44 protein-coding genes and 1 tRNA gene (2 of these 45 cut by a window edge) are annotated in these 57,671 nt (G+C 39.4%); 22 read left to right on the forward strand and 23 right to left on the reverse strand.

Annotation, left to right across the window (positions count from 1 at the left end; translation table 11 throughout):
* From JMX97_RS03670 to JMX97_RS03690, 5 genes are all read left to right on the forward strand, one after another.
* On the forward strand, positions 1-49 hold the 3' end of the coding sequence (locus JMX97_RS03670) for an NAD(P)/FAD-dependent oxidoreductase (RefSeq protein ID WP_227671522.1). It extends 1,397 nt beyond the left edge of the window; only the last 49 of its 1,446 coding nucleotides appear in the window; the start codon falls outside the window, past its left edge; its stop codon occupies positions 47-49.
* A gap of 90 nt (positions 50-139) precedes the next feature.
* Entirely contained in the window at positions 140-487 is a 348-nt protein-coding gene (locus JMX97_RS03675) for a hypothetical protein (protein WP_201555496.1), read from the forward strand.
* A gap of 235 nt (positions 488-722) precedes the next feature.
* Positions 723-1,961, forward strand: coding sequence for an efflux RND transporter periplasmic adaptor subunit (locus tag JMX97_RS03680; protein WP_413786389.1), 1,239 nt, complete (start codon positions 723-725; stop codon positions 1,959-1,961).
* Positions 1,958-3,181 (forward strand): ABC transporter permease, encoded by a 1,224-nt coding sequence (locus tag JMX97_RS03685; RefSeq protein WP_201555498.1) that lies wholly within the window; start codon positions 1,958-1,960, stop codon positions 3,179-3,181. The genes JMX97_RS03680 and JMX97_RS03685 overlap by 4 nt, the downstream gene beginning before the upstream one ends.
* Positions 3,174-3,881: an ABC transporter ATP-binding protein gene (locus JMX97_RS03690; RefSeq protein ID WP_201555499.1), complete on the forward strand. Its 708-nt coding sequence runs from the start codon at positions 3,174-3,176 to the stop codon at positions 3,879-3,881. Before JMX97_RS03685 ends, JMX97_RS03690 begins: the two co-directional genes overlap by 8 nt.
* A 311-nt stretch (positions 3,882-4,192) precedes the next feature.
* On the opposite strand, the gene JMX97_RS03695 is transcribed toward JMX97_RS03690, so the two are convergent.
* From JMX97_RS03695 to JMX97_RS03740, 10 genes are all read right to left on the reverse strand, one after another.
* Positions 4,193-5,353 carry a glycerate kinase gene (locus JMX97_RS03695; protein ID WP_201555500.1) on the reverse strand — a complete coding sequence of 387 codons (1,161 nt, stop codon included), beginning with the start codon at positions 5,351-5,353 and terminating at the stop codon, positions 4,193-4,195.
* A gap of 201 nt (positions 5,354-5,554) precedes the next feature.
* Positions 5,555-6,373, reverse strand: coding sequence for an enoyl-CoA hydratase (locus JMX97_RS03700; RefSeq protein WP_201555503.1), 819 nt, complete (start codon positions 6,371-6,373; stop codon positions 5,555-5,557).
* A gap of 579 nt (positions 6,374-6,952) precedes the next feature.
* Entirely contained in the window at positions 6,953-7,627 is a 675-nt protein-coding gene (locus tag JMX97_RS03705) for a glycosyltransferase (protein ID WP_201555581.1), read from the reverse strand.
* Between the two features lie 33 nt (positions 7,628-7,660).
* Positions 7,661-8,533, reverse strand: coding sequence for a class I SAM-dependent DNA methyltransferase (locus JMX97_RS03710; protein WP_201555504.1), 873 nt, complete (start codon positions 8,531-8,533; stop codon positions 7,661-7,663).
* On the reverse strand, positions 8,517-9,476 hold the full coding sequence (locus JMX97_RS03715) for a PIG-L deacetylase family protein (RefSeq protein WP_227671523.1): 960 nt from the start codon (positions 9,474-9,476) through the stop codon (positions 8,517-8,519). Before JMX97_RS03715 ends, JMX97_RS03710 begins: the two co-directional genes overlap by 17 nt.
* Positions 9,464-10,546, reverse strand: coding sequence for an acyl-CoA dehydrogenase family protein (locus JMX97_RS03720; RefSeq protein ID WP_227671524.1), 1,083 nt, complete (start codon positions 10,544-10,546; stop codon positions 9,464-9,466). The genes JMX97_RS03715 and JMX97_RS03720 overlap by 13 nt, the downstream gene beginning before the upstream one ends.
* Before the next feature lie 111 nt (positions 10,547-10,657).
* Positions 10,658-12,277 carry an alpha,alpha-trehalose-phosphate synthase (UDP-forming) gene (locus JMX97_RS03725; protein ID WP_201555507.1) on the reverse strand — a complete coding sequence of 540 codons (1,620 nt, stop codon included), beginning with the start codon at positions 12,275-12,277 and terminating at the stop codon, positions 10,658-10,660.
* Complete coding sequence (otsB, locus tag JMX97_RS03730; RefSeq protein ID WP_201555509.1) at positions 12,274-13,236, reverse strand: trehalose-phosphatase; 963 nt, start codon at positions 13,234-13,236, stop codon at positions 12,274-12,276. The genes JMX97_RS03725 and otsB overlap by 4 nt, the downstream gene beginning before the upstream one ends.
* A gap of 105 nt (positions 13,237-13,341) precedes the next feature.
* Positions 13,342-13,572 carry a transposase gene (locus JMX97_RS13995; RefSeq protein ID WP_201555510.1) on the reverse strand — a complete coding sequence of 77 codons (231 nt, stop codon included), beginning with the start codon at positions 13,570-13,572 and terminating at the stop codon, positions 13,342-13,344.
* A 516-nt stretch (positions 13,573-14,088) separates the two neighbouring features.
* Positions 14,089-14,889: an alpha/beta fold hydrolase gene (locus JMX97_RS03740; protein WP_201555511.1), complete on the reverse strand. Its 801-nt coding sequence runs from the start codon at positions 14,887-14,889 to the stop codon at positions 14,089-14,091.
* A gap of 915 nt (positions 14,890-15,804) precedes the next feature.
* On the opposite strand from JMX97_RS03740, the gene JMX97_RS03745 reads away from it, so the two are divergent.
* From JMX97_RS03745 to JMX97_RS03755, 3 genes are read left to right on the forward strand one after another with little or no spacing between them, the layout of a single operon-like run.
* A complete protein-coding gene (locus JMX97_RS03745) occupies positions 15,805-16,413 on the forward strand; it encodes a hypothetical protein (RefSeq protein ID WP_201555512.1) in 609 nt (202 codons plus the stop codon).
* Positions 16,376-18,616: a hypothetical protein gene (locus JMX97_RS03750; protein WP_201555513.1), complete on the forward strand. Its 2,241-nt coding sequence runs from the start codon at positions 16,376-16,378 to the stop codon at positions 18,614-18,616. Before JMX97_RS03745 ends, JMX97_RS03750 begins: the two co-directional genes overlap by 38 nt.
* The gene (locus JMX97_RS03755) at positions 18,613-21,753 is read left to right on the forward strand and encodes a site-specific integrase (protein ID WP_201555514.1); all 3,141 of its coding nucleotides are present in this window, start codon (positions 18,613-18,615) and stop codon (positions 21,751-21,753) included. The genes JMX97_RS03750 and JMX97_RS03755 overlap by 4 nt, the downstream gene beginning before the upstream one ends.
* A 127-nt stretch (positions 21,754-21,880) precedes the next feature.
* Here the strand turns inward: JMX97_RS03755 and JMX97_RS03760 are convergent, their stop codons facing one another.
* From JMX97_RS03760 to JMX97_RS03780, 5 genes are all read right to left on the reverse strand, one after another.
* Complete coding sequence (locus JMX97_RS03760) at positions 21,881-23,014, reverse strand: patatin-like phospholipase family protein (RefSeq protein ID WP_201555515.1); 1,134 nt, start codon at positions 23,012-23,014, stop codon at positions 21,881-21,883.
* Positions 23,011-23,940 carry a diguanylate cyclase regulator RdcB family protein gene (locus JMX97_RS03765; RefSeq protein ID WP_201555517.1) on the reverse strand — a complete coding sequence of 310 codons (930 nt, stop codon included), beginning with the start codon at positions 23,938-23,940 and terminating at the stop codon, positions 23,011-23,013. The genes JMX97_RS03760 and JMX97_RS03765 overlap by 4 nt, the downstream gene beginning before the upstream one ends.
* A 68-nt stretch (positions 23,941-24,008) precedes the next feature.
* Positions 24,009-26,510 carry a dynamin family protein gene (locus JMX97_RS03770; protein WP_201555519.1) on the reverse strand — a complete coding sequence of 834 codons (2,502 nt, stop codon included), beginning with the start codon at positions 26,508-26,510 and terminating at the stop codon, positions 24,009-24,011.
* A gap of 42 nt (positions 26,511-26,552) precedes the next feature.
* Positions 26,553-27,479 carry a helix-turn-helix transcriptional regulator gene (locus JMX97_RS03775; protein ID WP_201555521.1) on the reverse strand — a complete coding sequence of 309 codons (927 nt, stop codon included), beginning with the start codon at positions 27,477-27,479 and terminating at the stop codon, positions 26,553-26,555.
* A 204-nt stretch (positions 27,480-27,683) separates the two neighbouring features.
* Entirely contained in the window at positions 27,684-27,992 is a 309-nt protein-coding gene (locus tag JMX97_RS03780) for a hypothetical protein (RefSeq protein WP_201555523.1), read from the reverse strand.
* Between the two features lie 148 nt (positions 27,993-28,140).
* Between JMX97_RS03780 and JMX97_RS03785 the strand changes: the two genes are divergently transcribed.
* From JMX97_RS03785 to JMX97_RS03795, 3 genes are read left to right on the forward strand one after another with little or no spacing between them, the layout of a single operon-like run.
* Positions 28,141-31,665 carry a TM0106 family RecB-like putative nuclease gene (locus JMX97_RS03785; RefSeq protein ID WP_201555525.1) on the forward strand — a complete coding sequence of 1,175 codons (3,525 nt, stop codon included), beginning with the start codon at positions 28,141-28,143 and terminating at the stop codon, positions 31,663-31,665.
* Between the two features lie 54 nt (positions 31,666-31,719).
* Complete coding sequence (locus JMX97_RS03790; protein ID WP_227671525.1) at positions 31,720-33,483, forward strand: McrB family protein; 1,764 nt, start codon at positions 31,720-31,722, stop codon at positions 33,481-33,483.
* Positions 33,480-34,901 (forward strand): McrC family protein, encoded by a 1,422-nt coding sequence (locus JMX97_RS03795; protein WP_227671526.1) that lies wholly within the window; start codon positions 33,480-33,482, stop codon positions 34,899-34,901. The genes JMX97_RS03790 and JMX97_RS03795 overlap by 4 nt, the downstream gene beginning before the upstream one ends.
* 16 nt (positions 34,902-34,917) lie before the next feature.
* On the opposite strand, the gene JMX97_RS03800 is transcribed toward JMX97_RS03795, so the two are convergent.
* The 3 genes from JMX97_RS03800 to JMX97_RS03810 form a co-directional block, all read right to left on the reverse strand.
* The gene (locus JMX97_RS03800; protein WP_201555531.1) at positions 34,918-35,559 is read right to left on the reverse strand and encodes a hypothetical protein; all 642 of its coding nucleotides are present in this window, start codon (positions 35,557-35,559) and stop codon (positions 34,918-34,920) included.
* Between the two features lie 413 nt (positions 35,560-35,972).
* Positions 35,973-36,557, reverse strand: coding sequence for an alpha/beta hydrolase (locus JMX97_RS03805; protein WP_201555532.1), 585 nt, complete (start codon positions 36,555-36,557; stop codon positions 35,973-35,975).
* Positions 36,558-36,623: 66 nt separating this feature from the next.
* Positions 36,624-37,574 carry a hypothetical protein gene (locus JMX97_RS03810; protein ID WP_201555533.1) on the reverse strand — a complete coding sequence of 317 codons (951 nt, stop codon included), beginning with the start codon at positions 37,572-37,574 and terminating at the stop codon, positions 36,624-36,626.
* A gap of 748 nt (positions 37,575-38,322) precedes the next feature.
* On the opposite strand from JMX97_RS03810, the gene JMX97_RS03815 reads away from it, so the two are divergent.
* From JMX97_RS03815 to JMX97_RS03845, 7 genes are all read left to right on the forward strand, one after another.
* Positions 38,323-39,180: a PP2C family protein-serine/threonine phosphatase gene (locus JMX97_RS03815; protein ID WP_201555534.1), complete on the forward strand. Its 858-nt coding sequence runs from the start codon at positions 38,323-38,325 to the stop codon at positions 39,178-39,180.
* A gap of 92 nt (positions 39,181-39,272) precedes the next feature.
* Positions 39,273-40,361: a helix-turn-helix transcriptional regulator gene (locus tag JMX97_RS03820; protein WP_201555535.1), complete on the forward strand. Its 1,089-nt coding sequence runs from the start codon at positions 39,273-39,275 to the stop codon at positions 40,359-40,361.
* 74 nt (positions 40,362-40,435) lie between these two features.
* Positions 40,436-42,862 (forward strand): leucine-rich repeat domain-containing protein, encoded by a 2,427-nt coding sequence (locus JMX97_RS03825; protein ID WP_201555536.1) that lies wholly within the window; start codon positions 40,436-40,438, stop codon positions 42,860-42,862.
* Between the two features lie 19 nt (positions 42,863-42,881).
* The gene (locus JMX97_RS03830; protein ID WP_201555537.1) at positions 42,882-43,100 is read left to right on the forward strand and encodes a hypothetical protein; all 219 of its coding nucleotides are present in this window, start codon (positions 42,882-42,884) and stop codon (positions 43,098-43,100) included.
* A gap of 3 nt (positions 43,101-43,103) precedes the next feature.
* Positions 43,104-43,466, forward strand: coding sequence for a hypothetical protein (locus tag JMX97_RS03835; protein WP_201555539.1), 363 nt, complete (start codon positions 43,104-43,106; stop codon positions 43,464-43,466).
* A 118-nt stretch (positions 43,467-43,584) separates the two neighbouring features.
* Complete coding sequence (locus JMX97_RS03840; protein ID WP_201555540.1) at positions 43,585-45,126, forward strand: DUF262 domain-containing protein; 1,542 nt, start codon at positions 43,585-43,587, stop codon at positions 45,124-45,126.
* Entirely contained in the window at positions 45,116-47,134 is a 2,019-nt protein-coding gene (locus JMX97_RS03845; protein WP_201555542.1) for a DUF262 domain-containing protein, read from the forward strand. The genes JMX97_RS03840 and JMX97_RS03845 overlap by 11 nt, the downstream gene beginning before the upstream one ends.
* 399 nt (positions 47,135-47,533) lie before the next feature.
* On the opposite strand, the gene JMX97_RS03850 is transcribed toward JMX97_RS03845, so the two are convergent.
* The 4 genes from JMX97_RS03850 to JMX97_RS03865 form a co-directional block, all read right to left on the reverse strand.
* The gene (locus JMX97_RS03850; RefSeq protein WP_201555585.1) at positions 47,534-48,268 is read right to left on the reverse strand and encodes an aminotransferase class V-fold PLP-dependent enzyme; all 735 of its coding nucleotides are present in this window, start codon (positions 48,266-48,268) and stop codon (positions 47,534-47,536) included.
* Positions 48,269-48,543: 275 nt separating this feature from the next.
* Positions 48,544-49,188: a class I SAM-dependent methyltransferase gene (locus JMX97_RS03855; protein ID WP_201555544.1), complete on the reverse strand. Its 645-nt coding sequence runs from the start codon at positions 49,186-49,188 to the stop codon at positions 48,544-48,546.
* 13 nt (positions 49,189-49,201) lie between these two features.
* The gene (locus tag JMX97_RS03860; protein WP_201555546.1) at positions 49,202-50,284 is read right to left on the reverse strand and encodes an HNH endonuclease domain-containing protein; all 1,083 of its coding nucleotides are present in this window, start codon (positions 50,282-50,284) and stop codon (positions 49,202-49,204) included.
* A gap of 268 nt (positions 50,285-50,552) precedes the next feature.
* Positions 50,553-50,627: transfer RNA gene (locus JMX97_RS03865), tRNA-Gly, on the reverse strand.
* Positions 50,628-50,891: 264 nt separating this feature from the next.
* On the opposite strand from JMX97_RS03865, the gene JMX97_RS03870 reads away from it, so the two are divergent.
* Positions 50,892-52,553: an alpha-keto acid decarboxylase family protein gene (locus JMX97_RS03870; RefSeq protein WP_201555548.1), complete on the forward strand. Its 1,662-nt coding sequence runs from the start codon at positions 50,892-50,894 to the stop codon at positions 52,551-52,553.
* A gap of 136 nt (positions 52,554-52,689) precedes the next feature.
* Here JMX97_RS03870 and JMX97_RS03875 read toward each other — a convergent pair whose 3' ends face one another.
* Complete coding sequence (locus JMX97_RS03875) at positions 52,690-53,481, reverse strand: DUF5020 family protein (RefSeq protein WP_227671527.1); 792 nt, start codon at positions 53,479-53,481, stop codon at positions 52,690-52,692.
* A 962-nt stretch (positions 53,482-54,443) separates the two neighbouring features.
* Between JMX97_RS03875 and JMX97_RS03880 the strand changes: the two genes are divergently transcribed.
* The 3 genes from JMX97_RS03880 to JMX97_RS03890 all read left to right on the forward strand — a co-directional run.
* A complete protein-coding gene (locus JMX97_RS03880; protein ID WP_201555550.1) occupies positions 54,444-55,481 on the forward strand; it encodes a histone deacetylase family protein in 1,038 nt (345 codons plus the stop codon).
* Positions 55,482-55,577: 96 nt separating this feature from the next.
* Positions 55,578-56,669, forward strand: a complete 1,092-nt coding sequence (locus JMX97_RS03885) for a beta-carotene 15,15'-monooxygenase (RefSeq protein WP_201555552.1) — start codon at positions 55,578-55,580, stop codon at positions 56,667-56,669.
* A gap of 32 nt (positions 56,670-56,701) precedes the next feature.
* Positions 56,702-57,671, forward strand: partial view of an NAD(P)/FAD-dependent oxidoreductase gene (locus JMX97_RS03890; RefSeq protein ID WP_201555554.1) — the 5' portion only. 272 nt of this gene lie beyond the right edge of the window; only the first 970 of its 1,242 coding nucleotides appear in the window; it begins with the start codon at positions 56,702-56,704; its stop codon lies beyond the right edge, outside the window.

The raw sequence follows: 57,671 nt of genomic DNA on the forward strand, positions 1-57,671 counted from the left end.
GATGATGCTAAAGCCTGCCTATATGGCGGTTGCCAAAGGTCGAGTTTAGATCAGCATTAAACGTTAGTATTGTTTAGACCTGTGCTTTATATTTTCTTAAACTAAGACTGCTTAGAAGAAGGTTTACAAAGGAGCGGCCATGTTATTTTTAAATCAAGCGTTTATGATGTTATGGGAAGCAATACTAGAGAATGCCACGTTGGTCAGTGCATTATTACTAATATTATTAGCCGCATGGATTTACTGGGCCGTTGCAGGTAGGCATAAAAAACTGGCATATGGTCTTGCTGGCATACTGGCAAGTGCTATTGCAGTGGTCGGATTTTTTACCTTACCACTATTTTTTAATGCCAGCTTAGGAGACCTCACCTATTGGGTAGATTGGGCGTTCCATTTGGTTATGGTAGTGGCATTGTTGGTTTATGCCTATGTAGTAATGTTGCCACTAGTCACAGGTCTGACTGGTTCGATCAAACGTAGGGTTTAATTTATCATCATCAGCTATCTTATGATGGTAATGTATCAGCAAGGACTTCAGTGTTAATTAACCATATTGTTAACGATTGCTAAATCATAGCTGTCTACAATTTTTAATCTTGACGTTCAGCTGAAAACTTAAAACCCCAACTCTTGATCCTTGTCAGCTGGACGCAACTTCTCTTGATAACGCTTATAATAAAAACTACGATAAGAATCTGAAGCATCTGAACGGGAGAAATTCATTGCGCGCTGTCCCCTATAAATATGTAGTTTATGTGGTTATTGGCATACTGCTGATGCTTGCAGCTGGTTTTGCTGTATTTCGCTGGTGGCAGGGACCGCTATTGCCGAGCTATACCGTGATTTCAAGGCCATTGGTACAAACGGTAGTGGCGACTGGGCGAGTGGTGACGGTATCACGCACTGAAGTGGGTAGTGAAATTACCGGTGTGGTACTTAAGCGCTTGGTAGAGGAAGGTGATCAAGTTGCAAAAGGCGATCTGTTGCTGGTACTGAGGTCGGATGAGGTTGCTGCCCAAGTGCGGCAAGCGGAGGCTACGCTGAGCGAGCTTGCGACCAGCACGCGTCCACAAGCGGCAGCGGATTTGGCTAATGCCAAAGTACAGTTAGCACAAGCCCGCGGTAACGTTGAGCGTAGACGTGAGTTGGCTGCGATTTCGGCAATTTCGGCTGAAGAGATGGCGCAAGCAGAGCAGGCTCAAAGTCAGGCACTGAATAATCTTGAGTCAGCACGTTTAAAAGTAGCCGCCTTGGCTGCTGGCGGGGTCGAGGAGGCTCTGCTGCGCGAGCGTTTGACTGCGCTACAAGCTCAGTTCGCTAAAACCGAAGTACGAAGCGAGGTGACAGGAACAGTGTTAACCCGTAATGTGGAGACCGGCGATCTGGTACAGCCGGGTCGGATACTGTTCACCATTGCGCTAGAGGGTAGTACGGAAATCCGAGTGCCGCTTGATGAGCGTAACTTATCACGGCTGGCGTTACAGCAAAGAGCGGTAGCTATTGCTGATGCCTACCCAGAGAGTCCTTTTCCTGCTCGTATCAGTTTTATTGCACCAAGTATTGATCCACAGCGTGGTACGGTAGAAGTTAGGCTGACTGTTGATCCTGTGCCTGAGTTTTTGCGTCAAGATATGACAGTGTCAGTGAATATTGAAACGGATCGACGCACGCAGGCACTAGTGATCCCGAATGATGCTTTAGGCAGTGTACAAGGAGATAAGGCGGTAGTGCTGTTGCTACGTGATGGAAAAATACAACGCCAGAGAGTAACGCTTGGTTTACGGGGCTTGGCAATGTCTGAAGTAATTACGGGTTTAAGCCTAGATGATCAGGTACTGGCCGATGCCGCATCGTCGTTAGCTAATGGTGCGCGGGTACGTATTAAGTCACAACAGCTCCCATTTATGGATAGTGTTGACGCTATAGGTCTTAGCAATGAATTACCGGAGAAAACCAATTGACTGGCTTTTTCGGGCGACTATGGATCGAGTCAACCATTGCGATGAGCTTTTTGCGCGAGGGGCGCATGCAATCGATCATGATCACCGTGGGTGTAGCAGTAGGCGTGGCAGTTATTATTTTTATTACCGCTTTAGTTCAAGGGCTACAGTCTAACCTTATCGAAAACACCCTAGGTACTCAGGCCCATATTCGTTTATTACCACCGGATGAAATTAATATGGTACTTCCGCCTGTAGCGGGTACCGTGCAGTTGCTACAGGAAGATAAACGGCCACAGCGGCTACGATCAATTAACAACTGGCAGCAAATTACCGCTACTTTGGATCAATTACCATTATTAACGGCCGTATCGCCAACGGTGTCAGGACCCGCGTTTGTAAGGCGTGGTGAGGCATTGGCGTCGGTGGCGTTAGTGGGTACGGACCTTGAACGTTATCAGAAGATCATACCGCTTGAAGAGTATTTGGTCAGTGGCCAACTGCGAATGGGCGCTGACAATGTACTGATTGGCAGCCAGTTAGCTAAAGATCTAGGGGTGCAAGTAGGTAATAAGCTGCGCCTAGAAACCGGGCAGCAGAACAGTGCAGTGGTGAATATTGCCGGTATATTTGAGCTGGGTGTGCGCGAGCTAGATGCACGCTATGTATATTTGGACTTAAAGCAGGCACAATCGCTACTCGGTCTCCCAGGGGGTGTCACGGTGATCGATCTGACCGTAGCAGATATCTTTGAAGCAGAAAATATTGCAGCACAGGTAGGACGCTTGACATCATTGCAAGCAGAAAGCTGGATTATGACTAACGTGCAGTTGATGAATGCGCTTTCAGCACAAAGTTTGTCTACTAATATGATAATTGTCTTTGTGGCTATTTCCGTGGCCTTTGGTATTGCTAGTGTGTTATCAGTCAGTGTCGTACAACGAACCCGAGAAATTGGTATTTTGCGGGCGACTGGCGCGACAAGGCAGCAAATCTTACGTATATTTTTGATTCAAGGTGCCGTATTTGGTCTGTTAGGTTCGGTTGTGGGTAGTGCTGCCAGTTACGTGCTGGTGTGGGTATTTAATACTTTTGGCCCAGGGTTATTTTATATTCCAATCTCTGTAAAGCTGGTTATAGTGGCAATGTTACTGGCGACACTCACAGGCGTACTGGCTGCTGCTATACCATCGCGCCGAGCAGCAGCACTGGATCCGGTGGAGGCCATTCGTTATGTCTGATAAGTCTCATGAAGTCCTACGCTTAGAGTCGCTGCGCAAATCTTATAATGTTGGCCAGCCCAACGAGATTGAAGTGCTACATGGTATTGATTTGTATATTGGCAGCAATGATTTTGCGGCACTGATTGGTCCCTCTGGCTCTGGCAAAAGTACCTTATTAAATATACTCGGTTTGCTTGATAAGCCCAGTGATGGTGAGCTTTATTTGTTAGGTCAGGCCACCAGCGCTATGGAGGACGCTGGACGTACTGCGCTGCGTGGTAATAGTATCGGTTTTGTTTTTCAGTTTCACCATCTGATCCAAGCATTTACGGCATTAGATAATGTGTTGATGCCGTTGATGCTGACACAGGGTAAACCAGATAAACTTGTGCTACAGCAAGCGCGTGAGTTGCTTGCTGCTGTTGGGCTGGAGAAGTTTGCTAATAGTAAGCCTAATGAACTCTCGGGAGGTCAACAACAGCGAGTAGCTATTGCCAGAGCCCTTATAACCCAGCCTGCGTTACTATTAGCCGATGAACCTACCGGCAATCTTGATACGGTTACGGCTGCTGAGGTATTTGAATTATTCCGTAAAGTTAATCGCGAGCGTGATTGTGCGGTACTGCTTGTAACTCACGATCCACGGTTGTCAGCATCCTGTGATCGCACTATTAATCTAGTTGATGGTCGTATTGAAAGTGACTCGCTAAATATATAGCCCCACCACTTATAAAGTAGCAGGGCTATTCTTATTTGTTCACTTTACTGGCTTATTTTATCTCGACATCAATTATATTTACAAATAGGAGATAAACCTTAAATTAATCACTTAATGCTTCATCTATTAGTTTGGTATTATTGAGACGATGCAAGTTTAGTGTTAGCAAACTTATCTCAGAAAAGCTATCGTTTATAATCAAGCTTTGGTAGTCTTTTGCCTGAAAAGCTACTCTGCTTAATAGATCTTCAGGACATCTTTCTTTAAATTTTACTATTTTATGATTTTTGAGCAATCAGCCACTAAAACAATCATTTCATTTTCTGCCCTAGCCAAATAGCAGCGGCAATATTTACCGCAGTGGTTTCGATATTGTCATAAGCATTTTTCAATACATTATCAATAGAATCTACTTTTTGGATACTGGGCATAACCACATCAAATTGTGTAGTGTGATCATACTTAAGACCATCCACACTACCGCAAAGGGCAATAACAGGCGTCTGACTGAGCTTAGCAAGTTGACTGATACCGGCAGCAACTTTACCCATTGAGGTTTGCGCGTCGAGCTTTCCTTCCCCTGTTATTACTAGGTCAGCATTCGCAATGTGTTGCGATAAATCGACGGCCCCAGCCACGGTATCAAACCCTGATTGCAACTGTGCTCTGCAAAAGGTCATTAAAGCAAACCCAAGACCACCTGCGGCGCCTGCACCTGATACGTTTTGATAATTCTCATCACTATAATAATTACCATTTTGTTTACTATGCTGACGACAAGCCGTCGCAAAGTGATTTAAAGACTTATCTAAAAGCTCAGCTTGCTCAGGGCTTGCACCTTTTTGTGGACCAAAAATAGCACTGGCGCCTAACGGACCACATAACGGATTGGTCACATCGCAGGCCACTTCAAAGACAGTATTTAAAATATTCGGATTGAATGCTGAGCTGTCTATTTGTTGCAACTTAGTAAGTTGCTCACCGCCTTGTGTCAAAGGCTCTCCCTGCTGATCATAAAATACCATTCCTAGAGCCCTTAGCATGCCAACACCCGCATCGTTGGTAGCACTACCTCCAAGACCGATAATAATACGTTTTGCCCCTTCGTTTAAGGCGTCTTTGATCAGTTCGCCAACTCCGTAGCTACTGGTAATAACTGGGTTGCGCTCTTCTACCGTTAATAGATGTAGACCGCAAGCCTCGGCAATTTCAATAACGGCAGTAGCATCAGGTAATAGCAAATATTTTCCAGTAATAAGTCTCATGAGCGGGTCATGTACTACCACATCTTTCCAACGTCCGCCTAGTACATAGGACAAAACAGCGGCAGTGCCTTCGCCGCCATCGGCCATTGGTAATAACGTATAGTCTGCATCCGGAAATACCTGACTAAATCCAGACTTTATAGCCTGGCAAACCTTAATAGCTTGTAAGCTTTCCTTAAACGAGTCTGGGGCGATTAAAATCTTCATTGAGCTCTCTTGAAATAATAGGGACGCTAAAATATTGATGGCTTCATCGCCAGTATTGCTTTACTGGTGGCTGAATGCTTGGCGCCGTGAGTAAAGCAATACGCTATATTTGCTCATCATTCAGTCGAGCCTAGTCATGCACGTTTGCATAAGTTATTGGATACTGAACTAGGTCAATTTTAATTGATGGTCCTATAACCATCAACGTCCTGTCCATACTGGATGTCGCTTCTCGATAAAGGCATCAATACCTTCTGCCACGTCGTCTGCCATCATATTAGCTACCATTACCTCACTGGCATAATCATAAGCATCTTCTAAACTCATATCCAACTGTTTATAGAACATGTTTTTGCCGGTGGTGACTGCAATAGGGGATTTAGCAGTAATGGCATCGATTAAAGACTGCAGGGTATCGTCTAATTGATCCGCTGGAGTCACACGATTAATCAATCCTTGTTGCAAGGCGGTATGCGCATCAATAAACTCACCAGTGATAAGCATCTCAAACGCCTGTTTGGAAGATAGATTGCGACTGACAGCGACGGCAGGCGTTGAACAAAACAGTCCAACATTTATCCCAGAAGTCGCAAATTTTGCGCTATCAGCGGCAACTGCCAAGTCACAGGTAGCAACGAGTTGGCAGCCTGCTGCCGTAGCAATGCCTTGTACTTTGGCAATCACAACTTGTGGCATATTATTAATAGTAAGCATCATTTGACTACATTGCTCAAATAATGATTGGTGGAATGCTTTATCTGAATTTGCTCGCATTTCTTTGAGATTATGACCGGCACAAAATGCTTTGCCATTCGCCGCAATTACCACCACTCGGACAGTGCTATCTTGGGCAATGCTATCCAGCTCTGTTTGCATAGCAGATAGCATATCGACAGATAACGCATTAAATTGTTTAGGGCGGTTTAGAGTGAGGATAACGACACCGTTACTGTTTTCTCTTATGACCAAAGGGTCTTTTGAGTCTGGAGCAGCGCTCGTAATAGGATTAGAGTTTGTCATTTATCATCCTTGATAATTGATATTAATAATTGGCTTCAATAAATTTTTTGTATAGTAATTTGAATAGCATTCTAAAAAGTAACCTGAATAGTAGCATGCCTTATAAATCGTATAATAGAAAGTCTTACAGGGGGTTAAAGTCTTCAACAAGACCATCAAAAAAAGTATCTAGGCTTAAAATATCATATTGGTAAAGGTGTTCAACAGAGTTAATATATGACAGCTAAATCACGACCAAAGTTGCTTCTTATTCCTTTGTTCTCATCAAAGGTAAATACGGCATCTTTAATATAATCTTCTGACTGGGCTGCCATGCGTATATCAAAATAATAATGACGCTAAATCTAAATAGCCTGGTCTTTATTAATACGCGTCTGTACTGGTGTCGCCAATCCTATCGCTTGCTCAAAGTGTTCAGTCGCTGTTGATGAATCCAGCCAAGATCTAGCCAATATTTTAGTAGTACCGTCGATTTATGACTAGTCTAGAACACAGCTTTGATAAATAAGGAGCAATTAGCAGTCCTAATTTTGAATGCTATACAGCGCCTAGGTTCCTGTAAACTATTTCTGTAAATAGCTATTGTAAATTGCTTTTTTCTAAATTTGCTAAAAATGCTGCAAAACCTTCTGTCGCCCGAGCTTCTAGACGGCTGCTGGTAATCACACGGACGTGATTGCTCCAAGTGATGGCATAGCCTCGGGTCTCAAATCTTTTGACTAAATCCACATCTTCATGGCAAGATAATGGGGCAAAGCCGCCAACAGCGAGATAGGCCTCACCGCTAAAACTTAAATTTGCCCCATGAATATGGCGATGTCCCATAATATCTTGGTAATGATTACTATAATCTTCCCGCGTTTGCGGGGTCAAATGCGCCCAGCTATCAACGCTCACCACGCCGCAAATCATATCCGTAGGCTGATGCGTAATATGTGCGATTTGCTGTACCAGCCAATCTGTAGTCACTATTGAGTCTGCGTCTGTACAGGCAAGCCATGTTGCTCCTTGGGTGATAGCATGGCGAATACCCATATCTCGCCCCCGTCCTACACACTGATAATCACAGCATATATAGTCAACACCTGCGGCTTTGACTAACGCCAGCGTGTCATCGGTGCAGCTATCAAACACCACCAGCAGATACGCCGCAATGGTTGGAGGTAGTTGCTCAATGGCTGTCTGAACCGACGCTAGGCAATTGGTAATAGTCAGCGCCTCGTTATGAGCGGGAATCACAATACCGATTTTCATGTCACCTATTATTTTGTTGACTGTCATATCATGTCATACCAAGTTTTCTTGCATGGCGACCGAATTTGGAGCGTTTTGCCAAACGTCTAATAAAAAATCAGTATCTACAATCTTGCTTTGATGACTAAAAGACACTGGATGATTAAAATCTATTTGATGACCTTCGACATTATCTGCATTATTTACCAAATTAAACGCTTGGTGTAAGCGTTGGTGCACCGTCTCGCCCGTCATCGCAAAGCCATCAATGGCGTATCGCCAATGACAGCACAGTAAAGTACCGCCTATGGCAAGGTTTTGCCCAATCCAAGCGATAACCGTATCAATATCATTTGGCGATAAATAATATAGAATTTCACTAATGACTATTAGATCAAAAGGTGGTTTATTAGCGAGCGATTTATTAGTAAATAGGTTGTCTGATAAAGGATAAGCTGTTAAAAGCGCCTCTTTTAAAGTCAATAATGCGTTAGGAATAGCCCCTTGTATAACCCTAACATGGGGTAACCCCGCCAAGCGTTGTTTGGCAAGTTGCACCGCTTTGTTATTACCATCTGTACTTACTAGAGCCTCACAACGACGGGCAAGTAACTCACTAAACACGCCATTACCGCACCCTAACTCAATGGCATTGCCATATTGTGCTTGCGGCAGTACCGCTAGACACATATCACGTTTTCTTTTCTCATACCAGCGGGTCTGATACTGCCATGGGTCAGTATTGTCGCTATATAACGCATCAAAATAGCTTTCTGAATACGTTTCTAAACAGGGGACAGGTTGGCTTTGAGATTGGGTACGGTCAGCCGAGGTCGTTTTAGAAACATTCAAACTGTCCGTAAGGTTACTTTGACTGTCCGTAAGATTCGTATTAGTAGACGTCGTAGATTTAGGGGTGTGACTCATATAAATAAACCTCCCAGGGCTGGCTAATTCTAGCGATAGTTTGGGCAGATAAAATCGGTGGGTTGCCCGTACTCTCATCAACGGTAATTTGACTGTTAAAGCATTCAATTGCTTGGGTTTTACGCTGTAGTTGCTCAGTGGTTAAATCAAATCTGCTGGCACAGTGCCAAGGAATACGAATATCGTCAGGCTTTGCCCAATGCCATGCCCAAATTAATACTTGATAACACGCTAAATGGTGTTGCTTGGCAAATGAGGCCACCACTTGCCCTGTTGCTTCGTGATCGGGATGTCCGTCGCGCATAAAGGTCGTCACTAAAATATCGTCAGGCTGAATAATAGCGGCTAATTTTTTGGTAAATTGTGCTTGTTGGGCAAACACGTCACCATCGGTTAAATCTAGGGCAATAGACGTGACCTGATGAGCTACGCCTAACATTTCTAGCGCCGCAAGGCTTTCTTTCGGACGAATGATGTTAAGCTTTTGCGGGGGATAAATCTGCGAATTTGGATGGCTTTGTTCGCCATTGGTCACACAAACAACGACGATAGGATTGCCATTAGTAGCCAACTGTTGCAACATACCGCCACAGCCCAATATTTCATCATCAGGATGCGGGGCAAAAATACACACACGCTGGTGTGGCGGAAAAATTTTTGCAATATTTAATCGGGGTAAATTTCGTAACCCTTGCCAATTTTGCCAAACGTCCTGACTGGTCCCATCGCCTTCAATAACTCGATCACCAACAATCGGATGATTATATTCAGGCGTTAAGGCGTTATTAGTTATGGCATTCGTGTTAGTCGCCGCAACACTGTTGGTGGATGAAATGTCAGGGCTTACAGAGTCAGGGCGTGCAGGATTTTCTGCCAGCTTGGGTGCTGCTATATTAGGGGCTGAAATATCAGCTGTGGTCATACTAGGTATTACAGTTGCCATATATTTTCCTGTTCTTCAGTTAATTCACTAGTTAAATCGCTGGTTAATTCACCTATTTTTTGTAAATCAAATGCCCCATGACTTTGACGAATAAACACGGCTAAATCGGCTGATAATCTTGCAAAATGGGCATTACGACAAAATGGGACTGCCCCCAATGCCTGTCCGACGGTCTCTAACACTAAGCGAGCCAGCTGCTCGACGTTTGATCTTAATTGACGAATGGCAAGTTCGTGGCTCAGCTGCGGTTGGCTATCTATTAAGCTTGAGACATGATGAAAATACTGCTGAGTGACGGCTAATGCCGTACTAATTTGACCCAAATACATGGCTTTATAATCATGCGGTTTTTGCTGATAAGCCGTTACTAGATAGGCTGCTAAGTAAGCCGTTGCGCCATACCAGCAAGCGGCGACACCTGCTGCCCCATGCCAAAATCCCACACGTTCTAGATACGCATTTGCCGGCCCAACATTACTGGCCGTTGCCTGATTAAACTGTACGGTGGCAGTATCAGTGGGCTGCATTCCTACCGCTTGCCATTCGCTATTGTCAATCTCAACCCCAGTTTGCTGCATATCTACGATAAGCAGTTGCGAGTGACCGTGCTTATCTCGATAAGTCATTAGCGCATGATCAACAATATTTGCCCCCGAACACCATCCTTTTGTGCCGCTGACTTTGCCCTGCTGGTAACGTATAGGATGGGGGTGACCTTCTGACGCCCAAACTGCCCACAGCCCATTAGTATTATTGTCATAGCCCACTTCATGTAAAATACTCAATGCATCTAAGTGCGATTCAAACCATTTTGCAATTGTTAAATCAATACTCGCAACATAGGCCAAAATTTGCCAACGGATTAAGGTGGGTGAGTTTGTCCCATCACCATTGACGCTGGCACTGGCAGGATGGGGGATTTTATCGCTATAAGTGACTAAAATGTCTAATATGTCACACCGTAATTTGTTTGTTAAACCGAGCGTGCTAATGGCTTGATTATCAACGGACACAATGTTTTCTACAGCGACTTTAATGTTTTGTAATAAAAAATTCTTTGTATCTAACATTAGGGCATGTCCTCATTGTTCTTATGAAATTATTCTTGTGAGTTAGATATTTCGGCTTTAGCTTCAGCTGGGTGCTAGCTATTTGTGTGACGTTTCTTGCCACAGCGTAGGTCATCTTAAATACAGGTCATCTAAAAAATCTTGTTGCCAGGCGTGTGAATTATCCTGCTGTAACCCTTGAAATAACGTTTGATAGCGATTCTTTCGCTGCGCTAATGGCATCTCCAAGGCAGTTTTTAAACCGTGTATGATGCTTTTTGGCTGGTGCGGGTCGATAATGACCGCCGCTTGCATTTGTTCAGCAGCCCCTGCATAACGTGACAGCAACAACACACCAGGATTATCAGGATTTTGGGCGGCAATATATTCTTTGGCGACTAGATTCATGCCATCTTTAAGCGAATTTACCCAACCGACATCACTATGCCAAAACGCTGTCATCAGCATCTCTTGGCTTAACACTTTTTCGCTATACGCAATCGCCTTCCAGTTATTTATATAGTCATCGTTTTTAAAGGTATCTGCTTCAGAAGCATCGGCTTTAAAGACATCCGTTCTACAAGCATTAGGCAAAAATTGTTGATTAACGTTATTAACGGCTTGTCTGACACCTTTATAAAGTCGTTGATAAACCGGTAAATCTAAGCGGCTAGGACATGCAATTTGTAATAATTTTAGCTGATTTTGATACGTAGGATATTGTTGTAAAAAATAGCGATACGCCGTAAAACGCTCTAATAAACCTTTAGAATAATCAATCCTATCTACAGCAATTATCTGTTGTGCGGCAGGCTTCATAGTATTTTTTTTCTGAGTATCTTTTGCAGCTTGTAGAGATAAAGGTGAGGATAAATTGACTACCTGCTGCTGGATTTTTGCTACATTTACGCCGATTGGATAGGCATTAATAACTAAACGATGCGTGGTGGCTGATTCTAAGTCAAGGTCTAGATTGAGCATTAACTGCACACCAGCTGACGGGTTAGATTTAGCAAAATCTCGCTTGGTATGTGACGTGTTTATTAGCGGATCTTTCAAATGACTTTCTTTTAAAAAGCTACCTTTTAAATAATGCTGGAAAACGGCAAGACAGTTGGCTTTATCTTGCTGAGTTTGCGTGCCGAGTACATCATAATAGGCAAGACGCTTAATAAGTTCAGAGCTTTTATCGAGCTGTTGCCAAAATGCCAATGGGACAAACGGAATGTGCAAAAAAAAGCCGATACGATTGCTCATGCCCAATTGTCGACAATAATACGCCACACTTAAAAAGTGATAGTCATGCACCCAAATCACATCATTGGGTTGGATGAGTTTTTTTAATTGTCTAGCAAAAAGACAGTTTACCGCTTGATAGCCTGCATAATCTTGCGGTGCTTGGCTGATTAAATCGGTTTGCTCGTGTAACAGTGGCCACAGTACATTATTGGCGAATCCACAGTAAAAATGCTGATATTGTTTGGTCGTTAGGGCAATGGTGACATAAGTAACCATTGTATTAGCTCTTTGTAGATCAGCGCTTGCTAAAGAAGTTTGTTTGCTACTGCTAAATTCATTAGTAGCGCAGTCGTCATCGGTATCAACATGAGCATCAACAATGTTGCCATTCCAGCCCATCCAGATGTCTGAATTACCTATTAACACATCGTGCAATGCTACTGCAAGTCCGCCTGCCATCGGGTTATTGTCGGGCATTTTAACCCGGTTAGATAAGACGATTAGGCGGCTCATATGACATGTCTCGTTGTTTTTTTGGCAGTAGGGAAATTAGCGTCTGCTAACTCAAACGCTAGAGTGGCGCGTTTTTGGTAAAAGGTCAGGAAACTGTCAAGTAAAACAGTAACCTCATGAATACTATGCAAATAATAATGAGCGCAAGTGGGCTCACTACCAACTTTAATACCCATACCGTTTAATGAACCCTTTACTAGCTTGTGGTTTTTTCCTGTTGACCTATTTTCTTCTATTAAATTGTTATTTTCTATTAACCTACTGTCACCTTGTACTGCCATAAATCCTGCTTCATCGGTGATGTCATCACCAATAAAAATAGCGCAAAGGTTATTGCTGGTTTGCATTTTTTTCAGTAAGGTCAAAATTGCTTTGCCTTTATTTACCCCTTTTGGAACGATCTCCCAAACATATTTACCTTTTTTTAATATCCAATTAGCATAATTTTTTAATATTCTCGACATAATGCTATAAGCCATATCGGCTAAAGCAGGATTTTGCCGATAATGTAGGGCGACGGAATATGGTTTATCTTCTATGGCGAAGTCATCATAGGGCAAACAAGATTGGATGAGAGCCTGCCTTATGGCGTCAAGTTCGATGATATCAACCTGCGCGACGTTGGTATCGTCGTTGTCTTTCTTACCATCAAATGCTATTTCTAAGCCATGAGTTGCTGCAATCGGTAACTGTATAGGAGACAGCATTTGCCTTGCTTCAGAAAGACTGCGTCCTGTCACGATCGCGATCTTAACGCCATAACTTTGTATTTTTTTTAAAAGCATTAATGTTGTATTTGGGATGACGCTGTCTTTTGGATTAAACGTAAAATCTGAAAGTGTGCCATCTATATCCAAAAACAAACAATAGTCCTGCTGATTAGATAAATAATCGGCAAAGTTTCTTGGCTGAATGTATATAGATGGCACATTTAAGCTAGGGCTTCTTGCTGAAGTCATACCTTTTCCTCTTTAAAAGGGCATCATATAGGGATTTGTATTTTGGCCTAATTCATCCTAAATTTGAGATAAGCTATCTGCTGAAATTCCGCATGTTTTTAAGTGCTAGTTCATAAAGAAAACCAATAATTTATAAGTACACCAACAACAAGCAGTAAGAGCTGATAATGAGTTTGCCATAAACCAATTTACACTTTGTTGGCGATAATGTTCACTTTGGCATAAGTTCTGTAACTTATTAAGCACCGTCCCAACCAACAAGCGTCTGTTAAGCAATGCTTCATTCACAGTCTCAAGATGTTGCCCTTTTATGTTCTTACGCAGTTTATTACTCACCTAATTACAGGGGAAGATATGCTGCTTGTTGTTCTATATAATCATCAAATTAGCCAGCTAAAAGTTGAGCAGCTAAAAAAGGTAAATTTTTCTGATGCGATGATGTACATGGATAATACGAACGATATATTTCTATATAGAAAACCTGCAGGTGAATATGGCTGATGTAAGCTGAAGAATCTATAAACATGAACTTAGTAAGCTAAGCCCATCAACAGTAGTTCATCATAAATAAGAAACCACTCTTTTATGCAGCATAAAGATGTTATATTCTGGAAAAAATAATAGTCTTAGACAATCGAAAGTCACGCGTAGTATTTTAGAACGACGGTGTTTCAAAAAGTATGCTGGCATTAGACAATGAAACTAATTTTAGTATGCCTTTGCCAACATTACGACAAAGGCATCAAATTATAAGCTAGGACTAGCGCTTACTACTCGTTATCGTTTTATAGCTGCTGACTCAATTAGAAAGAACCCTAAAAAATAATACCGTTTAAACATCAATTAAGGGCGTTATGAATGGGCTGAAATGAAATCAGAAATATACTTATTAACAATTTCTGGTTGCTCAAGCGCCACTGAATGGCCCGCTTTTGGAATCACAAACATCTGACTCTCAGCTACGGTTTGGGCGATATTTTCGGACAGCGGCACTTCATACGCATGGTCTTGCTCACCTGCCAATATCAGCATAGGAACTTTACAGCCCTTAAGCTCATTTAACACGCCGGTACGATGAATAACACCATGAGCGCTGCGCGCAATATCCGGTCCCAGTTTTAACATATAATCACGCCAGTGCTCGCGCTCGGTCGCACGGGAAGGGTCTGCCAAATAGTCATCACCAAACATGATGTACATAAGTGTATCGATGAACGGCTCGGTACCTTGTGCGCTTACACCATCAATTAGGGGCGAAAAATCGGCCAATTTGTATTCAAGTTCTCCGCTGCACCCAAGTACAATACAACCCTTCAGCAAGTCTGGGCGGCGAGCGGCTAAGCGCAGTGCAATGAAGCCTCCCATAGAGTTGCCGGCAAAGAAGCAAGGCCCTAGGTTAAGTGCCTCAATTAATGCCACGGCATCGTCAGTAAGCGTATCCATATCGACGCTTTTTAGTTCCGAGCCGGCACTTTGTCCTTGGTTTCGATGGTCATAGCTCACAATTCGAATATGTTTAGAAAGATGCGCTATTTGGTGAGCGAACATTTTTTGGTCAAAAAATAGAGAGTGACTCAGTACTAACACTGGAGCATCTTTAGGGCCTTGATCGTCATAAAACAGTGTGGTTCCGTTAACATTAATCTTTGGCATAGTTTTTCCCTTTGTATAAATATTATTAAACCTAATGGCACTTATATTCAAAGTGCTACATTTACTTTAATTGTTTCACTCTAATACTTCTACCAGAACTCCTAAGTCTTTGAAAGTGCTAAATTGTGATGTCAAATTGTATCTGTATAGCTATAAAGATAATTTGGTGGATATCAGTGCTTTCAATGAATTCTCGATTGATAATGATCTATAAAAATCCAAGATAGATATGAAGTAAATTTTACTGGCAGACTGTTTGATTAAAACCTTCCAAGTTAATGTCTATGAGATTGACAACATATAGTCGATTCAATTTAAAAACGATACAGTGCTACTGGGATGAACTTTTTGCAGCCTCTGTTACGCTTGCGAACAGCACGCCAGAAAAATTTATACCAGTAGCACGTTGATATAAGCGACTCTCTTTTATTGTGAATCGACTATAGTTCATTTTGGTCACAGTGCTGTTTTTTAGACTTTTAGACTTTTAATATGTTAGATAAACTTAGTAATTAGAGCGACTAGCTAATACTGAAAATCGCCACAGCCCCTGAAAATTGGACAAAAAAAAGCCTCACTGTGAAGTGAGGCTTTTTCGCTTTATACAAGCAAATTTGGAGCGGGAAACCCCAACCTTGGCAAGGACGTAGACCAAAAGTATATTAAGTTTAGTTAAGCTGTAACCCTTTACTTTAAAGGTGCTAAGCTTTTTATGTTTTGGATAACATCCTAATATAATAACACTATTCTAAGTATAAATATGTTTTTAGTCACCATAAATTTCATGTACAATGACACCAACCAAAAATTATTTCAATCCCTACTCTTTTGGTATTCATTCACTAATTTATTTTGATATTGAGTAATCAGTTCTAATCTAAGAATGTGTATAGGTGAAAATTCAGGTTTATCAATATGGCTAAAAGAACACAGTCCAAGAGTAGAGAGTCGGTTAAGACCATTAATTTAACTGATAATTTTTTGGTGCATGAGCTCGCCAAAAAGCCATATCAGCTGTTTTGTGAATTATTTTTTGATGAAGTAATAGTAATAAATACTAGATTGGCTTCATGTAAAAAGCTGTATTTTGAGGTCATTCACTTTGAAGAAACAGTAGGTGAAACACATAATGATGTGTATTATTTTTTTGAAGATTTTAGGTCGGCTTATCAAGTAGAAAGCCAGTTACCTGTTACCGTTCGAAAACTAAATTTAACAAACGCTGATATCACTCGTAGAGCCTGGCAGTATCTATTCGATGAGTTTTTAAAATTGGAGCCTGTCAATCCAGTTATTTATCAGGCTATCAAAGAAGCAATGCCTGAAAGTATTCAACTAGAAATTTTTCAATGCAAGCTAACCATAGAAAAAATATTAGAACTCAAAAAAATAAAACGCTATCAATATGAATATCAGCACAAGTTGTACCGTAATCTAACAACTCATCAAATCCCATCTTTCCCTGATCTAATCCAAGAAGCGAAATATGATATTAAATCAAGAGCTGCAAATATTGATACCTGATACTGAAGACTTGTATACAGATGACGTTAGAAATTTCTTTTTAACGATAGCAAGTTTGGTTTCTATCGACTTCATGGATATTACGGTTACTTGTGAAAAGCCATTTATTCTCAGTTCAGAACGTTTAAAAAAAATCCTAGAGTCTTATCAGGGTAAGTTAACCAAATTTGAAAATCCTACTCGTGCTTTTATAGCCAGCACATATCATCTACCTACTTTAGATGTTGATAATCCTAGTGAACAATGGCTGTGGACTGCTAAGATATGCCATTTACTGATTTACTTTGCTCAAAATGGTTTGCCAAGACGAATTAGTGAGACCACTGCTGAGGCTAGGAAGTGGGTGAATCCGTCTAACTATAATCACCAGATATGGGAGCATTGTTATAAAATTTTACAAGCAAATAACTTAGGAATTACATATCAAAATTTTGAGAAGTATCGAATTGAGCTTGAAAGCAAAAATGACCCTAGGCTTAAATCATTCATTAAAATATACAGAACCATTGATTTTGCATATAACAATAAAGCAAAAATTACTCGCTCTTCCTCAGGTAGAAAACAGGGTAAGCAGAGCAAGTTAGATGATCCAAAAATAGAGTACATAGCACAAAGTGATGTTGATGACGATACTGACGAGCTCGTATCCGTCACAAATTTTGAACAAACAGATAGTTTTAATGATATTAATCGAGAGCGTCTGGATGATCCTGTACCCGATTTCAGTTTTATAAAGCAAAGTACATTAAAAGCGACTGAAAAATTCTCAAGCAATCAGATCTATCGTAGAACTCGCGCAAAGTTTGCTCACGCAAATAAAAACGAAAGATTTCTGAGTAGCAATATTCGCTTGCTACCACTTAGTGCTATGCAAAATATATGCTCTAAATTGTGGCAATGGTTTGACAGCTTTGATAGCGAAGAAACTGATAGGGAAAGAAAACGGGCGATAGCTTATCTATTACTTTCTTTATATACAGGCTATTCAGTTGCCAAGTTAGCTGAAGATATTGATAAAAATGATAAAAGTATTGTTGATATTAGCGCCCGAAAAAAACGGTGTGATTTTATTGTTCATCTTGATATCACTCCATTACGTATTAGAACGATAGGTATAGAGTCTGTGCTTGCTAACCAATTAACGCAGTTCAAGTTACCACTACCTGAACCGTTAGGGATCTTTTTAACTTATAAAGGTCATCCGGACTCGACATTGATTAATGAAGTTATCGCTAGTTTACGTGAGGACTTAGAGCTACCTTTAATAAGCCTAGGCAGAATCGAAAAGTCACTGTATACCATTATTTCCCATGAGGTCAGCACCACTCAGCTAGCCAGTATTATCACCTCTCGCAACAGTAAGAAAAGAGCTGATTTATGGTACAGCTCACATTCCCTTAAAGATGTGAAAGAGATCTATCATAGAGCCATTGAAATACTCACTGATCGTTGTTATGGCAATCGTTTAGACAAAGTCGAGTATCTGTCCGAGGTTGAACTAAGTGATGATGCTATAGGCAGCCAAAACTGCCCTGACTATCCTATAGTGAGTCTATTCATTAGCCACCTGTATCAGAAAGTAGAAGCAACCACCAATTATATAGAAAAGTTTAATTTTTATAATTTATGGCTTTGGCATGTGTCGTTACTGCTAACCTCTATAAGAGCTGTTGAAGGTGCTCCTGGTAAATTTAATCAAATCAACTTGAGCAAAGGTTTTGCTTGGATCTCTGACAAAGAGGAACGAGTAAGCGCCAAAAGTCCACGCCTAGTCCCTGTATGCACATTTTTAGTAGAAGCAATTAAAAATTTCTTAGATTACCTGCGCCGCTTTGTTAGACAATTCGGACGCTTAAACCTTAAGCTGAAATTAGAGGTTGATAAAGTATTTAGCTCTGAGCGTCCACTATTGAACTACATTGATAAACAAGGAGCCTTGCAGTCCCTACGTCCTGCAATTATTAGCAAAGAGCTAGGCGATAATTTTCGTTTCAAAGTTGACTGGACACGTCATGTTGGACAACGTTTTTTGCATGAACAAGGGGTGGATGAAGCTATTATTCTCGCTATATTTGGTCATGAGATGATGGGGCAGGAGGCTTGGCGAAAACACTCATCATTAAGTATTGGTGACATATTGTCACCCAGAGATGATTATCAACAGCTAGCAACCAAACTAAAGCTTAAGCAGGTGATCTCATGACTGAATACTCTCCTATAGAGCCTTTGTATGGTCATGAAAGAAGGTTGGCCAAACGGCAGGAGCAGCGAAAAAAGGCCTTACAGCAAACCAAAGAGATATGCCAAGACTATTGGGCAGCTTTCATTCATGAGAGCAGTGAAAGCCAACTGGATACAATAACTGATGAGCAAGTCTATAGCTTATACGAAGCTATTTATAAAAAAATAGAACAAACTGTTCCAGCAAAAATAATCCCTTTTGCTTTGTTTGAGCGGATGCGTTTTTTTGATAAAGTCAATCAGTTACGTAAAAAGGATAGTTTGCCGCTATTACCAAAACCAGTCATTGCTTCTCGAGCTCAACGTCCAAAAAATATCAACGACCTTGATGATTTTTTATACCTATCGCAAGCAGAAGAGATTGTTGATCAGGCATTAAGTAAATGGCAACAAAAAAATACCTTTTCCTTACTAGATTGCGTCACCTGGTTCTTATTTACACTGGTGAGCTTTGCAGGCTACAACGATGAGGAGGTGCTCAAAGCAATCTATGATTATCTTGATGAAAATAAGCTTATATATCAGATTTTTGATGACATGCTTGCTATCCCCATTAAGATATTATCACCTGGCTATGGTAATAAAGTTGTTCTCGTAGATGAGGATATAGAGGAGGTTTATCAGACTCGGCTAATCTTTATTGATGACATCAGTCGCTTGTGGTTATTTAAACTACAAACCCAGCGTCAGCAAGAAGATGGCTTTCCAAAATATCATCAAGTGATAAAAAGATTAGGTGAGTTTACTAATGAAAACTTCACGGTTAAATCAATTTCTAAATCAAAGTACCTACGACATATCGCTATTCATTGGCAAACTTTGCCTGAAGTAAGGTTAGATGTTCAGCTTGTAGAGGTGTTAACTGGTCAGCAGAGTCAGACCTCGGTGACAGAGGAGCACTTGCTTCGGTATTTTCAAACTATAAAAACGCCCAAAGCAATACTAACTGATGATCATATTAGTAGATTGGTTATTGAGTCTAGCAATGAGCCTTCGTTAGAACCTTCTAAAACCGTGAGATTCAAGTCTGATGCTGTCAAAGAGATACGAGCCATCCTTAATGATGATAGGAAAAAAGTTAGAGAACAGTTAGAAGGTTTACTTAAGCAGGCTTTGTATCCGAATCAAGAGCGACTGGTTATATGGATGCTTGATTTGTTTATTAGTAGAAATAAAATTAGTACCTTAAAGCGATACTTATCCGATGTAGGCAATGACTTTATTGCAAGCACTCGTGACACAGAATTTCTAGGGTGGACGAAGCATGATTATCACTATATTTATAATGATATTCTTGCAAATAAAAACCAAAATAGAATGGGGTTTACGACCACCATTCTATGTTCACTTCACTACTCGTTAAAAAAGCATTATCAAGCTCCTGATATCGACTTGAAGGGTGGTGGTGACCCACAAATTGTATCAAGCTACTTGATCCCTAACCACGTCTATCAACTTATTCAAAGCTGTATCTCTGACCAAAAAGAATTAAGCGATTATAACCAGCAAGCGCTTAGTGTTGTGATAACACTGCTATATCGCACTGGAATGCGTATTAGTGAAATACTTGGGCTGCAAGTCAAAGATATTGAATATGATAATCAAGGTTTTACTGAATACAATATTATTGTTCGTTCCAACGCGCATCGTGATTTAAAGTCAGATGATGGCACACGACGCATACATTTATCAGTATTGCTCTTAGCAGATGAACTGGAGAGATTTAAACAGTTTTTTAATTTAAAAAAAGAGCAATCCTCTCGCTATCTATTTACCTTAGAGTATCAGTCAACACCTCTGTCTCGTTACAGTATCGAGCAGCCTGTAAAGAAAATATTGGCAAGCACACCTTACAATGATATGACGCTGCATAGCTTTCGCCATAATGCGGTATCAAACATGGCGATAATCCTTAGGTGCAAGCAAAAAATTGCCATGCATTTTACAGATTATAGTGAGAAGCAGATTGATAACATTAAGTATCAGTTTTTGGGTAGCGTACGCAAGATATCGACAAACTATTGGGATGCATTGATGGAGTTTGCAGGCCATGCAGATTTGAATACAACCTTTAGCTCATATATTCATACTGCTGACATCATTGCCAGTCATCAATTACAACAGGCTAAGTTGACACTACCCCTAAGTGTTGTAAATAAGCTGATGGGTGCAAGCCGCGCTGACTTAAAACAACATAATAAGGATGCTTTTGAAGGCAAGACAGATAAAGTCAATCTTAATTGTATTAGACAGTATATCAATCGTAAAATTGAGCATGAGAAACTTTCAGCTTCTCATGACGTGAAGAGACAACCATCAACTCTCGATAGCAACGACTTAGCGGTAGAACAGAATTCGGCAGTGTTTGGAAGGTATAACCGCGAGATGATTGAAAAACTTTTGTATGACATCGAGGATGGGCAAAGATTAGATGACGCCAGTAGTTTAAACTTCAAATATGACGATGCACTGATAATTTATGAACATGCAGTAAGCTTAGTACAAAACACTGATGGCAGTTTAAATCACAAGCTTATCTCAAAAAAACGCAAACAAGGGTCTGAACACATACTTATTGCCCCAACGCCTCTTCATTATCGTGAGGAGAAAGCATTAGTAAATTTGTGTTTTGATAATCTTGAAGAGTTATACAAAACCAAAGAGAGTAGGCGTAAAGTCAAAGAGATGCTTAACGTGTTTTATAACAAGGCAAATACGTCAAAAAGTGAGATCCGATTCACGTACAAACAAAAGAAACTATTCTACAAGTACCTAAGCATAATATGTCTGATACTACCAAGTAAATATTGGCGAGTGAATATCAGCTGTATAAAGTCAGAGTCTTATGCTGATGAAAAGAAGAAGAAATTCAATAATTTCTTTGTAGATGAGAAATCTAAACTTGAAGAAATTGAGAGGTTTAAAGAAGATAACTCTAGTTTTAATGGTGAGCTTACAGGTGTTGATACTTATAGCGGTTACTCATTGTCTGTCATCAGTCCGATTAAGCAACAGAATAACCAAGCCGGGAACTATTCCTCTGCACTAATGAGATATGTATTGCACTTTATGCTAATAGTAGAGGGTTTGAGTCACTAACAAAACCCAAGTCCATCTCTACGGTTTCTTCAGCATAGCTCAACTTAAAGAGTGATGCATCTACAAGCGGAAGTGGGTTGTGAGTTAGTATGCTGTTGGCTAGAAGCATAGTTATTTCTTTCAATCATTACTTATTGCCTCGTAATCTTCTCATAGCATTATCTAGAACATCAGTTCCTTCTGTATCATTCATTGTATTTGAGAGTGTTAAGTTGTCTTGACGCATTGAATGAATAATATCTAAATTAAACTTTACATTTTTCAAAGCTTGCTTAGTATCCTGATAGCCTGCTTCAACTAACTTATTGACAGTCTCAACCGAGAAATCAAACATCGCTATAGAGCCGCCTATATTTATACTAGGGCGAATTTCTATAATTGAAGTGTCAGGAAAGTCATGGCGATGCCACAATGAACCATCAGTTAAATGGGTCACAATAATATGATTGCAGCCTGCTTCTATCAATGGAGTAATAGGTGTATTTCCCTGTGACTTGAGGTAACCGCCTTGTCCACCGTCAGTATAACGCTCATCTTGTGAACTGCTAAGTGCTTTAAAAAGTAAAGGCACGGAAGCCGATGCTAAAAGAACTTCTTTTTGTTCGTCTATTGCCAAGGATTGGATATGTCTAAATTCTGAAGGAGTATTATCTATACCAGCGATTTCTACTTTAATAACATCTCGAATTGCTAGAACCATGTCTTTAATCGCTTTACCATTATGCTGCTGTTTGAAAATTGAAACATATAATGGCATAGAGTGTTGTAAGTGATCGATATCGAGATACTCTTCTAACATCAACCTTAGCGTATCATCTTTGAGTATATTTTCTATTTCTAAAGTTGTGATACCAGGTATCAAAAAGCTGAGCCATCCAATAGGACTGCCAAGTCTTAATCCTGCTGATAATAATATAGTAATATAAATTAGATAGTTCACTTTACTTTTTGATATAGAACTGAGATTAAACTTAGAAGTTAAAGAGTCACTGTCAAATTGAATAGGCTTAAGGTAGGGCAGTTTATCCCAAAGCATTTCTAAACGCTTTGCGCCTTCGGTGAAATTAGGTGCTGACGCTAGTACTGCACCATTTAGGGCGCCAATACTGGCACCTGAAATCATATCAATACCGATATTCATCTCATCTAAAGCTCTAGCGACACCAACATGATAGGCTCCTTTTGCTCCACCACCTGATAGCACTAAGCCTACTTTATTTTTAGAATTGAGACCTTGATTCTTTACTAAATTGTTGCTCATAATCCAAGCCCTTGTAATCTAGAGTGCTCTGTTCGGTTGGTCATCTCACCAATCATGCGCTTAGTTACTCTATCAATATCGATCATATTTAAGCTTATGTTTTTATACTCAGGCTTTCTATCATTTGGTAAGTCATTGTATTGAGTCGCCATAAACACGATAGGATACTCATTAGGCGCTTGTTGACTCCAGTCACCTTGATAAGCTAAAGCGTGTTGTAGCACTTCGCTTTCCTCACGTTCATCAGGTAGACATAGCCACTGATCCTGATGTAAGTCTTCTCTAGCACCAATATTAAGATTTTGCTTGAAAGTAGCGATAAGTTCATTCTCGAGCGTATCTAGTAACTCCTCTTTCTTTGTTTCATCATTATAGGTACGCAGATATAAGCCAAAGTCTCCCCAGTACAAGGTATCTAAAGTCGTGTAACATTGACCTAACAAAGATAGCTTAGAAAACTTTTCTGCTTTCAATTTAGATAACACATTGCCCATTTGGGTGTATGCATAGCCATAGCTTTCTAGTCTGTCTAAGCGACTACTCACTTTATCTACTTGCTTTTCAATCTGCTGTTGAAAGTCCAATACGTAGTGGGTGAGTTCAGCTGTTTGTAATTGCGTGTTTTTGAGCGTCTGATGTATCTCTATTATAGCGTGGGTATGACCTTGCTGTGATTGGAATATCTCATGGAAATAGTGTTGGCAAGCATCTAAACCTGCGATAAGATGATCGTTAACATTCGCTTGCGCCCGCTGGGTTTTACCTGATATCAGGGACAGGTTACGAGAGACAAAGCTCTTTGGTTGTAAGCTTTTGCTATTAAGCTCTTTTGCAGTATCCAAGCCATTAACAAAATCAATGACCATCTTATCTGTTAGATAAGGGATGTTTTGTGCTATAGACTGTTGATATTTTTCTAGTTCCATAACTATATATTCCTTTTCCATTACTCGAGATGATAAGTTTATATTTTAAATAAGTATATATAATATAGTTAAGAAATATCTGCATTAGAGTTAATTGTAGTCTCTATCTTTTCAACACTAAATTTACCTGATAGTCTTTCCCAGTCTTCTTCAGTCTCATGACTTGATTGCTGTAAGGATTTTATTTTTTTCTTATAATATTTTTTAGTTTGTAAGTCAGGCATTTTTTCTTGAACAATCGCATTATTCATTTCTACTACTGCACTTTTTATAGTGTCATTAAACTCATCAATAGAAAATATGTTTTTTTCTAATAGTTGAGAGAGGATATACGCTATTTCCTCTTTTAAAGGAGTGACAACTTTAGTCTCCAATATCTCTTTCAGCTTATTACTCATATCTTTTTTATTTATAGTATATGTCTCTATGTCTACTTTATATGTACCCCAGTTTTTATTAAATAGACCACCAAAAAACCTCTTTGCACTACCTACTGTCCCAGATTCACTTCTTGTTTCTACAGTTCTTTTGTGCTTTACATCTACAGAAAAATGATCTAGCAAATCCATTTCATTTTTTTTAATATTTGAATCTATTCCGTCTATCTTAATTTCTTTCATTCCCTCTTTATTAAACTCTTCCTGTAGATTGTTCAATAAAACATTGCATTCATGGTGCAAGACCTTAGTTATATTTTGTGTGTCTTCTATGCTCTCGTTTAATATGATTCGATATTCTTCAGTTATAACATGAATTAGTTCAGATGTACTATTCATAACTGCACTTTTAAAAGCATTAAGTTTCGATTCATCTGGGAATATTAATGAATTGCTATTAGACTTGGCTAGCTCTCTAGCTTTATCAAGCTCAGTTAGCCTTTCTTTTCTAATTACAGATTTTTCGAATGTGAGAAGCTGAGAAAGAGTTCTACTATTTATTGAATTATCTAAATCTTGAACATTTTTCTTTGTTTTATTTGTCTCAATGTCGAACATTTCGTCTAATTTATCACTTATACTTTTAGATACTTTTCTTTTGTCTTCTTTTTTTTTCATTTTTTTCACTGCATCGGTTTTTACTTTCAAAAAATCCACTTTAATACTTTTCGACATAGATTGTAGTTCTTTGATTTGGTTTTTTAAATCTAATATTGTTTTCTCTAGGTTGTTTATTTCCTCATTTGTCATTTTTTCTTTATCAGCAAAATGTCCACGAATATTGAAAAAGTTATGTAACTTATCAAAGACATCACTTGCGCCAGTGAGTGCAGATTGAATAGCTATATAAGGTGCATTTTTCTGCATATTTAATATAATGTCTGTTAGAGGTTCAGTCATAAGACTATCTTTTATTAACTCATCCAGTTCTTCAGAAATATCCTCCATATCCATTTTTGAGTATTTTTGCTCAGCTCTTTTTCCTAATACTTGCTTAGCAAAATCTTCTATCCAAGTTCCTTCTTTATACTCAGGCTTCACTTTGTTTTCTAGTAAATAGGTTTCCATACGGTTGGCTAAGTAAGCATCTCGTGCTGATATAGGATAGATATGTTCAAAATTAATTTTATCTTTAAGTAGATTATTAAAAATATGATGTTTAGTAGAGTTGGCATCATCTGCATTGGCTGACTCTTGGTCAAATTTATTAACTAAGGCGAACAAACGTGATTTTTGAATAGTTGGTATGGTTTCTATCTCATTTTTTATACTTTCTTCTGCTTCAGAATTTAGCTGCGTATAATCTAAGACTAGCATTACAGCTGAACTACGCTTTAGCTGCTCTCTTAATAGACTTAATAATTCCTTATGACCAGACTCATTAGGTCCTGCTGTATCTAATAGCATGAATCGTCCATTAGTCTCAAAATCTTCTTTTAATTTGAAAGCAATTTCAATTGTAGGTAGTGCATCTATATTTTTATAGCTATCATAAGGAAAAGCAAATATTTCTTTGTCAGCTATAGTGTTCAGCGTTGCAGTAAGACGGACTAAGTCATTGAGAAGTTGTAAAAAATTAAATATATTGGTTTCGCCATTATAGCTATCACTAAATAAAGAATCCGCTTGAATAAAATTGATTAAATCAACTATTTCCGGGCTTGGGTTTTCGATTTCATATATTGATATTGCATTTTTAATATCAACTAAAAAATCATTAATAGGAGTGCTGTTAAAAGTTAGTTTGGGTGTTTGCTGCTCTTTATTATGACAAATCAAAGTAGGAAGAGATGTCATTGGGCGATTACGATTGGGTAGGATTTCGCGTCCGACAATAGCGTTAATGGTTGTGGATTTACCTGCCTTCATAGTACCTACAACGGCTAAAACAACATCAAAATTTTGAAGTTTATGTACTTCACCTTTCAGTATTTCTTGGAATGCCTCACATGTTTCATGTGTCAAAATACCTTCATTTCCACCTTCTTCATCAGTATTTAATTTGTTTTCTTTACTTAAAACTTCAGACTCAATATCTGAGAGCATACTTATTTGCGTTTCTAGAATTTTTATTGCATCCGCTTTATAAGCATTCAGTTTTTCTTTTGTCATTAGGTTGTTAGACTGGTGCATAGTGTTACCTCAAATTGAATTAGTATCATGTCAAATAAATGTTTACAAAGTTTGATAATAGTGTTGGATATTTTCTAAATATTCTTTAAGTACACCCTCCATCTGCCCCTGAACCTCACTCGGACTAATGACACGAATATGCGGTATCCAGTACTGCACTATAGGGACGACCTCTCTAGGGTGTACATCTCTGCATGCCAGCAGTAAGTCACCATTATCAAGCTTTCGTACCAGCTTCTGATTGGGCAGTAGGTCACGGCGCTCAAAATATCCGGCAACTTTGGCATCGACCTGCAAGACGATTTCACTGATTTGATTACCAAAGAATAGGCTGTCCGTACCAAGGATTTTCACTTTGATATCTTCAGAGCAGGTAAAGGTCTCAGTATTGACTTGCAGATTGGTTATTTGGGTAAAGCAAAATGTCCGTGTTTGTCCATGACGACAGCCAACTACATACCAAATGCCATTTTTATTGAGTAGATGATAAGGCTCTAAATAATGGTGTTTGCTGGTGCTATCAGTAGCATTCTCGCTAACCTTACAGTAATCGAATTCAATATATTGGCAGTTGGTAATGGCTTGATTTATGGCTTTAAAGTCATCAGTACGCGCGCTAATGTTTTCATAAGCAAAACCTTTAACAAGGATGCTTTGATTGAGTTGCTCTTGAAAGAACTGGCGGTCAATTTTTGGTAGTAGATCTTGGACACTGGCAAAGTTAGCAAAGCGCTTGATATCAGTAATATCTAAATAGCCAATTTTTTTGGCATCAAGACGATAGAACTGTGGGCCTGCTTCACTAAAATCTAAGATGGTCAGGCGATCTTTAAAGTCTCGTTTTAAGGTGCGAGTAGAGACCTGATAAGTACCTGCTAACTCAAAGATATCTAAACGCTCACCAGAATTGAGCCTGACGATAATGTCAGATAGACGATAAGCGAGTTTTTCGTGTTTTTTTAATCCCATAAAGACTCAATTACATCAATATACTTACTTTAAGTTGCAAAAAGTTGCTGAAATATTACAAATGTGTAATTATGCGCTTTTATCGAAATTTAGCAACCAAAATTTAGTTCTATAAAGTCATTGCGCTAAGGGGCACTGGACAGACTTAATTTTCATAAAAACTAAAACCGCTAGGATTTAACTTGGGGTATAACCAAGCAGTAGCTAACGTCGCCACTTTCGATAATCCTTTTCATAGAAAACAATAGGTTGCTGAACACGCGGTGTTATTTTAAGGTTGTTTTTTATTTGCTTAGTAATCATATGTTGACCACGAAACTGTAGGAACTGGTATAGACCTCTTGGATCTTCAATAATTACGTAGGAGTTCAAACCAATGCGATTACCAGATTCGAATATAAACCAGATAGGAATGTGCTGTTGAGATTGAGGTGCGTGCGAAATAAGCGATAGAGTGGTAGAAACAGGTCGCTGATTACTTTTTTTAGAGTTTTTATTAAGCCACCACATCATATATTTCCTTTATATACACATGTTAAAGACCGCAGTGTAGCGCGTGGTAATGACAGGTTGTGTCAGAATGGGAAAAGAAAAGTATTATTACTGCTCAAAGCTTGTTGAGCTATGCTGAAGAAACCCCAACAAAATAACAGGCTATAAGATGTATAAAAAAGAACAAATGTATTACTCACCATCAGACCTAACTAAATATATGGAAAGTCCTTTTGCCTCATGGATGGATAGGCTTGCTCAAGAACACCCAGAACTAGCACCAGAAAAAGACCTTAGCGATGAGTTCATGGGGATGTTGCAACAAAAAGGCTATGCCCATGAAGATAAGCTGGAAATGAGGTTTACAGCTGAGGGTAGGACGCTAGTAAAGATTGAGGGTAGCAGTAATACCGAAAAACACATCAAAACTTTAGAGGCAATGAAAGAAGGTATCGAAGTCATTGTGCAGGCAAGATTAAAGCTTGACCAATTTGCTGGCTTTGCTGACTTTCTGGTAAAAGTAATACACGAGTCAGGTCAAACCCCAAGCAAGCTTGGCAACTGGCATTATGAGGTATGGGACACAAAGCTTGCCAGCCACGTTAAGCCGACATTTATCATCCAATTGTGTTGCTACGCTCAAATGCTTGAATCCATTCAAGGCTGTTTGCCTCAAAGTATTACTGTTGCGCTTGGCAATGGTGAGATGGAGGTTCTAAAGACTTATGATTTTTACTACTATTACTCAAATTTAAAAGCCAATTTTCTAGACGAGCATGCCAAATTCCACTTAGATAATTGTCCAGACCCTGCCGACTCTGGAAGCTGGGGTAACTGGAGCAGCCATGCCGAACAGATTTTGCTTGATAAAGACCATTTGTTTCAAGTAGCAAGCATTACCAAAGGACAAATTAAAAAGCTTAACAAGGCAGGTACGCACACTATGCAGCAGCTTGCAGCCTCGCCTCTATTATTTATGAGTGGTATTCATTCTACGGTGTTTGCTAAGCTAAAAGCTCAAGCCGCCATACAAATAAAGAGTAAATTAAAAAGTCAAAAACCAAGTGAGGTAACTAACAGCGATAGACCGGAATTTGAGATTTTACCTCATTCTCAAGGTGAGAAAAAAGGGCTGGCACTGCTACCGCCTCATTCTCCGATGGACGTATTCTTTGACATTGAAGGTTTTCCGCTTGATGAAGGTGGGTTGGAATACTTGTGGGGTAATACTTATTTTGATGAGCAGGGCAACCGCCAATTCAAAGACTTTTGGGCTCACAACCGTGAACAAGAAAAACAATGCTTCCAGGACTTTATTCATTGGGTTTATGGTAGGTGGCAACAAGATCCAAATATGCACATCTACCACTATGCCAATTATGAGATTACAGCCTGTCGTAAGCTGATGGGGCGCTATGGTATCTGTGAATACGAAGTTGACCAACTGCTAAGAAATGAAGTGTTTGTCGATTTGTACAAGGTGGTGAAGGGTGGTTTACGATTGGGTGCCCCTCGATACTCCATCAAAAATGTCGAGCGCCTATACCGCGATAAGCGTGATACCGAAGTGGGTGACGGTAGTGATTCGATCGTCGTTTACGATCAGTGGCGAGAATTAAACCAACTCGGCGTGGAGGGCGATACTTGGCAGACCTCAAAGATTCTTAATGATATTCGAGATTACAATATCGATGATTGTGATTCTACTCAAGAGCTGGTGGTATGGCTAAGGGAACAGCGAGCAATTCATAAGATTGATTATCTTGGTAAAACCGAAGTCATCGAACCAGAAATCTCCGAAGAAGTAACCAAGGTTACTACACTGCGAGACCGTTTATTAGCCCAAGCCGAAATAGAGTTACTAGGTAATCCTAAGCAAGCACAACTCACTGAGAATCTAGCATGGATGTTAGAGTTTCATCGCCGAGAGTCCAAACCATTATTCTGGAAGCTATTTGATCGCCTTGGCTCAGATGAGATGGAACTCTTCAACGACTTAGACTGTCTTGCCCTTTGTACGCGCACGGATAGAGCACCCTTTAAATTTTCATCAAGAGACAAGAACTTAAGCTATGAGTATCGGTTTGACATCGAGCAAGAGTTTAAGGGAGCTGCAAATAGTTTTTATTTGCTTGGAGTAGAAACACCCGACGGCAAAGGTGCAAAGGTTAGTTATCTTGCAGAAGAGAGCGACTTAGATAAGGGTTTGATTGTACTTAAAACCAAGGATGAGCCACCACATACGGTGTCTCTCATTCCAGATGAATACATCAGTACTGGTATTATTTCTGATGCGTTGTTTAAAACGGTGAGCGAGTATGAGCAAGGATTATTTAGACAGCGAAAATACGCTATCATGGACTTTCTAACGGGGGCAAAGCCGAGAATTTTAAACCATACAGGTGGTGATATCATCAGCAGTGATGGACCAGATGCTCGCTTAGAGCAAATTATCGCAGCGATTAGCAATCTTGATAGTAGTTACCTACCCATACAAGGGCCTCCAGGTGCGGGTAAAACCTATACGGGTAAACAGGCCATCGCTCATTTACTTAAATCAGGGGCAAAAATCGGTATTTCTAGCAACAGTCATAAAGCTATCAATAATCTATTACTTAGCACTGCTAAACACTGTAAACAGCACAATATAAAAGCATCATTTTTCTGTACCAAAGAAACTGACGATGAGCTTGCTGATTATGACGTGACCATCTCAAGCAATAATCAATTAGCCAGTCACATTCAGCCAGCGTGCGTTGTTGGTACGACCGCATGGGGATTTGCTCGTGAGGACATGACAGAGCAGCTCGACTATCTGTTTATTGATGAAGCAGGCCAAGTCTCGACAGCAAACTTAGTAGCCATGAGTCGCAGTGCTAAAAACTTGGTATTGATGGGCGACCAAATGCAACTGGGGCAACCATCACAAGGTACACACCCCGCTGAAAGTGGGTTATCGGTACTTGACTATTTGCTACATGAAACGCCAACCATACCTGCGGATATGGGAGTGTTTTTAGATATGACCTATCGTATGCACAGAAAGGTCAATACTATTATCAGTCAGCTAATCTACGAGAGAAAATTACAATCTCACCTTGATAATGATAAGCGTATCCTCGAAGTATCAGAGACTACAGCTAGACAAAATACCGACTTCCAAACGCTAGAAGCTTACTTAAATTTGGATGCAGGCATTGTCTTTGTTCCCGTGGAGCATGAGGGTAATACTCAAGCTTCTGATGAAGAGGTAACAACGATTAAGCAACTGGCTAAATCGCTACTGGGTCGCATTTTTCATACTGGTGTGACCAAAGATAGTGGAGAAGCAGTTACTCGCCCAATCACATGGGAAGATATGCTTTTTGTAGCCCCGTACAATCATCAGGTTAGTAAGCTGAAAACAGCCTTAGGTAAACAAGCAAAGGTTGGTAGTGTTGATAAGTTCCAAGGTCAAGAATCACCGATTGTGTTTTTGAGTATGTGCGCTAGTGATGCTAATGAATCGCCTCGAGGCATTGACTTTTTATTCGATAAAAACCGCATTAATGTGGCGATTTCTAGAGCGCAAACACTTGCTATCGTAGTGGCAAACCCTAATCTTGGTAATACCTCTGTTAACAGTGTTGAGCAGCTAAAAAAGGTAAATCTTTTTAGTGCAGTAACGTGCCTATCCTCACTTATAGCAGATTAAAGACAGGCTACATCACAAAAACAACAACTAGATCAATTCTAAATGGAACAAGAAATGAATTTACAGAATTTGTATGAAAGAACAAAAGACCTTAACTATATCGAAATTGAAAAACTAGGTTCAAAGCTATCAGCGGCGTTTATTAAGACGTATATTAATCAGATTGACGACAAAGAAATACGAGAGTCACCTGTTGATTTTGTAGAGAATCTTTTAAAACTGAGTATAGGTGTACCTTTTAAAGACAAGCTAAGTATCATAAATGATACGGATTTCTTTAAAAACGGAACTGTAGATGACTACCTAAGTGAGGTTAAAGCTTTAAATCCTCCCAAAGAGCACATTATGTCATCATCATCAGTTGCCGCTGGTGGTTTTTATAGGAGCTTTGGTGGTATTAAAGATAAAAATTTAGAGGATATTCGAAAACCAGAGTATGCTAAATTTGCGATCAAACTTAAAAAGCTCATTGAAGATCTATCTGAGTTATACAAATCTAATAAAAGTAATAGAAAAGAGGCAAGAAAACTCTATATAGATTCAGAATTAGATTTTAGTCTGAAAAATATTACCACTAATATAGTTGCTAATATTATCTACCCAATTTTCCCGACGGCTTTTCCATTGACTAATGGTCATGTCCAAAGAGGATTTGTAGCTTTTGATTTAATGAGTTCTAAAGATCTAAAAGATGATAAGAGTCTAGATAAGTTGCGGGACAGTACTAAACCCGAAGACTATATAACGCTTGCTGAACGAATGGATACAGAGATATTCGAAGGCATTGAGCTAGACGGTGAAGATAAGCACTTTGGTATTATAGATAAAATGTTTCACGTTTATAATATCAATCATGAGATTGCTCATTTTGACTCGCCAAATACCATTTTATATGGTGCGCCTGGTACTGGTAAGACTTATGAAGTCACTAAAAAAATGGAATTTTTAAAGGACGTTGATGGTGCAATCGTTCATAAAATGCAGTTTCACCCTTCTTTTACCTATGAAGACTTCATCGAAGGCATCAAGCCAATGGGCGTTCTTAATGGCAACATTCAGTTTGAACTAGTCAATGGTGTATTTAAAAATTTTTGCATGGAGGCAAAAGAGAGACCTGACACAGATTTTTATTTTGTCGTTGATGAAATCAATCGAGCCAATCTATCTACTGTGTTTGGTGAGACGCTATCATTGATTGAAAAAGATTATCGTCATGATCCTGACCCTAAAAACAAACCAAATGATAATCTAATCCAAACCCAGTATTCCTCACTAATCGACGAGTTAATTAAAGAGGATGAAACTAAAGAAAAAAGATTAGTCTATGCCCGAGATGAAAACGGAAAAGTTGCCTTCGGCGTACCCAAGAACGTCTATTTCATTGGTATGATGAATGATGTTGACAAAAGCATCGATACCTTTGATTTGGCATTAAGACGACGTTTTAAATGGATTCGTAAAGACTGTGATGATGACGTTATAAAGGAAATTAAATTTAAGAATGGAAATGATAACTTTAAGAATATTGATGAATACGTAAAGTGTGCTAAAGCGTTAAACGAGTATATTAGTCAGGAGTTACTACTTGGGAGCTCTTACGAGTTTGGTCATTCTTTCTTTATGAAAATGAGTGATATTGCGAAAAGGACGAACATTTCAAAGTCTAACCTTGAAACTCTTTTTGACTCACACTTGAGGCCAACCCTAAAAGAGTATTTGCGAGCGTTCTATCCTGAGAACGAAATTGAAGGAAAAAATGGTAAATTAGCCTCAGCATTAAAAAAGTTCCAAAGTGAACTTAGCGATAGTGCTGAATGATGAAGGCTTCTTTCCCAACCAATCATAATTTCTATGGTGAAAAAGCCATAAAAGACAATGTGTTGACTGATTTTTTTAAAAAAAGCACTAAGTCAAAAGCCAAAAAAATTTTTAATAATACATTTGAACTCACCACTAAAGATGAGTCGCTAAAACAGCTTAATATTTTCCGTTTTAAGCCTGCTAAAGACAAGTTAAAAGAAGATGAGCAGTTAATTCTTAAACTGTATAAAAAAGAAGACAACCAAACAGGCGAAGTGGATTACTTTGTACAGACGGGATTATTTGCTGGTGTCGTCTACCATAAAGACTGTGAGTTTAATATTACTTGTGCTTATGGCGAACCATTTTTGCACCGTATGCTCAATTACATCAATGATATTTACGTAGATACTAAAGAAGTAGACGCAGAGCAGAATAAAAAAGACAATTCATTTCAGCATATTTTGGCTCATTTGTTTGTGCATGCTTTAGAACGCTCTGCCACGCTTGGTTTGCCGCAGTTCTACCAGCAGAAAACCCAACGTAGTCATAAGGTGCGGGGCTCGGTTGATATAAATGCTTATCTACGTCATGACATTCCTTTTCAAGGTAAGCTAACGACTAAATATAGAGAACAAAGCTATGTGCAAGAAATCATAGATGTGCTTTATTTGGCGTGTGAGAAACTAAAAAAAGTCTTTGGCGTAAAGTATTTACAGCCCATTTTAAATCTTTATCAACTGCTTAAGTCTCAATATTCAGGCCAGTTTGTCAATCAATCAGTTATTGATCGTGCTAAGAACCATACTGCCTTGTACAATCCTATGTTTGCTAGTTTTAAGCATACCTTAGAATATGCCGAAATTATCCTTAACGACTGGGATTTGCAAAACAAAGAAAAAAGCGACAAACAGACTTATGGCTACCTATTTGATATTTCGCAACTGTTTGAAGTGTATTTAGAAAAGCTGCTTAGCCAACACCTGCCAGCGTGGTCAGTATCAGGACAGGAACAGTTAAGCCTTTATCCAAATCGGTTTTATAAGCGCAATATGTATCCTGATTTAGTATTAAAACATCTTGAAAGTGAAAAGGTAATCGTACTAGATGCTAAGTTTAAAAAGATGAGTTTGCAATATCTTGATTTAGATCGCAGCGATTTTTATCAAATCCATACTTATATGCAGTACTATGGCTCAAGCTTGCTGTTTGGCGGTTTGATTTATCCGCTATCTGGCGATCATATTTTAGAAAAGGCCTATAGTGAGTCTTTATTTGACAATGCACATAATAATCAGAGATTCATCGTCGATGGCATTGAGCTTCATCAACCTGATCTTGAAAACATGACCATTAAACAGATTATCGACCGTGAAAATCTATTTATAAAGAGGTTGCAAGACTTGATCAATGAAAGTCTTCTCAAAGCTAGTTAAAAGCTAATCTATTGGGTTAAATGCTTGGGCTAGACGCTGGTAAGCCATACTCGACTCTATTGATAATCTCATTACGCTGTTTAGTAATCAGTCGATAGCCCTTAATAACCCCGTCATAAGGCAAATTACCGTGATACTTTTTATAATGCTCATCAATACATTTCAGCACGATCGACTCACGCTCTGACTCATTCATTTTGGCAATGTTCTTAGGCAGGTATGCGTTAGCTTTACTAGCAGCAACGCCACGAGACATCCAATTTGCGCCCGCCGTAAACTCAAAATCAACATCGGCTGTTAAGCGATATCTGGGCAGTGGATAGGGGTAATGCGCTAGGTCATATTCGATTTGAGCAATATCGGCTTGGAATGGCTGATATCGTATATCGAGCACTAACAATAGCGCTCTTAAGAATTCGTTAGCAGTGAAGTATATATCAACGTCAGTATCGTTTAATCCCAGTATGTCGCTAGACAATACATGACGCAGACGATCACAGGCGGGGATGGTTTGTGTTTGAGGGTAACCCATAGCCTTGACAATATGTTGCGGGCGCAATTCAAGCTTGTCTATTTGACTGACAGCATATTTTGCCAAAGGATGACGTGGACTATAACGACAGGTATATTTGGATTGATCAGAATTTTTATTTAGCATAATAGAGTAGACTCCTGAACTCCGACAACAAGGATATGAGTGTAAGCCCATATAGGCTCATCAAATCGGGCATGGATAACCTTGTCGGAGTACAGGCTCATGCGCTTTACCAGAGTTGTTTTATATCGTGCTGGAAGTTGCAAGGTTTGTAGCGCTGCCATTGATTTATTGCTGATTCACAATAAAAATTGGTGGCTACAAAACAGTTAAACCCACGATAAATTTTAATAATGATACAGTCGATTCAAAGTAAAAGAGACACATTTGTAGCAACGTGCTACTGGTATAAATTTTTCTTGCGTGCTGTTCGCAAGCGTGACAGAGGCTGCAAAAAATTCATTCCAGTAGCCCAGCAACGTTGTGCCGTTTCTAAATTGGATTAACTATAGCATGTCAGATGACATTAATTGCGGTTAGTCTTCACCATGAAATGTCGCTGCATCTATCCAAACGAAGGGGTCTTCACACAGGTAGAGCAGGTGATACCAAATGTCACTGTCACGAGCAATGCGGTGATGACCACCCTCAAAATAATCCACTTCCCAGCTGTCAGGCAAATTCACTAACGTTCGTCTGGCAACAGCCACATCCAAACGCTCATCATCGACCTCGACCATGACCCGCATTGCTTCAGTGTTAGAAGTGGGAAAGGACAGTTTCATATTAGCCACTTCTGGAATACGATCCGCTAAGGCTTCACTAGGATAAATACAGGGCGCAATCAATAGGGCCTGTAAATTGTATTTATGGGCAAAATGATTGGCAAACCAACCCCCAAGTGAATGCCCTGCCAATACCACCCGAGGATATTCTTTCATTTTTTCTTGAATCAATGCATCGTAAATCTCAAAGACCCCTTCAAAGTTCTCTCGGTAATTGACCGTTTGACAGTATTTAGGCTCACGTTCAATACAAGTGTACTTACTGGTTTTATTACTCGAATCCAGACCGTGGAAAAACAGTAAGAATGTGTCGTTATTCTCAATGGGGAACATCATAGCTTTCTCCTTTTTAGGAATATTTTTATTCATAGTCAAGTGCTTAGCTTATAGGTTTGGCTTAGATTAGAAAGTGTTTTTATTAGCCATCCACGCTTGGTACAGGTCAAGAATCTCCGCGCAAGCCTTTATTGAGATATTCTTAGCAAAGCCTTCATTAAACCAAAAATCATAAACTGCTTGTACAATCTTTTTTACTGCTTCAACGTCTTTTACCTCATCCACGTCTTTTACGCCATCAAAGCTTTTAAGCTTTATCTCTTGTAATTTACGGGCAATGTCTTTTGCCTGTATATCAGACTCGTTATAGGGCGCACTCCAGCCCACACAGTAACGATAAAGCACATCATTAATAGCCAGTACAAATATGGCGTCAGCCACACCAAGAGATTCAATTAATCTGTCTAATACCCAACAGCGTTCTTCATAAACTGAGGGTTCGATTGGCATATCGACTTTTTCAGTCAAACAGTCACAACTGACCATATGTGAGGGTTTGCTAAAGTCATCCCACAGTAGTGGATACGTCTGACCAATCCCACCTTTCTCAATAACGTTAAAGCGCCAAATGCCGTAATGGGTATCAACCCCTTTATAAGGAATTTGAATAAACCACTGCATCAGCTCATCACTGTCATACATAATATGAGTACGTCCAATACGCACGCCTTGATTGGGCAAAACTTTGGTATATAAATGCTCCATATCATTGCTATAAAACTTCACTTTATTTAGGTTCTCAATGCTTGTATCACTGAGCTTGGCATTGGCATCATTTAAGTTTCGATACAGCTTAAAGGGCGCTACAAAACTTAGCGTCTGATCGGTATTATTAATAAAATAAATATCATCTTCATAGTCGTTAATCGATACGCTAGTGAGATAAAACAATGGGGTCTTAAGTGGTGGTGATTTACCATCATCGGGCAGTGATGGTAGACTTGAGAGTCTTGATACGCCTGCCCACTGTACATCGTCTATGCGATTTTGTTCAAAAGGGTATTTTGTGATTATCATATGCATGTCCTTATTATTTTAAATTTAGTTTGGGTGCAGCATTTTTTAATTTTGAGCGTCAATTTTAAGTCAGCCGTGTCTGTTCGCAGCTTTTTAAGCGACGTAATCAAGGTAAAGTGAGTGAGTTAATTTGATAGATTAGCTAAAGGCTTTTTATTCTTTGTTTGAACTCATTGTTTTAGCAACAAAAGGTTCGTTACCCGCATTTACATGCAGGCTATATTTAAGTATTTTTTTGTGTCTATAACTAGGATGGTATGTAATGGTTAATAGAGGTCAAGAAGTTTTTAGACTTAACGAAAATAGCAGAGTTATGATGTGAAGCGTTGCGCTTCGAGGGTTAACTCCATGTCACGATGTCACGTTATTTCTTCCTGACTCAATAACTATAATACAAAAAATGTTGAAAAGATAGATGCTAGAGTAGGGCATGCGACAACTGCTGTCGCTTAGCGAAAGATAAAGGGTGTTTCTTGAAGGGTTTTAGTATTCTAGATCAGATTGATTTTATCACTTGATTTTTAAGCAGTTGATAGCAAGGGTTGGCAAGTATTTCAAGTAAATAATATCTCTTTGAAAAGAGTTCAGTGATTACTAATGAAAGCTATCAAGCATGAGCTGTTAATTATAAAGGTATTATTAGAAGCTAAATGTACCGCTACAACTCAAAAAATCTATCAGCCTAGAAGATAAAATTACAGGTTGTCCGTTATACTAGCCTTTGTGATAAACACAGAGGTTTACTGCTATGAATACTTCCCCAAATGAAAGTTATCCAAAATCCATCAATTCAATAGCGAAAGCTTGCGCCATAACTTTCCAAGGCAATGCCAGTAACCAGCGTCAACAGGATACTTTCTTCTTTTTGGATAACTGGTATCAAGAGACCTTAGGTATTACAGAAATTATAGCTATAGAAATGCCGTTTTGCTTTGCGGTATCGGATGGGGTTGCCAGCTCTAATTATTCACAGCACTGCTCAAAGGCAGTAGTCAAAGCCATTGAGTCTTTATGGAATGACAAGCAAACCATCACATCAAATCGTATTCATCATTTAATCAGTCAAACCAAGCACTCGCATAAACGTTATGGCGCCGCAGCCACTCTCGCTATGATTACAGGAACATTCAATAGTGATAAAACTGTAAGCATAAAAATAATGCATGTTGGTGACAGTCGTATCTATAGACTGCCTAAAGGCGAGGGGAAGTGGCAGTGCTTGACCCGAGATGACAACTTACTGAACGAACTGATTGATCAGCAAGCGCACGAGCAAGGTCGTCAAGCTAAGTTCGCAGATTATAACCGTGACGGCATGGCGGGTAGCTTATACAGTATTACGGAATGTTTTGCACTGACTGCTGATAATGATTTCCCGAGCAGCGAAGCGCCAGATAGTACCGTGCAGACCATTACTATTCAGTCAGGTGACTGTCTAGTGGTTTGCACTGATGGTATTCATGATTTAGTGCCAAGTGAGAACTGGCAACTTATCAGTCCCGAAGCTGATTTACAAGAGTGGTTAAAGACGCTTAAAACGCAAGTCTATCAATCTGATGGCAATGCTTATGATAATGGTACAGCGATAGTGGTTCGTTTTGATTGAGAAATTGCATTAATAGGTAATCAATATGATGGATTATTATAGTCAGCTGGCTCGAACCTCAGCACTCAGAATACAAATAAAGTGAAATCACTATGTCCATACACCCTATAGCCAGCTATAACAAATCAGAGCGCCTATTTATACTCTATCAACGTTTGCCACGTGATAAAGCCAAAGCTATATCATTGACTGAGCTTATGAATGCTTATGGCAATGATCCTAACAGTTTTGCTAATGAGCGCAAAAATTTAGAGAACGACCTCATTAGCTTAAATCAAATATTTAGTGATGTCTTTCGTAGTCCAGCTTTAGTAAGAGTGCCCACATGGGAGCAAAACATCAGCGGCAAAACAGCAAGATTTTATATTGAGCCAAGCTTTAGTATTGATGTCATTAATGAGCAAACACTATTTTTCTGGGAGATGCTGAGCAATTATACTGCGAACTATTTGCCAGTTTCTATTCAGCAGACTATAGCTGATAAGTTATCGCAAATTCGCCGTCAGGAGAAACAAGCCTTTAATAGCAGCCCGTTGGGACAATGGCAAAATAATCTGATTACCTTACCGAGTATGCTGCAAGCGCCGACGCTTAATGAAGATGTGCTTGCGTGTATTCATCAGGCCTTGCTACAGAATTGTCAGTTAAATATTAGTTATCAAAATAAATGGGAGCATAGCCCAGTCCAAAGGTGGGTTTATCCGAAAGGACTCGTTTTTATCGACAATATGATGTATCTCACTGGGTTTAATCCTGTAGACGATCATATTAGTGATGAGGTGCTATTAAAGGCGCATCGCAACTTTGCGGTCAATCGCATCACTCGCGCCATCGTCATTGATGAGTCAATGCCTGATTGGGTAGGGCGAGATATTTTTAAGCTGGCAAGTCTGCAGAAATTGGGCAAGCTAGAATTTACCGACAACACTCAAATTAACTTAGTTTTAAAAGTTCAAAAATATGCCTGCCAGCATCTTTATGAGCGTCCACTCTCAGCAGATCAAAAAATTACTATCATCGATGATACGTGGAACCAAGTGAATGCTACTGTTGCCGATACTCAGCGCTTGCAAGACTGGCTGGTGAGTATGTCTCAACTGGCAGTGGTAGTTGCACCAATAGAGTTAAAAAAAGTAGTTCTTGATCGGTTACAGAGTGCGTTAGAGCTTTATGGAAATTAAGCTTTGGTTATTGATAATAAGGTCGTAAATAAACTGATAACGATTCGTTTTTTAGATTTAACAGGAAATTTAAAATGACAACAAACAATACTCTTACTATAGAGCCATGGATGACAGAGCTTTGGGCATGGGCTGATAAGTTTGATATATCTGAAGAAAAGTTGCCACGTAATCAGGATGATCTGTTAGCAACAACAGATCTAGACATTAGCTGCAAAGGATTAATTGAGCTACCTGATAGTATCGGTCAACTCAGTAATTTGGAATCGCTAAATATCAGTGGAAATCAGCTCACCACGCTACCAGAGTGCATAGTTAGGCTGGAGAAGCTGGTTTGTCTTATTATTGATGAGGGTAGTTCTACTCATAGTGCTAATAAGCTAATTAACTTATCTACAGAGGTCACTGATTTTTTACGTGGCTTAGGTGATGGTTGTAGAGGATGGAATGATCCTATCAAATCCACTAAAGCTAGCAATAGTATTCAGGAGTACATACAAAGACATAAGGTCTTAAATAAGGAACAGACCATGATAGCTGAAAATATTGACCGAGAAGCGTTACAGACAGTCATCGACTGGGCAGAGTCATGTGACCTATCTATTTATGAGATTCCAAGAGATATTGACGAACTGGCTAACAAGACATACATATCTATTAGTGAGTATACCCAGCCAATACCAAAGGCTATTGGCTGTTTGACGCAACTAAGACGCTTATCTTTGCATGATTCTATGTCATTAGGTGACAATACCTGCCAAGCTGATAATAGATTTCCAGACACTATTACTAATTTGGTGAATCTTGAAGAGCTCAGATTAACTTGTAATGATCCCGATTTTATTCCTAATAACTTGCATGAACTAAAAAGTCTAAAAACTTTAGAAATTACTTTCCATGATGTGTCTGTCGTTCCTAAAGTATTGGCAGAGATGAGTTGTGATATCGAATTGCATCTATCTAGTAAGCAAGACAGGTTGCCAGACAACTTAACGGATATCAGATGTCTAACCGAACTATTTATCGATAATGACCACTTAACCGTATTGCCCGATAGTATCGGAGCATTAACCCAGCTTCAGTCTTTAGGCTTAAGATGCAACAGCCTTACTCATTTACCTGAGACCCTCACAGGACTAGAGCAGTTAACTAATCTTACTGTGTGGAGCGAGAGTCTAACGGTGTTACCCAATGCCATTTCCAAGTTAAAAAGCTTAAAAGAGCTATACCTTGATTGTAAGCATCTAACCCAACTCCCTAATTCACTAGAATGTCTAAAAAATTTGTATGAACTAGATATTAGAAGTGAATACTTAAGCAGATTACCCAACGATATCGCTGAATTAACCGGTTTAAAAGAATTGCATATGGCTTGTCCAAGTATGACAACTTTGCCAAGTAGTATCGATAGACTACAAAGTCTTGAAACTTTACTCATCAATTTTGACAATGATGGTGATTTGAGATCATACCAGGGTAGTGGAGGTGAGCCATCGACATTATCAGGGCAGGCTACTACTTTACCTGAAACGACAGGGGATTTGCCAAACTTAGAAAGATTAGAAATTCGTAGCGCTTATCTCGATAAGTTGCCCGATAATATAGGCAGTTTGAAGAACTTAAAAGAATTAACAATCACCAGTCAACATTTAAAACAGCTCCCACAGACTATTGGTGGTCTAACTAACCTGACGCAGTTAACGCTAAACTGTAAGAGTCTTGAGTGTATGCCAGAGTCATTGGGACAGTTGATTCAGCTAGAAGAGCTCGGTGTCACTAGCCACAAAATCAAACAATTTCCTGAGGGTTTGGCTAATCTAACTCATTTGCGTTCACTAAATATTCCTGCTCAGTTAATTAGCCTGTTACCGCCAATTGTCATCGAAAGGTATCGCAATCATGACCTCTGGCTGGGAAATATACCATCAACTGCTTTGTACACACCGTTGGCAGGTGATTATTGCTTATCTTATTACGGATTTTTCCTCGTTGATGATGGCTGGGATAAAAAAGCACTAATCGATCTAAAGCATAAAACAGGAGTGAGTCTCTTATTCGGTTTGCAAACGTCTGACAAAAGCATTGATGAATTCAATGTGATAGATGGCATTATTATTTGCCAGCCAGCAGAGGCAGAACAAGTAGTAGGGGTGTTTAAATCCGTATTAGAAAGAACAGGCTTGGTTGGTATCAGTATTGATGATTTTGAGATGGGTTGTTTGTCTGGAAAATATGCTCACTTCATACAGGCTAGTGCCATGGGAGAATTTGATTCAGACCGAGCAATCGAGCTTATCATGAGCCAAATTCCTAAAGGTCTTAGCATTAATTCTATGATGCTTGGAATAGAAAGTAATCGTCATATATCGCTTGAGGAATTTGAAGTTATAGTAACTGCGATTGAGAGTAGGGCTGTGGTTGACGCACCTGTGTTCTACGGTACAGAAATTATTGATAAGCCTAAATATTGCTGGATGGGGGCGATATATGCGGCCAGCTAGTCTAATGTTGAATGTGAGTATGCCCTTCACTACTTTGTACACACCGTTAGCAGGTGAGTATTGTTTATCTGAATTTGGGTTTTTCATAATCGAAGATGAATGGGACGAAGAGTCACTGATCGATCTAAAATACAAAACCGGAATAGATTTTTTATTTGGTTTGCAAACGACTGACAAATGCATCGATAAGTTAGACGTGATAGATGGTGTTATTATCTGCAAATTGGATGAAGTGTAACAAATGATGAGGTTATTTGAGGCCATATTATCGACGAATTTCATTGGTATAAACGTTTATGATATCAGAATTCCATTTTCAGATAGAAAATCTGCTCAGTTTATACAAGCTCCGGTAATGGGAACGTCTGAATCAGACAGAGCAAACAAAACAGTCAATCATATCTTTAGCCAAATTCCTAAAGGTATTAGTGTTGAGTATATAATACTTAGTTTTGAAAGCGACCGAGATTTGTCAATTGCCGAATATTCAGAGCTATCAACTGTGGTTGAAAGTAGTGTTACAGATGACGCAGAGGTGTTTTACAACTTGAGATATGTTGATAGAGCTGACTTCTGTTGGATGGGAATAATATATGCTGCTTGACAAGCTATTGTTGAGTATATTTAATGACATAGGTTTTGACAGTATTGAGAGACTAGTTGCATGACTCAGGAAGCCTGTAAACTATTTTATTAACTTTAAAAGATTAAGATATAAATCCATGATAAAAGAAAATAGTATTAATGAAGGTTACGAAGTTTTAAAAGTTGCTCGTTTTCTATCTTCAAAAGAATACTCAGAGAATAAAAAACTGGTTATACCTGTCTATCAACGACCTTACCGCTGGACGGAAGAGAATATTATCGACTTGCTAACAGACTTGTACTACCAGTGCAAAAGGCTTGGACATAACTTAGGTGATATTTATAACCCAGATAATGCGTACCGCTTGGGTACTGTGGTTTTGCATCAATACACTGATGAAGGAGGTCAGACTCAGGTTGCTTTAGTTGATGGTCAGCAGCGTACTTTGACACTGCTGTTGCTTATGAAGGCTGCTGCGGATTCCAAAAGATTTAAAGAGCAGTTTAATGGTTTTGCGCCAGTAGAGATAGAGCTTCTTAACTGCAGTGAAACCCAAAAAAACCTAAGTAAGAACCTTGCGTGTATAGAGCGTCATGTCAGCAGCCCAGAGTTTACATCAGAGGTATTAGACTTTTTACTAAATCATTGTGAAGTGGTTCAAGTAACCTTGCATGACCTATCTGAAGCCTTCCAGTTTTTCGATTCACAAAATGCACGTGGTCTTGATTTAAGTCCTCATGACTTGCTAAAAGCATTTCATTTACGCGAGTTTGCTGCGTCAGAGGATAGTTTAAAAGAACCCGTTGTGAATCAGTGGGAGCAGAAAAATACAAAGGATCTGAAATTGTTGTTTTCCAATTATCTATACCCTATTCGGCAGTGGAGTCTTGGCAAGCCTAATCTATACTTTTCAAAGTCTGATATTCATGTATTTAAAGGGGTTAATTTGAGTAGTGAGTACTATCCACACTCCTATCCTTTTCAACAAGGGCTAAAAGTCATCCATAACACAGTCGATAATTATAACCAGCACGCGCATCGAGCTTTTGATCAGCAAATAATGGCGTACCCGTTTCAGATTACCCAAACATTGATTAATGGACGACGCTTTTTTGATTGGGTTGCCCACTATCAAACCCTTCTAGATCCGCTACTAAATAAGGCCATTGAAGAAAAAGATGATAATTGGCTAAAAGCTATTTTATATCAGCAAGAAGAACTACAAAAGTCAAAGCATAGCAAAGTGTCTAGACCCACTGCTTTAACTATTATGCAGACTATAGATAATAAAAAAGAAGGTGATAAATACAAATATAGCCACTGGTGGCGGCAGGGTGATAGATATGTTCGCCGCATGTTTAGCGCTCTTGTTCTCTGTTATTACGACCGCTTTGGTGAGCAAGATTTAGCAAGGGCAATTGAGTACATATTTATTTGGACTTATTCGCTGCGGCTACAGAACTCAAGTGTTTACCTGGAAAGTGTAGAAAAACATATAAGGCGTAATAATTTATTTATGCGCTTACAGCAATCATTGTTGCCTGTTGATTTTCTAAATAAACCATTGCCTCAAATATTAGAAATAAAAGCATCGAACATAGAAGGTATCAAAACTATCTTTGAGGAGCTTGGCTACTATACATCAGAGCAAGTAACGGAGACTACTAATGTCCAGTAATACTCAAGAGAGCCTTAATCTTCAGCAACTACTTGGTAAAGATCATTACAAAGTGCCAGTCTATCAACGTAACTACGACTGGGGCGAGCCTCAAATACAGCAACTTATCGATGATATTCAAGATTTTGCAGAAAAAGAAGGCAAAACAACTTACTACTATATTGGTAGTTTGGTAGTACATGAGAAAACAGACTACTTTGAAATTCTCGATGGTCAGCAGCGCTTTACCACATTAAGTTTATTAGCTTGTTATTTAAAATATCGTATACCTGAGAGTTTTGAATGGTATGAGGAGGCAAACCTTGGCTTTGAGAGCCGAAGCAAATCAGAGTTTACTGTCGATAAGCTCTTTGATGTTTTTTGCTCAGACGAAACATCTAATTACGATTCTCCTAGAAAGCTGTCTGAATTAATCAGCACAATCGACACTAAAAAAGCTAATGCTTCAATATTAGAGGGCTTTAAAGCTATAGATAGGGTCATTTCAAGAAATTTTGATGATAAGGGAGCTGAATCACTAAACGAATTTGCTATCTACTTACTGAGCAAAGTCAAGATTTTGCCTGTTTTTGTGCCTAAAAATACTGATGTTACTCATTATTTTGAGGTCATGAACAATAGAGGTGAGCAGTTAGAGACGCATGAAGTGGTCAAAGCAAATTTGCTGTCTGTGGTTCAAGGCAACGCTCACGCCATGGCCACCGTCCAAACAGTGTGGCTGGCGTGTTCAGATATGAGCCGTTATGTGCAACTGGGTTTTTCGGTAGATGAGCGCAAAGCTATATTTAGTGAAGATTCTACGGGTTTTTTAGTGGAAAGATTCGAAGATCTGACTAACAGGATTGCCGTGCAAAGCGATGGTTTAGGCTCAAAAAATGGTTCACTCTCTCTTAATAGTGCACTCGAAGCCGGTAAAGAATTACGAGAAAAAGAAGGTGATAAAAATATAAGTAATGATGATAATAGTGATGAAGGAAAAGCAGAGCGATTTACCAGCGTTATAGATTTTCCTAACTTTCTTATGCAAGTATTGCGTATTTATTTAAAGCCAGAGCCGGGTAAAGAGCTGCCAGCTTTAGATGATAAAGACTTAATTAATGCTTTCAAAAATTTTATAGGAAAGGATGTTAAGAGGGTAGAAGATTTTGTTTTTTCATTACTAAAATTACGTTATCTTTTTGATCATTATATTGTTAAGCGTGAGCGCGCAAGTGGCAAAGAAGACTGGTCATTGAAACGGTATAAATTTGATAAAAATGGTTCAAGCTATATTAATAGTTTTGGCAAGGAGGAGGGTGATAAATTTGGTGGAAACTGGTCTTGTGCGATGTTGCTTTCAGCCTTTCATGTGTCTTACCCGACTAACTCTCGCAAAAACTGGTTGTCTGCAGTGCTGTATTGGTTGAGCCAGAATGAGCATTCAACGCCAATTACGGCAGAAAATTATTTAGATTTTTTAGAAAGTCTCGGTAGGGCTTTTATGGTAAATCGTTACCTTACAGTAGCGCCTAAAGAATATACGGATTTCATGTATATCATAGAGCAGGATGAGAGCCTTAACGTGGCTGTTGAAGACCTTAGTGAATTCTTAAGGTATGGCCGAGTCAGAGTATTTACGTTTAATTACCTAGATTATTTATTATGGAAGGGTTTTGATTTTTCTCAAGAAACAAAGTCTAAGTTTAGATTTAGTTTTAAAAGTTCCGTTGAGCACTTTTCACCTCAAACTTCTAAAATCAATGATGTAATCAATAGCGATGATTTACATAAATTTGGCAATTTGTGTCTAATGGGCAGTAGTGATAATTCGTCTTTAAGTAATGATAGCCCACGCGAGAAAGTGAGAACATTAGAGGGAAGGCGTACAATTATGACACCCTTGAGCCTAAAATTAGAGTTAATGATAAAAGCATTGCCAAAAAATCGGGAGTGGATTGATACTGATATAAATTCACATGAAGAAGAAATGTTTAAAGTTTTGAAGGAAGATATAGAACGAGCAACATGAGTTCTGAAAGCCTCCTAGTTTTTAGGGTGAGCGAGGATGAACAAATGACCACGTGCCCGAAGCGCAGTACATTCGAGCACAGCGTTATTAATAAAAAAGGACGCAATATTAAATATTGCGTCCTTTTTTTATTAATATGAGTTTTTGGTGGCAGCTCAGCTTCATTTTTTCGTATGCATATCATGAAGGAACATAGATATTTATACCATAATTCGCTTGTACTAAATAAATTTGAGTTGGTTTGGCTAGCGATGATTTTTTTAGCGCTATCTGTGATTGACTTGATTGCTGAATTAACCTATGCAATGGTAGTCATGCGACCAACACAAATTCTAAATACACATTCAACGCCCTCTTTTGGAACAGCCATCGCTTTCATGATAGTTGAGTACTCACGACTCAAGCGGAGCCAAGCGAAAAAGCTATGTGTGGTTGCAAGTTGTTCAAAAGTTGCATGCTATCGACATTTTCAATCGCTAAATATAAGTTACCAAAGTGGCGGTCATCCAAGTTACCAAACACTCTAATCGCAAGCGTTTGACTCAAGCCATTTAGTAAGGCGTTTCGCAATTCTTTCAATCGTAAAGCTTCAGCTTCCTTGATATCATCTAATACTTTAGCTGCTTCAGCAAATCCAACAATCAGCGGTACAGGTAATGTACCAGCACGCAGACCATCTTGTTGACCACCGCCAGAAATTATAGGCTCAAAGTCAGGGTGTTGTAGGTGCTTTGAATACAATAGACCAATGCTTGATGGACCATATATTTTGTGTGCTGACAGTGTGAGAAAATTAACGTCTAAGTCGTGATAAGCGATATCAAGGTAACCTGCTTGTGAAGCATCTACGTGTAACATCGCATCGTAGCGCTGACATAGCTCAGCAACTTGATAGATAGGCTGATTTGTCCCTATAACGTCGGTAGTCATGGTGCAAGAAACCCATAGAACGTTATTCTGCTCAAGTTTGGTCTGCATGTCTTGTAAATCAATGATGCCTTTTGGAGTTATTTTCATATAAACCAGATTAGGGCCATCTTTATCAGCTGCTATCTCTAATGGGCTTAAGACTGATTTATGTTCTAAGTGACTGGTTAGGATAGTGTCTGCTTGTGTATTTATTATTTTAGCGATTGGACACCTTAGTAAGTCGCTAAGTTATTCGCCTCAGTGGCCCCTAACGTAAATAGCAACTCCTCTTCAAACCAACCATATATATCTACAAATGTTGCGAAGCTGTCATTTATCGATTCTTATTTAGCATAGTCGAAAAAATGTCCACTTAAATAAGAGGTATCAGGTTGAGACTATATATCATGCATAACACTAATAGATGAAGTATCGCATGGTATATGTGAGTTATAATCTAAGCATTGTCTTAAATTATTTAATGTTAAAAGTTAAGTTTTTTACCGCTTAATCAGAATATTAAACCACCTTCCATTTCTATCTGTTCTTTGGTCTTCGGTCAGCCAAATCTCATCGTTAAAATCATGATTAAGTTTCTGTTTGAGAGTTTCCCAGCGATCTTCATTCATATCACAAAAAAAACGATTATTATTTAAGCGCTCACTATCACCATATTTAAATGATGCGTAAAAAACACCATCATTTGCCAGCGTATCTAACAGGTTGTCTATTAATACAGGCAGTTCTGCATAAGGCATATGCAACAATGAAGCGCATGCCCAAATACCTATAAATTGCTTTTTCCAATTTTTTTGACTAATGTCTTGAAAGGTACAGCGATGCCAATCAATATTGTTTCGATAAGCTTTGTTTCGATAATGAATGTTTTTTGCAAGGTCAATCAAGGTAGTGCTATCGTCAATAGCGGTAACCTTAAAACCTAAATCGGCAAAGTGTAAACTATCTCGACCTGAGCCACAGCCCAAGTCTAAAATACGCTGTTGGCTTTGGTTGGTAGCAGGAAGACTTGCTATAAATGGTTCATATAGCGCTTGCATGTCCACGTTAAGTGTCTGCTCAACAAACGCTTGCGCATTATCGTTATAAAAATCGATAGTATTATCTTTGGCGTTTTGATCATTCATAGTGGATAACTCATTAAAAGACACTGATGCCTTGTTGCTCAGGAAGCCATTCATGAATCAACCGCTCCCTCGAGAAATTAAAAGACTTCTGTAAAAACTGCTTACGCTCAGCATCGGTTTTACCTGTTTGCATCATTAGGGTTTCACGTAAAGGATGATGACTGCCAATCAGGTACTCATTACGAGTATGCAGTCTTTCCAGCAATTTTATGTCAGGCACTTGGGCAAATTTACCGTTTGTACCACGGTTACAGTCAGAGCAGGCGAGTACCAAATTCCAAACACCATCGACATTGACGGGTCGACAGCAACCAGCAGAAGCCACTTCAGGTTTTAGCAAATGAGGGAAGAAGTGGTCAACCTCTGCCAGTAGCTCATGTTGAATGGCAATGCTAATTTCTTTAAAACAATAAAAACATCGGCTTTTCTGATAGCCATTCAAGGCACCTCTAGAGCTTGTAATGCCAACTCGGCGATGCTTATTATCTTGGGTAAATAGCTGTTTGGTTTCTTGGTCAAATTCGACTGCAATTAAGTTTCTACTTAGGTTTAGCTCCCATGCTTTTTCAACCAAGTTCCAACGAGATTCGGTTTCTTGATTTAAATTATCGGCAGAGTTATCAAACACATAAAATAGTTTAAATAAATTATCTGTTAAGCGTATTCCTTTATTAAATCTACGTTCATCAATAAAGAAATCTTCATCGATAACATCGTAAAAGCGCTCTTGAACCGCTTTAGTGTTGACCACATGGAATGCGTTCAAAACATATTTAAAGCCTTCTTTATTGGTGATATTGACCAACTCATCCTCAGTCATTTTGTTGTTATTAAATGCTAAGCAAGCATTTATAAATTTACCGTTTCCATTACTGCCTCTATTGTTTTGTTTTGGGCTATGCTTTATATGTTCGCACAGATGCATGGCATAGGGTAAAGCCAAGTCTTCGAGTGAAATTAAATCAGAATTTCTATCTAAGCTGACGTCGATTAAACTTTTAGCAAGCGCAAATTTATAAGAAGCCGTATTTTTGCCAAATAGGATAATGGCTCGCCAGTAGTTTTCTAAAGTTGGCTCAACATCAACAAAGTTCATTAGTGGCTCAGTTTTATTGGTTTAGGATAGCAGTCAATTTTTATAATACTATAAATTATAGATGGCGTTATAAGTGTTTGAATTTCAGAATTTGGGCACGAAATGGTCACGTTTTGGTCACGGCGCTGATTTTTGGGCTTTCAATATGTTAGATAAACTTAGTAATTAGAGCGACTAGCTAATACTGAAAATCGCTACAAGCCTCGAAAATTGGACAAAAAAAAGCCTCACTGTGAAGTGAGGCTTTTTCGCTTTATACAAGTAAATTTGGAGCGGGAAAAGAGATTCGAACTCTCGACCCCAACCTTGGCAAGGTTATGCTCTACCACTGAGCTATTCCCGCTAATCTATCAACTAACTATCGCTAGTTGATGATGGCGTATTATACGCAGTTTTTTTAGCCTGTCAACAGCCAACATGCAAAAAGGTAAAAATTAGCAAAATAGGGATGTCATCCTACTAGGGATGTATGTTATAACATATTTTTATAATAGGTATTCCAAAAGCTTTGTGTGAGATAAATAAGCTGAAATACCACTTTATAATTATTCTCAATCACAGTTACAACCACGACTATTTATAACGATAAGTCTTAAGGATAAGAAACATGAGCAAGCAATATACTATCGCTGATTATTTATTTGATCGTATCGCTGAGGCGGGCGCTACTGAAATATTTGGTGTGCCTGGCGATTTTAACTTAACATTTTTAGATAATATTATCGCCTCTGATAAGCTACGCTGGGTCGGTAATACCAATGAGCTCAATTCAGGCTATGCCGCAGACGGTTATGCGCGTGAACGTGGTTTTGCTGCCATGGTGACTACTTTTGGCGTAGGGGAGCTGTCTGCGATTAACGCCACTGCTGGCTCGTATGCGGAATATGCGCCGGTACTGCATGTGGTTGGTGCGCCTGCCATGGCTTTGCAAGACTCAAAGCGCCGGATTCATCATACGCTTGGTGATGGTGTGTTCAATCATTTTATAAAAATGGTAGAGCCAGTGACCGTGGCACGTGCGCAAATTACTCCTGAAAATGCCGCCTCTGAGATTGATCGGGTGATTCGTATGGTGCTCAAAAAGCATCGTCCCGGCTACTTGATGCTATCACCTGATGTGGCGCGCCAGCCCATTTATCCCCCTTCTACCAAGCTTATCGATAGTGAAGAGAATATTACCAGCCAAGCCGCTTTAGTAGACTTTAAACAGGCGCTGATAGAATTCTTACCGAACAAGACCACCACCTTGATGGCAGATTTGATGGTGCATCGTTTAGGACTGCAAGACCAGCTCAAAGCTTTGATTGCTGACACCGACATTCCTTATACCACCTTATCGTGGGGTAAGACCTTGCTCGATGAGCATAGTGAGCGTTGGGCGGGTACTTATGCAGGGGTGGCATCACGTCCGGTAGTCAAAGATGCGGTGGAAAACTGCGAATGCTTGATTAAGATTGGGGTGCAGTATACCGACACCACTACTGCAGGATTTAGCCAAGATATCAATCAAGATGTGGTGGTTGACTTGCATTATGAACGTGCATCCATCAGCGGTCAGAACTTTGCGCCAATCGCGCTCAAAGACTCGCTACAGGTGCTACATGAAGTGATGACCTCTGGTATCACTATTGTGCCAAAGCCTTTGTGTGAGAAAATGCAGCCACATGAGCAACAGGGTAAGGATGACGAGCCTATCCGTCAAGATGACCTGTGGCATATCATTGCTGAGCGTCTAAACCATAACAATCTAGTATTTGCTGATCAAGGGACCGCTTATTTTGGTATCAGTGATGTTCGTCTGCCAGAAGGTGTGACCTGCTACGGGCAGCCTATGTGGGGATCAATCGGCTATACCATACCCGCAGGCTTAGGCGGCGCTATTGCCTCTCCGCATAAACGTAGTGTGGTATTGATTGGTGATGGCTCAGCCTTACTGACTATTCAAGAGATAGCGGTCATGCTCCAAGAGCGTATCAATCCGGTTATTGTGCTTATCAATAACGATGGCTATACTGTTGAGCGCGCCATTCATGGCGAAAATCAGCGCTATAACGATATTCCCAAGTGTAATTGGCAGTCTATGCCGCAAGCCTTTGGCGGCAATGAGGACAATACCTTATTACTTAAAGCTGAAACTGCTGGCGAGTTAAAAGCGGCTCTACAAAAAGCAGCAGACACTACAGATAAAATGGTGTTCTTAGAGGTGATAGCGGACAAGCATGATATTCCACCTTTATTAGCAGATATAAGCGCAGCGCTTAAGCCCTAAGTGGTTTAAGCTTATAGTGTCAATCGTTTAATGACACTACGTTTAATAGCCAACGTAAAAAGCCCCATTTAGCATCAATAAGCTGAATGGGGCTTTTCTATGGATAATTAAACTTTACAGGGAGTTAATGTTTTACTTAAAAATGAACTTTTACCAGCGCACTTGGAACGCTTTGATCTACACCATCTCGACCAAATTTGTTTTGCCAGTAGCTGTATTCCATACCGACTTCGATGCGATTATCGATACCGAGCACTTCTTGCAAGTTGTATTTGACCTGTGGGTTGATATGCAGCTGATTCTCTTTATCATCATTGTTAAAGGAGTAATCGACATAACCATCAATCACAAAGTTATTCTTTTCCCAACCGTAGGTTAAAGTGATTTGCTGGTCGTCAGCATTACTGAAAGTGTCATCGTTAAAAGCGTGAAACAGCGTAGCTGAAGCATATTTCATACCTGGGATAGGTATATTTAGATCAGCACCAATACCAACTAAGAAGTTATCTTGCTCAAAACCGTTAGTGTTCGAGCCAAACTCGTAAGTACTCGCTAAGTTAACTTGTTTGATGATGCCATTACTATAGTCTGAAATTTTGAACTTTGGAGACAGCTCGCCATAGATATCTTTGGCCCTGGTGCCTTCAGAATCGCTTGCGCCTTGCAGACGATCGACGAAGAAGAATACGCCGCCCCAGCTGTGAGCAGAGGCATGTTCTAGCGTTACAGTTGTCAGCTCGCCATCTTCCGCTAATTCATAATCACTACCGTAAAGTACAGAAATACTGGTGTCAGTAAAAAAGGTCTTAGCCTGAGCACCAGTAGTCACAGTGCCCAAAGTGACGATAGCAATAGCAGCAGTGGTTAATGGCTTGATAGTAGATAATTTGGTATGGATAGATAAATTTGTCAGTAAATTAAAACGCACAGTATTACTTCCTTATGTACAGTCGTTGGTTTTCCCTAAAGGCGTGGCTATATCGATAATAAGAAGTCTGGTTTTAACGTCCTGTTAAAATGCATCAGTACCGCTAGGGAAAAAATAGATATGATTAAAAAAAGCTACTACAGACAGTAAATATCGTCTGCTAAATAAGAAAAGTGATTAAAGTAGCTAAGTGCTGCTACGAAAGTAAAAATCGATAAAACTGAATCAATAGTGACAGCCGTAACAAGATATTTATTAACGATTTGAAACAGTTAACCATAATTCAATGGCTCTAACAACTCCAACTTATCCAAAATTGAAGCCCTAATATGTAGTGTTATCTTACTGATATCTACTAAGATTATGATTTTATTAATAAAACTGACTAAATGGTCAGGTTTAAATATTTTTTTTATTTAAAAATATTTAGGATATTACTAAAATACTGGTTGTTGATAATCACATAAGCTGCCAAAGACGAATGAAGTGAGTCACCATTGTCATTATGGTCGTAAGCTGATTTCCTATGCCAAATTTAGATAAAAAATGATTTTCCTCAATTATTTTATTATATGGCTGTTTCGGTTTTACTACTTTTGACTGAATTTACTCCGCTAATACATACAACATCTTATATATTGTTCCTTTTCATTAATCTCTCACTCTACTCTTCAAATTAATATATCAATTAAATATTGTTCATATAACTGTCTCTAATAACTATTAATTTTCTAGGATATTAGCTGTACTTATAATAGCTATTATTTTATATAATTTGACTGTGTGCATTGACCACCATATATTGAATGTAAACTAATATTAGATAATCATATGTTTTTTATTATTAGTATTTTTAATACTTAATCTTGTTATTTTCAAACTATCATCATAGTTTTGGTTGGTAGTTGGCGATTATATTGACAAGAAAAAGTGGAATTTTTAGAAACGAGGGAGTGTACAGAATGAAAGTATATAGTCATGAAAAGCAAAAACTTCATCACCCACAGAGTTACTTTTCTCGGGGACAAATGCGTGAACCACAAGAAAAACCTGAGCGCTTGACAGAGTTGTTAAAAGCGCCAGAGGCATTACGCCTAGAAGTAACAACTGCTAAAGATATAGGGATCGAACCTATTTTAGCGGTGCATGATTTTGGCTATGTTGACTTTCTAAAGCATAGTTATGAAGAATGGATGGCTGTAGATGAAGATATGGGAGAGGAAGTTCAAACGACCATTTATATGCCGAACAACAATGCTGGCCTTGGTATTTTGGCAAAAGCTGCTAAATATCAGGCAGATGGCAGTGCGCCAATTGGCAAGCATTCATGGACGTCCATTTACTGGTCTGCTCAAACGGCGCTCAATGCCGCTGATTCGTTGCTAAACGAAAAGACAAGTCAAAATAAGTTGCAAATATGTCTCACAAGACCTGCAGGCCACCATGCACGTAAAAGTGCAGCAGGTGGCTTTTGTTATTTAAATAATGCCGCCATCATCGCCGAGTATTTACGTCAAAAATTCCAAAAAATTGCCATTATAGATACTGATATGCATCATGGTCAGGGTATTCAAGAAATATTCTACGACCGCAAGGATGTGCTATATACCTCTGTACATGGCAGTCCTATCAATTTTTATCCAGTGGTCGCAGGCCATGAACATGAGAAAGGCGAAGGCGAAGGTTATGGCTATAACATTAACTTTCCGATGCCGCACGATACCGATGAAGCCGGTTTTTTCCATCATGTTGATAAAGCAGTCAAAACTATAAAGTTATTTAATCCAGATGTCATTGTCCATGTTTTAGGATTTGATGTTTATAAAGATGATCCGCAGGCCAAATGTAACGTTAGTACCGAAGGGTTTAAAACCTTAGCACAAAAACTTAAAGCACTAGATAAACCCGTTATTGTTTTAGTTGAAGGGGGCTACTGCATAGAAAAGCTCAATGAAAATTTACAAGCCTTTTTATCTGGGTTTACTTCAGAAGAAAAATAATAACGACCAATCAGTAATTAATGTTAAACAATTACCTACATAAAGGATTTATTGAGGTAATTGTTTGGTTAACTGACAACAACAGGGATGTTTAATATGAGTACTTCCATTCTAAAAGCGATCAGCTATGCGGGTGTCTATGTCGGCGCGGTCATTGGTGCAGGATATGCAAGTGGGCAAGAGGTGCTGCAGTTCTTTGCAAGCTATGGCTTTATTGGTATGTTGGGTGCCATTATCACTATGATCATGTTGGCATGGTACGGTACTGTATTTATGGAATTGGGTCACCAACTTAAGACCAACAGTCACCGAGTTGTTTTGAATTATCTGTGTGGTAAAAAAGTAGGATTTTTCGCCGATTATATTCTGTTGTTCTTTATGTTTGGCGTCATCAGTATCATGTTTTCAGGTGGCGGTGCTGCTATTCATCAGTACTGGGGTCTGCCGCCAGTTGCCGGCAAAATTATCATTGCCGTCATGACATTGTCAACCGTAATCTTTGGCTTTACATCCTCTGTTAGAGCATTAGGGATCATCTCTCCATTAATGATTTTGGCAGTAATTGTCATCTCTGTCATTACTTTCACCACTTACTCTGATCACTTGGCAACCGTAGATGCCAGCCTCCGAACCCTTCAGCCTGATACAGCCACCCCATTTTGGTGGACGTCAGCGATAGTTTACGTCTCATATAATGTCATTCCAGGGGTATCTACTTTTGCTTCTATTGGTAATAAAGAGCCGAACTTAAAAATAGTAAGAATGGCTGGTGTCATCGGCGGGATGACCTTAGGTATTTGTTTGCTATTTATTATCATGGCGCTCTTAGCGAACCTTGAAAACGTCATGAGTTATGAGATTCCGTTTTTAGAGATAGCGCGTGGTATTGGTCCAACTACCGGATTTTTATTTAGCATAGTACTCGTGGTTGCGGTATTCACAACTGCGGTATCTAATTTATATGGTTTTTGCATCCGCTTTTATGATTCTGATACGGAAACGTCAAAGTTTCGTATATTGACCGTTGTCGTTGTGGTGCTATCTTTACTTGCCTCACTCTTCCCATTCAGCACCTTAGTAGGCACCTTGTATCCCGCTTTAGGTATTCTAGGAATGTATGTTCTGATCTGTGCTTTGTATAAGACCTTTAAAGGTCAGATATTTATGGCTGAACGACCAAAGTTATAATGAAAAGTAAAATGGAAACAAAGGGGTATGGTATGCGATATGAAGTGATTGTTGTTGGTGCCGGCATGGTAGGAACGTCCATTGCTTGGCACCTCCAAAAACATAACTCTCAGGTTTTATTATTAGATAGAAAGTCACCAGGGTCAGAGACCTCATATGGTAATGCCGGGTTGATACAGCGGGAAGCCATTCATGTGCACCCCTTTCCTAGACATTTGACTGAGCTGGTAAGATTGTTACCGAATCAAAATACTGATATTCGCTATCGCTGGCCTGCGGTCCTACGTCATCACCGAGCATTACTACAGTATTGGCAGTTTTCTGCGCCATCTTCTGTCCAAAAAATAGAAAAAGAATGGGAAACTCTGATTGAGCATTGTACCAGTGAGCATCAAGAGATGATTACGGCTGCTGGTGCAGAAAACTTAATCAGACGTGTTGGCTGGATTGAGATGCACCGAACTGAAGATAAGTTTAGAGTCGCTATCGCAGCGGCGCTAAATATGCGTGAACAAGGAATTGAGCACAAAGTTCTTTCCATTGATGAGCTAAAAGTACTTGAGCCTAACGGTAATTTTGATGGCTTTATTGGTGCCATTCATTGGTCTAACTCTTGGCAAGTCTCAAATCCCGGTGCATTGGTAAAAGCTTATGCCAAAAGCTTCCAAGAAATGCAAGGATCAATAACTGAGTGTAATGTCAAACAAATTCTACCTGATGGTGATGGTTGGCAGGTGATAACTGATGATGATATTTTTTATAGCGATCACTTAGTGGTTGCTGCCGGGCCTTGGTCAAATCAGCTGATAAAACCTCTATGTTATGATCTGCCACTATTTCCGATGCGTGGTTATCATCAACACTTTGACATCACACCTCAAAACACCATCAATCATAGCTTGGTCGATATGGATAAAGGGTTTGTCATGGGGCCAATGCAACAAGGTATTCGCATTACTACCGGCGCTGAAATGACATTAATGAATGCGGAAAAAGACTTTG

The organism is Psychrobacter sp. 72-O-c (genome assembly GCF_904846605.1).
GTDB lineage: Bacteria > Pseudomonadota > Gammaproteobacteria > Pseudomonadales > Moraxellaceae > Psychrobacter.

Bases quoted from the DNA above. Each gene is read 5' to 3' on its own strand.
- JMX97_RS03675 (WP_201555496.1), top strand. From the start codon at position 140: ATGTTATTTTTAAATCAAGCGTTTATGATGTTATGGGAAGCAATACTA.
- JMX97_RS03690 (WP_201555499.1), top strand. From the start codon at position 3,174: ATGTCTGATAAGTCTCATGAAGTCCTACGCTTAGAGTCGCTGCGCAAA.
- JMX97_RS03695 (WP_201555500.1), bottom strand. From the start codon at position 5,353: ATGAAGATTTTAATCGCCCCAGACTCGTTTAAGGAAAGCTTACAAGCT.
- JMX97_RS03700 (WP_201555503.1), bottom strand. From the start codon at position 6,373: ATGACAAACTCTAATCCTATTACGAGCGCTGCTCCAGACTCAAAAGAC.
- JMX97_RS03705 (WP_201555581.1), bottom strand. From the start codon at position 7,627: ATGAAAATCGGTATTGTGATTCCCGCTCATAACGAGGCGCTGACTATT.
- JMX97_RS03710 (WP_201555504.1), bottom strand. From the start codon at position 8,533: ATGAGTCACACCCCTAAATCTACGACGTCTACTAATACGAATCTTACG.
- JMX97_RS03715 (WP_227671523.1), bottom strand. From the start codon at position 9,476: ATGGCAACTGTAATACCTAGTATGACCACAGCTGATATTTCAGCCCCT.
- JMX97_RS03720 (WP_227671524.1), bottom strand. From the start codon at position 10,546: ATGTTAGATACAAAGAATTTTTTATTACAAAACATTAAAGTCGCTGTA.
- JMX97_RS03725 (WP_201555507.1), bottom strand. From the start codon at position 12,277: ATGAGCCGCCTAATCGTCTTATCTAACCGGGTTAAAATGCCCGACAAT.
- otsB (WP_201555509.1), bottom strand. From the start codon at position 13,236: ATGACTTCAGCAAGAAGCCCTAGCTTAAATGTGCCATCTATATACATT.
- JMX97_RS03740 (WP_201555511.1), bottom strand. From the start codon at position 14,889: ATGCCAAAGATTAATGTTAACGGAACCACACTGTTTTATGACGATCAA.
- JMX97_RS03745 (WP_201555512.1), top strand. From the start codon at position 15,805: ATGGCTAAAAGAACACAGTCCAAGAGTAGAGAGTCGGTTAAGACCATT.
- JMX97_RS03750 (WP_201555513.1), top strand. From the start codon at position 16,376: ATGATATTAAATCAAGAGCTGCAAATATTGATACCTGATACTGAAGAC.
- JMX97_RS03755 (WP_201555514.1), top strand. From the start codon at position 18,613: ATGACTGAATACTCTCCTATAGAGCCTTTGTATGGTCATGAAAGAAGG.
- JMX97_RS03760 (WP_201555515.1), bottom strand. From the start codon at position 23,014: ATGAGCAACAATTTAGTAAAGAATCAAGGTCTCAATTCTAAAAATAAA.
- JMX97_RS03765 (WP_201555517.1), bottom strand. From the start codon at position 23,940: ATGGAACTAGAAAAATATCAACAGTCTATAGCACAAAACATCCCTTAT.
- JMX97_RS03770 (WP_201555519.1), bottom strand. From the start codon at position 26,510: ATGCACCAGTCTAACAACCTAATGACAAAAGAAAAACTGAATGCTTAT.
- JMX97_RS03775 (WP_201555521.1), bottom strand. From the start codon at position 27,479: ATGGGATTAAAAAAACACGAAAAACTCGCTTATCGTCTATCTGACATT.
- JMX97_RS03780 (WP_201555523.1), bottom strand. From the start codon at position 27,992: ATGATGTGGTGGCTTAATAAAAACTCTAAAAAAAGTAATCAGCGACCT.
- JMX97_RS03785 (WP_201555525.1), top strand. From the start codon at position 28,141: ATGTATAAAAAAGAACAAATGTATTACTCACCATCAGACCTAACTAAA.
- JMX97_RS03790 (WP_227671525.1), top strand. From the start codon at position 31,720: ATGAATTTACAGAATTTGTATGAAAGAACAAAAGACCTTAACTATATC.
- JMX97_RS03795 (WP_227671526.1), top strand. From the start codon at position 33,480: ATGATGAAGGCTTCTTTCCCAACCAATCATAATTTCTATGGTGAAAAA.
- JMX97_RS03800 (WP_201555531.1), bottom strand. From the start codon at position 35,559: ATGCTAAATAAAAATTCTGATCAATCCAAATATACCTGTCGTTATAGT.
- JMX97_RS03805 (WP_201555532.1), bottom strand. From the start codon at position 36,557: ATGATGTTCCCCATTGAGAATAACGACACATTCTTACTGTTTTTCCAC.
- JMX97_RS03810 (WP_201555533.1), bottom strand. From the start codon at position 37,574: ATGATAATCACAAAATACCCTTTTGAACAAAATCGCATAGACGATGTA.
- JMX97_RS03815 (WP_201555534.1), top strand. From the start codon at position 38,323: ATGAATACTTCCCCAAATGAAAGTTATCCAAAATCCATCAATTCAATA.
- JMX97_RS03820 (WP_201555535.1), top strand. From the start codon at position 39,273: ATGTCCATACACCCTATAGCCAGCTATAACAAATCAGAGCGCCTATTT.
- JMX97_RS03825 (WP_201555536.1), top strand. From the start codon at position 40,436: ATGACAACAAACAATACTCTTACTATAGAGCCATGGATGACAGAGCTT.
- JMX97_RS03830 (WP_201555537.1), top strand. From the start codon at position 42,882: ATGCCCTTCACTACTTTGTACACACCGTTAGCAGGTGAGTATTGTTTA.
- JMX97_RS03835 (WP_201555539.1), top strand. From the start codon at position 43,104: ATGATGAGGTTATTTGAGGCCATATTATCGACGAATTTCATTGGTATA.
- JMX97_RS03840 (WP_201555540.1), top strand. From the start codon at position 43,585: ATGATAAAAGAAAATAGTATTAATGAAGGTTACGAAGTTTTAAAAGTT.
- JMX97_RS03845 (WP_201555542.1), top strand. From the start codon at position 45,116: ATGTCCAGTAATACTCAAGAGAGCCTTAATCTTCAGCAACTACTTGGT.
- JMX97_RS03855 (WP_201555544.1), bottom strand. From the start codon at position 49,188: ATGAATGATCAAAACGCCAAAGATAATACTATCGATTTTTATAACGAT.
- JMX97_RS03860 (WP_201555546.1), bottom strand. From the start codon at position 50,284: ATGAACTTTGTTGATGTTGAGCCAACTTTAGAAAACTACTGGCGAGCC.
- JMX97_RS03870 (WP_201555548.1), top strand. From the start codon at position 50,892: ATGAGCAAGCAATATACTATCGCTGATTATTTATTTGATCGTATCGCT.
- JMX97_RS03880 (WP_201555550.1), top strand. From the start codon at position 54,444: ATGAAAGTATATAGTCATGAAAAGCAAAAACTTCATCACCCACAGAGT.
- JMX97_RS03885 (WP_201555552.1), top strand. From the start codon at position 55,578: ATGAGTACTTCCATTCTAAAAGCGATCAGCTATGCGGGTGTCTATGTC.